Below are 48,296 nucleotides of genomic sequence, written 5' to 3'. Positions count from 1 at the left end.
TCATGCTCTTTGATGGCGCGGATGATTTGTTCTTCGGTAAAACGTTTCTTCATTGTGAGTTCTCCATCCCGGTAGGTTAACTGGAAATCTCACCGGGGTCATGGTGCTAATTGCGGGGGAAAGGTCAGAGCCATCCATGGCCCTCGGCCCTGCGGGCCGTCTTCGCTACGCTGCGACGCCCAAAATGGCTGTCCTGCCATTTTGTGAACCGGAGGGCTCGAATCACAACCATCCCTCCGCCAGACTAAAAAGGCCACCCGTTTGGGGGGGGCTTTTACGTGTGGCGGTGCTGGCAGTCAGCAGCTAGCTAGTCTCCAGGCCATATCAGGGTATTTTTCCCTGTAAATTATCGATTTACAGGGAAATAATTGGATTTTGATAATTATTAGAGCGCTTAACCCCCTGAATGCCACTGATAGTGCGGCTTTTCCTAAAATTTATCTGTTTTATAACAGGGAATTTTCCTTCCCTGTTATTGGTTGTTAAAGACCAGTTTCAGGGATATTGAAAATCTATATAAACTGATTTCGCAGGTATCTACTGCTATTTACTTATATTGCCGTTGTTAATACTTTGGCATATAGTCTTTCCCCCTTCATGAGCAGTAACCCCGCAGTTAGTACAGAATGTATGCAGGACAAGCGCAGATTAATAGACGGTCAAACCGATATGTCTAAGGCTGTAGAACCTTTGGAGCAGTATGCCCGTGATTATGGTAACGCTCTGAAGCGGTACTTCCAGCGGCGTGGTGCGTCTCCGGAACAGGCAGAGGATCTGGCCCAAGACGTGTTCACAAGGCTTGCTGCCAGTTCGAGGAAGGGCGAAATTGACAATCCAGAAGCCTATCTGATGCGAACTGCATCTAATGTCTGGGTTGATGTGTTGCGCAAAAAAGAGTCCCGCGGCGACAAATTTCATGTGGAATACGAAGATTCTGTTCATTCCCCCGAAGTTTTCTCGCCGGAGAACGTCTTAGGAAGTAGGGATGAACTTAATTGCCTGCTTCGTGCTTTGGATGAGTTAGCTGTAGAGACTCGCCAAATCTATTTGCTGTGCCGAGTAGATGGCATGAAAAGGAAGGACGTCGGGAAACGAATGGGTATCTCAGAGAGTGCAGTTGACAGGCATTTGATGAAGGCGGCTAAAAAGATCAGTCAGGTATTCGGTGAGCGAAATGAGTGACGGGTATCGAAAAGAGCTCGAAGATAGCGTCAACGATATAGCTGCATATTGGCTAGTGCGCTTGTCGTCTGATGATTGCACGCCTACAGACCGTCTTGAGTTTGAAGCCTGGAAAGCGAAGAGCCCAGCCAATGAGCGGGCTTTCAATCTCATGCAACTGCATAACAGTATGGCGGATCGCCTGTCTGGCGATGCAGCAATACAAGATATGCTTAAACAGGCTCGCACGGATACGCAGCTCAGCTGGTGGCGTAGAAAAAACGTTCGAATAGCTGCAGTAGCAGCCTCGCTGGTTGCGGCAGTAAGTGTTTGGAATGCATCAACATTTATTGGAGGTGAGCTGCCAGGTGAGCCTGTGGTCGCTTCTATTGAGGCTTACGAAACAGTAGTGGGCGAGCGTTCTGCCGTGACCCTTTCTGATGGCTCGGTAGTCACTTTGAACACCGACTCTCGTATAGAAATCGACTATTCCGAGCAGAAGCGCAGGATAAACCTTATCCGTGGGCAGGGATACTTCGATGTGGCTAAGGATTTCAGCCGTCCATTTTCCGTGATCGCCAGTGGCAAAGAAGTGTTGGCGCTGGGAACTGTTTTTGATGTACGAATTCGTGATGAAAACCTGGTTCAGGTTACTCTGGTAGAAGGCAGTGTAGAAGTTGGTGATATACCTCCAGTGTCTCTGCAGCCCGAAATCCCTGCGGCAAGAAAGGTTCGTTTAAAGGCTGGCGAACGCTTGGTTGCTGAATTAGGCAAAATTCCTGAAGTTGAAACCACCGATACTGATGTAGAAACCAGCTGGCGCACCGGAAGGTTGGTTTTTAATGAAAAAGGGCTTGTTGAAGCCATTGAAGAGATAAACCGCTACAGCACGCAGAAGCTGGTACTCGGTGATGATCAGCGCCTTAGAGCAATCAAGGTTAGTGGCGTGTTCAGTGCGGGCAGAACGTCAACCTTTGTCAATGCGCTAGAGGTTCTGCATCCAGTCACAATCAGTCGATCTGGCTCTAATGAATCCACTCTTGTTTGGCGTGAGTAAATCAAATTCCCTGTCACGCCTACTTTCGCATTAATTTGTCTATTCAATAGCTGAGACTATCTGCCTCTAGCTGCAATTCTCGATTGTAAGTCTGCCTGTCACTCAGGCGGTTCTTGTCCTGTATTCTCACAGTTTTTCTGCGTTTGCCGTCCCTGGTGATTCATTCTCACCTATGCTTTTAAAAAAAGTTTTACATTTATGCGAAGGATTTTCTTCAGCTTACGTCTTAGTAACTGTGACGAATCTCTTTGAGACCAGTCGAGTGCTTTTTACAGCACATGTAAACTAAAAAACTAGATGGGGTGGGAAAAGATGAAGAAAACCAAACTAGCCAAAGCAGTGATTGCTGCCAGTTGTGCAGCGGCTACTTTGTACCACGGGTCGGTATTTGCTCAAGATTCAAAAAAAATTGAATTTGATATTGAAGCGCAAAACCTGGCTACAGCACTGAACGATTATGGGCTGCAGAGCGGTGCAGAGGTTTTGTTTGCAAGCTCAGAGCTTAAAGGTAAATCCACAAAGGGCTTTGAGGGGGTTTACACAAAAGAACAAGCGATTGAACTATTGCTCAGTGAGGCTGGTATCGAGTATCGCTTTATTAAGGATGGAACCCTCGTAGTTGGCAAATCCTATGCCGCGACTCTTGAAGAAGAGTCAAAATCAACTTCTGGCGCCGAAAGTAACGAATCATCAAAGGGCGACGATAAAAACATCAATAATATAAATGCCTTGCGCGATAAAGAGGTTTACAAAAAAGAAGAAGAAAGCGCCAAAGAAAGGCGTGGTCTAACCGAAATTGTAGTGACGGGTACCCGTAATGTGGGCGTGCGCCGCTTTGACGATGATGCCCAGCCATACACCATTTTTACAGCTGAAGATATCCAGTCTTCGATGGCCTCAAATCTGGAAGATTTTTTCCGTACTCGCCTGACGCAAAACACATCTCAGGGCTCGCGCCAGCAGTTTACCTCATTCGGTGACCTGGGTACTCCAATTGGTAACGCCAGTGAAATTAATCTTCGAGGCCTTGGTGCTGATCAGACTTTGATACTTGTCAATGGTCGTCGAGCTCCTCGTATCAACTTTGGCTCAGAGTTTCAGCAAGCAGATGTCAACGGGATTCCACTGAGTTCAATCGAGCGCATTGAGATATTGCCTTCAACAGCTTCCGGTATCTATGGAGGTGGAGCTACAGGCGGTGTAATCAACATCATTACTCGCAGAGACTATGTGGGTGGCGAAATCCAGGTCGAATACAACGACACCTTTCAAGGCAACTTGGGTGATCAGAGAATTGGTGGAAGTTACGGTTTTTCCTTGGAAGATGGAAAAACCAACGTATTGATATCTGCCAGTATGTCTGAATCTAATGAACTTCTTAGAGGGGACCGCCCATTTGCGGAACAAAGCTTTGCATTGGCACTGGAAAATGACCCTGACGCAGTATTTGGTAGCTTTTTTCCCTTTCAAGGCGCAACAACGAATATTCGCTCCTTGGCAGGGGATTTAACTCTACTTGATGGAACTCCATTAGGTAGCACTATGACATTTGTGCCCTTTGGCTACGAAGGGGTAGGGTCTGATGGTGGGCAGGGTCTGATAGATAATGCTGGCCAATTTAATACACAACCTTCTCAGGATTTTGAAGGGTTGGGCAGACCTTTAGTTCAGTCCCCAAAAACCGAGAGTATTTCATTGTCGGTGCGTCGTGAGTTTACGCCTGACATTGAGGTGTTTTTAGATGCTACTTTTAATAGCAATGAAGGACAGGATCGAAACTTTGCTGTACCGACTACTCAGCTAATTTTCGCTGGTAGTCCGGGTAATCCATTTCAACAAACTGTAGCCGTCAGCTACCCAGCAATTGGGCCGGTATTTGATAGTGAAGCGACTAACGATAGCTTACAACTTGTCGGTGGAACGACAATCAATCTACCAAATGATTGGCATCTGACGGCTGATTACAATTGGAGCCGTGCATCTACTGAATCTATCGGAACCTTTGTCGGTTTCAACCTGGGCCAGGTCACAGCTGCTGTTAGAGATGGTTCCTTGGATGTGTTCAGAGATACCACCGCTTTTCCTCTGGATCTTTCGCAGTTTGCGTATTTGTCTCCAAACTCGTTCATTGGGCCTAGAGATACCACATTAAAGAATGCGGCTGTGAGGGTATCTGGCCCAGCGTGGGATCTGCCCGCTGGTGCTATCAATGTTTCAGCGTTGATTGAAACTCGGGATGAAACAATGGAGGGGTCATTTACTGATTCCATTAATTTTACCTCACTTCCTCCTGGAGAGCTTTCCACAAGATTTACCCCAGAGCGTGGCCAATCGACAGACAGTGTCTACTTGGAAGCACTGTTTCCGTTGATTTCCAGTAAGAACAGCATTCCAGGTGTTCAAGAGCTGGACTTTCAACTCTCGGCTCGCTATGACTCCTATGAAACTGAATCGCCTTCCGCATTTGACTCCATACAGGTTGATTCTCGAAATGATGTCGTTGATCCGGTAGATACAGTAACAAATGAATTTTCATCAACGGACTTTACGGCAGGTATTCGATACGTAATCAATAATAATATTCTCCTGCGCGCAAGCTACGGAACTGGTTTTCTGCCCCCCTCGGTTAGCCAAATATTTCCTATAGAAACCCCCAGTGGTTTCTTTGGTGGATTTGATCCCAAAAGGGGAGGTCAGTTTTCCAGTGCTTTCATTCCAGTACGTTCAGCGGGGAACCCCGATCTTGTTGCTGAAGAATCGGATAGCTGGTCTGCGGGGATTATTCTTACACCTGAGTTCTTGCCTAACTTCAGGCTGTCAGTGGATTACACACTGATTGATAAAACCAATGAAGTTCGTGGAATCACCGGTGCTCAGCTTCTGGAGCTGGAAGACAGCTTCCCGGGACGAGTAGTGCGCGCGGAGTTAACACCTGAAGATATAGCCGCTGGATTTACGGGAGGGCAGATTCTTTCTGTGGATCGCTCAGCTATTAACCTTGCTGAATCTTCATCTGAGTCGGTAGATATTCGCCTGGATCAAGATATTAATACTGAAAACTTTGGTGATTTTCGAGTCTATCTCGCAGCCACCTATGTTGCCCATCTTGAATCACAAATTGCACCAGAAGATGAAACGCTGGATTCCGTTGGTTTTGATCGCGGAGCTTTGGAGTGGAGAGGTAACGGTGGCGTAACCTGGGACAGCCCCCTCAGAGATTGGTCATTAGGTTGGAATTTCCAGTATTACGATGATTACTTTGTGTATAGCAGCGGAACTTCTGATTTTGGAATTGATACTCAGGTGCGCTTGCATGGCACAGACACCATAAATTCGGAGGTATACCACGACCTGAATGCGGTATACCGGTTCGTAGGATTGGAAGACGTTGCGGGCGGCCTGTTTGATGGTATGGAGGTTCGCTTTGGTATTCAAAATGTTTTTGACAAGGTGCCGGCTATTCGGCCATCAACCTCGCCAAGTGCTGGTGATTTTAGTGCTTTTGGTGATGTTCGTTTGCGTCGCTATACCCTGACTTTTAGAAAAAGTTTTTAAAAGCCGTCTTGTTAATAGCTGATCAGCTATCCGAATAGAGGCTAATAGTTGACTAAATTCGATAGTTGATTGGCTACTAACTCATTCAAATAACAGATAAATAGCTGGGCATTCCTGAACACCATTCAGGGTGCCCACATTTTTTCATGAAAGAAGAATATGTTTGATTTTATGGCCAGGAGCGATAGTAACTCTAAACCTATGTGCTTAGGTGGGATGTTTTTATTCCTGGTGTTTGTGCTGTCTTTGATGCCGATAACTCTATCAGCAGAGACCAATGTTCAGAAATCTAAAACAGCCATTATTGATGCAGAGCTTAAAATCATTGACGGAAAGATGGTTGTGGCTCTTGAACTGGTCAGTCGATCTCACTCACAGTTCTTAAGTTTCTTTATTGAGCCAGATAAAGACCATGCTCTCTCTGTTCACCCTCAAGTTATCCAATTTATGGGTCTTCAGAGAGGTGAAAGCGAAGTCAATTTGGTTGCCGTCAACGGAGGTCGTGCACCGATAAGTGTTAATGATGTTGGCGTATTTCCAGATGATGATGCCTTGCGTCGAGCCTCGGAGCTGTTCAGTGCTGAATTGGCTGATGTTATTTTGGCCGGCTCGCTGGGCAGAAAGTTTCTGGACAATTATTTGCTGGAAATAAACATCAATGAAGGGAGTATAAAGCTCTATTCTCCGGAATCTATTGGTAAAGATACTGAATTTTTAGGGGATACTATATTCGTAGGAAACAAAGACAAGAATGGAGTCTTATCTTTTCCGTATAAAAACAACAATCAAACGGGAATGTTTAAGTTGGCTGGAGATTACAGTACGACCATTGCAGTCAATGGCAGCGTTAATGTCCCTGAATCAGTCTATCTTGAAGAAGCAAAAAAGTATGGAGAAAAGATAGTTAATGTTGTTGATTATGCGGCAATACGTAAGGCGCATATCTCTATAGACAACTTCGAAAGCGAAAAAAGTGGTTTCGCTGATGAGGTGAAGGCGGAGAGAAGTTTACAAATGTTGAAGCTGGGAGTCAGCTTTATAAAAAACTTCCGTGTCGTTATTGATTATAAAAACTATCGTTTAGGCCTTACTAAGGTCATTTCCCCAGAATCATCAAAAATACTGGAAGATCAAAAGTTCTACCGGGCAGAAGCTGCCAAGTCTCCAGGTCAAATTGTCGAATTTCTAGAAAAGCATTCTGATAACCAGCACGCTGAAGAAGCCTCACAGATGTTGTTGGAATGGCGCATATCTAACCAGGCTGGTGAGGCTGAAATGGTTGAAGCGGCCAAATGGGTTCGCGATACCGCTCCGGAAAAAGGCCGTGGCAAGTACATGATGGATCTGGTCGAACGTATGAGAAATGAGCGGGCAGACGATTACCGACTCGCTCTCGCTATCGGTGAAATGGGTCTTTCTGTAGTCAGGCAAGATGGTGATCCCGGTAACCTGTACCGCCTTCACAATTTGTTAGGCGAAACCCGATTGCAGAATGACGATGTTCAAGGGGCCTGGCGTCACTTTTTGTCGGCAGCATTCGGCATGAGCCGCAATCCTGAAATTAATCTTAATCTAGGCCTGGTTTACGAGAAGAAGGGTCGCATAAGGCGTGCCTACTCACGTTATCGCCGTGCTTTGGATCTTCACACCTATAACCTTGAAAACAGGATTGTCGATTCGGTCATGAATGAGAAAGATGTTGCTGCTGCCTATTTTGGGTTAATTCGGCTTGAGACTGAGCTGGGTGAAGATGATCCGCTGCTCAACGACTTATGAGGGTGCTGAAAATGGTTGAAAAGAGTGAGACTGACTCAGCGCGTGCGCGGACAAAATCCTATCTTGATGATGTAGTAGAGCAGGCTGGGAAAGCCCTTAGAGGCTGGATGTTGTATCAATCAGCTAACAGGGCTGTTGAGCGTGCGTTGCCGCTGCTTATGATTGCTCCTGCAATGATATTAATTGGCCAGCTACTTTTTCTTGATTCTAAAAGTTGGTCCCTGAATATTGGCTGGGTGATTGCTCTTTCGGTAGGTGCTGCACTGACCTATTTCATTGCGTATCTTCTTTTGGTGGCAGTGAAAATGAAAACTCCACGCCAGATAGCCCTGTCTCTTTATGATCAACAATTGAGCTTGAAAGACCGGCTGACAACTGCTGATCAGTTTTTGGCTGACAACAATAGAGGATACTTTTACTCGGCAGCCATTGAAGATGCCACAGAATTCGCCAAGTTAGCTGTTAGCTCCGAAATTCGAAAAATCAAAAGTAGTATCAACCCTGTCAGGCCAAAAGCCTTTCTGTATATACCGGCCAGCCTGTTATTGATCCTGGTTTCTGCGTCTATAGACCACTTGGGTGATTTGTCGTGGAAATCAGACGCTATTGACCCAACTGATATTTCTTTGTCCTCGTCAACTCTGAGTAACCCTGACTCGGAGCATCATCAGAGCGACAATGCTGACCCAGGCTCTGAGAATTTAAATTCGGAAGCAGGCATTACGCAGGCATCTGATTCTGAATTGCCTATTGCTCAGATTCCTCAAGAGCAATTTGAGAGTACCAACTCATCGGGAACAATGAAAAGTGCCCTGCCTAATAACAGTAGTGCAGGAGCAGGGGGAAGTTCTGAAGGATCTCCTGTTGCATCAGGGGAGCCAAAAAGCTCGCCTGATTCACCTGGCAAACAATTAGCCAGTGCCGCGAAGTCAAACCCAAGCAACTCAAGTATGAAGAGCGCAGAGAAGGGCGCTTCCCTGGGAGGTGCCATGTCGTCATCTGCGGGAAGAAATATGGATATGCCTGGCGTTGATGAACAAACAAGTCAATCTGATTCCCCGGAGAGCCAACAGAACAGTCAACAAGAAAACGAAGAGGAAAATGAACTGCAGGAAGCATTTGCATCGGCCAAACCGAACCGGCACCTGCGAAAGCCGCCTACCAGTAGAAGCCTGGGGTTTAGCGCACCTTCTGGAAAGACAGATGAGGGCAGTAATGGCCGGGGAGGAAAGAGCGGACTTAAAAAAACTCGTGGTGTGCCCTCGATGATCCTGGGAGTGCCTTTGCCAGATCGTGTTAACGGCGTGCGAAGTCCAGGGTTTTCCAAGACCATGCAGGAAAAAGTTTCTCCGAAGACTAAATCGATGCCTGAGGTTGTCTCTCAAGCTCGGCAGTCAAGAAGTAGCTCTGTGGGCGATATGTTGCAGCACCAACCAACGGCAGAGATCAAGAATTTGCTGAAAGCCTATTTTATGTCCCTCAGAGAGCAAGATAACGCTGAACAAAACGATTGATGCCTGGCGCTTTGTTTGAATGAATTTGTATAGATTTTAATGAAATGAATGTGACTTTTCTGTATCCAGTTTTTCTGGCTTTGTTGCTGCTAGCTCCTGTTGTATGGGTGTACCCCAAGCGGGCTGATAATGTTGTGCACGCGGTATTTCGTACCTGCTTTATGGCTTTTCTCATCGTGGCTCTGGCAAGGCCAGTGATGTTGTCCTCTGACACGGACACCTACCGTGTGTTTGTTGTGGATCAAAGCGAAAGCCTGTCGCCTGATCAGAAAAAACTGGCGATTGAAGCGTTTAAAGAATTGCGATCACAGGTTTCTCATCAGTTTGCGCAACAGGAAAACGTCTCTTTTATACAGTTAGGTGGTGCTGTTTCGGAAGATGAAGCCCTGTCGGCTGATATCCAGATTGTAGAAGAGCGTGCGTCTTCACTTGGGGCAGTGCTGGAAATAGCTGCTCAGCAGGTGCCAACAGGTATGCCTGGTCTTATTACTTTGATTACCGATGGCCTGTCTACGGAGCACGATTGGGGGCCTGCAGTGCAATCCCTGACCAGTCGCAACGTTCATGTGAATACCTTTGATCTTGGGCTTCCCGGCGATGACTTTTACATCAGTGGTTTTAATTTGGATAAGCCGATATTAAAGGCGGGACAAACGGCACTTGGGATAATTAATGTTGTTGGAACAGGCGAAGGATTCCGGGTTCGTCTGGACGGCCCTGATGGGCAGTTGGCAATTTCTGAGCAGTTCAGCAGCGATGGACAAGCACAGGTCGTAGTGCCATTTGATGTTCCTGAAACGGAATTTTTTAAGGTAACTGCGACACTTGTCAGCAGCGAAAACTCGGCTAAAGACCGAGTCGATTCCAATAATTCCATGACTCGACTCTTTGCTATTCAGCCGCCTTTGCGAGTGCTCTACCTCGGCGATCGACAGATAAATGCGGCGAGTCGCCTCAACGATATGATCGGCGCGGGCTTCGATGTTATCGATGGTAGTGGCATGCCAATCGATGGTGAAACGGATCTTGAATCCTATGATCTGGTTTTTCTCGATGACCGGCCGGCAAGCAAGATGCCTGCTTCTATCCAGGACAAGTTAGTTAACGCAGTACATGAACGAGGACTGGGGCTTCTTTATTCGGGAGGTCGAGCAGCTTATGGAGAAGGGGGTTACGAGCAATCACCAGTCAGTACTACGCTGCCGGTTAGCTTCTCTGCTGGCAATGAAAAGAAAGATCCGAGTGTGGCAATAGCTGTCGTTATTGATACCTCTGGTTCCATGGCTGGTTTTCGAATGGATCTGGCCAAACAGATTGCCCGCTTGGCCATACGCCGTTTGCAATCTCATGACCGGGTTGGTGTGGTGGAGTTCTATGGCGCCAAACAGTGGGCACTGCCGATGCAGCCCGCTACCAATAAGATTGAGATAGAACGCACCATCGGGCGCATGCAGGCAATTGGCGGCACCATACTGTATCCGGCGATCGAAGAAGCCTATTACGGCGTCAAAAATGCGAATACCCAGTACAAGCATATTCTGGTTATTACCGATGCCGGTGTTGAAGATGCTGACTATGAATCGTTACTGCGCGAGGTCGCGTCCGAGAGAGTCAGTGTATCTACCGTGCTGGTGGGGGACAGTACTCACAACGACATCATGTTTAACCTGGCCAGTTGGGGCAATGGGCGTTTTTACCCTGTGGGGGATCGCTTCAGCCTTGTAGAAATGGTGTTAAAGCAGACGTCAGAGACAGAGCTGCCCATGTACCGTTCCGGTACTTTTCCAGTTGAAGGATTGGGAGGCTCTGGCTGGTGGGGCGATCTGGAAGATGCTGACCTGCCAGATCTGTCTGGTTATGTGGAAACCAGCATTCGTTCCGGATCAGAAGTACTGCTTGCCCTGAAAGGTCAATCTAAACCCATTCTATCTACCTGGCGTTACGGGCTTGGTCGAGTCACAGCCATGAGTACCGAGCCGTTCGGTAGTGGAACCAGTGCCTGGCGTGAATGGAGTGGGTACGGAGTGCTAATGGCACGCCTGATCAATCGTACTGCGTCTGATTACATACCTTTCACATACAGCGTTGAACGCAAATCTCAGGGCTTTTATGTCGTCGCCAGGCGTATGGGCAGTAATGAAAACCTTCGACCCACTGCCACGCGATTAGATAGCGACCTGGAGCTTGAGTTTAAAGAGCGGGCACCAGGGCATTTTGAAGCGCTGTTGGCCCCTGCATTGGCTGAAGATATACCCATTCGGGCCGGAGTGGCTGGAAAGGCGGGCAGGCAGACTCACCTGGTTGCTTCTTTGTCAGCTTGGCGAGCACCCGAAACGCAATTGAGCCCTGCAGACAAACTCGATCTAGAAGCTCTGGCCGCGAAAACCGGTGGCAGTGTACTGACTGATGATACCTCTGCAGCTGTCGAGTTTTCGGTAGAGGGCGACAACTCGTCCGTGTCTATTGTTGGCTTATGGCCCTATATTTTGTCCTTGGCACTACTTTTTTACTTTGGCGACATTTTGTATCGCCGGGGAATTTCTGAAGTTTTTAAACGAGCGAAAAATACCTGATGCGAATAGTCAGATTATCACTTTTTTGTTGTGTCGCCATACTGCCTGTTTCCAGCAGCGGCGATGTTGTTAGCACTGCTGTTGTTAGCGCTGAAGTCTCAGATACTGCACAACAAATAATTGTAAGCAACGAAGCTGAACTGCAGAGTGTTGTGGATGAGCTCTATGCGAAAGCGATGCTTTCTGATGGCCATTTGAAATCAGTTCGAGCTGAACTTGCGGCCGTGGCAAGTAATACACGGCTTCCTGGTCAGCAGCGGGTACAGGCGCGTTTAATTGAAAGTCAGCTGCTGTGGCGCCACGGCGATCTTGAAGCTGCAACTGTCTCTGTTGACAGTGCGTTGGTTATTACCCCCGGGAGCGTTGAGGCGTTGTTGTTGCAGGCCAGATTACTGGAGGCAGGCAGCCAGTTTGAAAAAGCCTTTTCCATTTATGAGCGCGCTATCGTTCTTACAAAAGACATTGAGGCCAAAGAAAAGCTGCGCCTGCGCATGGCGATGCTGCAAACAGACAATGAAAACGCCAGCGCCTTGATTGATCTTGCCTTGCAGAGGGGCCAGGAGTTTCGCAACCGTACTGCAGTGGCTTTGGCGGTACTTGGTCAGCCCGAAAAGGCCATTGAACTTTATAAGGTGTCTGCTGAAAAACCTCGTGAGCTGTTTCAACAACGCACCCGTCTGGCGGGATGGGCTATGCAAGCAGGAAATAATGAACTTGCAAAGAACATGGCGCTGGAAGCCGCTTTAGCGGCGCCTTTATCCCGCGATCGGTTGTACGCCTTCAGTATGCTGGCTGAAGTACATCGCACCGAAGGCACTCTCGACAAGCTGATTGAGCGCCTGGTGGCGATACCTTCGCTGGGTTCAGAAGGGCACCAGGTATTGGTCGATTTGCTAACCGAAAGTGAGCGAATCGATGACGCTATTGCCTTGCTGCAGCGGCAAGAAGACCGTTCTGAGTTGTCCCCTGCACAGCAATCGCAGCTTATTCGGATGTATCAATATACCGGTAATAACCAGGCGCTGGTTTCAGAGTACAGCCGTCTTATCACTGAACAGCCGGATTCCAGTTACTGGCCAAAGGGGCTGGCCGAATATTACGTGACACTTGGTGATCGGAAAGCCGCAACCGGTATCTGGAACGAATTTATTACTCGCAACCAAAGCGACATGGCTGCGTTGCTTGCTGGCGCCGAGCAGATGACAGCCATGGGATTTGAAAACCTCGCCATTGAAGCGCTTGATAAGCATATGGCCCGTAATGGAGATTCTGTAGCTGCGCTGCTCTTTATGTTTGATCGTTTTCAAAAAACAGGCGACACAGAAAAGTTGAAAAAGACGTTGGGGCGTCTTGATGGGGCGCTGTCTCCTGCAGATCCAGGTCGGGCTGACTTGGCCAATGCCTATGAAAGGGTATCCATGTTGGATGAGGCAATCGCTGTTTGGAATGCTCTGGATAAAGCCGCTGGCGGGCTCAGTTACGATCAGAATGTCAGGCGCGCCTGGTTGAGTGATAAGACTGGAAATGCTGAGGCTGCATTGGATATCTGGTGGTCCATGTGGCATGAGACAAAATCAACATCGCGCCGAGTACTGATTGAAGACAAAATTATCACCCTCGCTGCACAGATGGGTGTGTTGGCAGACATTGTGGTTGATCTGGAAGAGAAACTTGCTGATGGCCAGGCATCTGGGCCTGAAAGTGCTTTTCTGGTGCGCATTTATACCAAGGTATCCGATGCCATTTCGGCCGTTGAAATTATTGGCGAATATTTCGATCAGAGCGGTGGTAATGAAGTAGAGCGCCTGCGCCAGCAAGCCAAGGTCTTTCAGCAGTTGGAAGATACAGCGGGATACGAACATACCGCTATGCAATTGATAGAGATTGACCCAGACAACAAAGCGGATTATCTGAGCGGATTGCTTTTTAACCGAATTGAAGAAAATGAAGTAGAAGAACTCAGCGATCTCTTGCCGTTATTGGACGAGCTGAGAGAAGCAAACAAAGAAGCGATTGGTGGTGAGTTCGAAGCCGGAATACTCATCATGACCGGGTTTATCGAAGAAGCCATTACTGCTTATCGGCGCGCTATCGCCGAGTCACCTCAACGGGGTGATAACTACCTGTTACTGGCAGATATATTAAAAAAGGAAGGGCGTGCACCGGAAGCGGTTGCCATGTTTCAGTACCTGGCTGAAACAGCGGATAATGACGATACTTTCCTGGTGGCGATTGACGGAATTGTCAATATGGTAGGTGCGCAACGCATCGGCCAGTCTCCTGATCAGCGATCTCTTGATCGTTTGATGTGGGCTCAACGAGCCATCTTGGCCAGGCTGGCCGAGCAAGGTGACAAGTACTACCTCTACCAGATTTTGAGCGATCTGACAGAAGAGCGTGGTGACAGCCTTGGGCAGATCGTGGCAATTGAGAATTCGCTGCCCCAATCCGGTGACCGCCTGAGCGCCATACTACGCCAACTTATCAATCTGACATCAGAAAACCAGAGCTTTTTTGGCAGTGCGGGATACCGGGATCCCATCCGCAATTTGGCCTACAGCCGCCGTTTGATTGCACTGAATGAAGAGCTACCACCGGATGTATATATCAATCTTGCCGAAGAGTTGCTGTCGAAAGGCGACCCAACCAGCGCAGCCAAAGCGTTTGATATGGCACTGGATATCACTGGCCGTGCGAGCATTCAACAGCAGGCGGCTGAAAAATTTGACGAAGCCGGATATACCCTGCTTGCCATTGAACGTTTCGAAAAGGCCCTGCTGAGCGATGGGGATAACCTGTCGATTATCTTGAAACTGGCCAACCTGCGGGAGCGAAAAGGGCAGACAAGAGATGCTCACAACCTATATGCGAATGGGCTTGAAAAGCTTCTGCGCCGTCAAGATGTCAAAGCCGAAACAGCTAGTGGTAATCGAAGTGCTAGTGGACAGCAAATAAATGGAACGGTAGCGGCTGAATTTCAAAAGAATAAGGCGGAGTTGCTGTTTGGTCTTGTGGCTACATTTTTGCTGGAAGGTGTTGAATACCAACAGCACACTGTCGAAAGGTTTTCCGTACTGGCTGAGGAAGAGTTGAACCGAGTCATACATGAAGGCCTGTCACCAGAGCCTTCATTGAGAACTTTCCCTCGCTTATATCACTTGGCCGGTGCTGCTCGCTATATGGCAGTAGCAACTGGCATGACAGAAAGCACAGATAAGCTGGATGCGAAGCTGTTGGAGGTGTTCAGCTCCGATCGTGAGATGGCAGTTGAAATCATTGATCAACGAATGGCTGCGGGGCTAAAAGAATCCGCAGCATCTCTTGTAGCCATAGCAAATCTTCTTCCAGAAGCTGATCAGCAGCTGTTGTTGTCGAAAACGTCTACCAAAAACATTGACGACGTCATGCAGACGAATTCTGCGATCAACGCGGCACTGTATGACAAAGATTTTCGTAGAGCTGCTCAGCTTGCACTCATGGCAGGCAACCAGAATCAGGCTTTTGATGTTGCTTCCCAGTGGTTGAATATGACAGGGCAGCTACAAACAGCCATGCAGTGGGTTTTGAACCAGAAAGACCTTTCCGAAGAGCGGAAACGAAACTTTATCAGAGAAGCATTCCGTCACATTCGTGCCCAAAAGAAGTTTGACTATATCCTTGCAGACGCGGGTCTCGTTTTTATCAAAGCGGAGGAAATGATTGGCCAGCGCCTGTTTAGCGATAAAGAAATATTTGACAGTATTGGCTCTCAACAACAGCAGTTCTGGCTGATTTCTCTGCTCTACTCAGATTATGTCAAGAAGCAGCTGTCCGACGAGTACATGGTCAAATTATTACGTTATGGGCTCGATTCTAAAGATGACCGTTTGGATGGGTTGTTCTTCTCAAATGCTGGGTTCGGGATTCTTGGTAGAGACTTTGACTCAGGCTATATGCAAGATATCAGCGATATTGTTACTGAATTTATCCAGCGACAAGATATTCAGGGTATCGCTCAGTACCGTAGTCCAGTCATGGTTATGTTGAGATTTCTTGACGGTGTAAAGAGTAGAGCCGTTATGGAAGTGGCAATAAGCGCCTGGCAAGCAAAGTATAAAGATGGTGTTGATTACTATTCTCCGTTGCTCGATCTAAAAAGTAATGATGCGAAGAGTGCCGTATCAGGATTTTCTGACTTGATCGCTAGTATCTCAAACAATAGAAGCTCAATTAATGATGGTGTGGTCAAAGAAATATTGAGCTTTTATGGAGATAAGCTTCTTCCCACATATGAAGATGTTTTGAGGGACAAATTTTTAGAGGTAAACGCCAGAGTTGATGGTGAGTCTTTATCTTCAAACATGCGTAATGCGTTCCTGAATGAAAAAGCAGAAATTAGAAGCGAAAAAGAACAAATAGCCTACCTGGAAGAGCTTCTGGACTCAGAAAATATAAGTGAGGCTCAGTTGCTAGAGCTTCACGGTCTTTATGCAGGCGCTCATCTTCTGCAAGATGCTCTGCGTATTTCCCAAAAATTGTATGAGATCAACCCAGAAAACAGCCTCTATCAAGCTATGGTCTTTAAGGGACTGGCCAAGCTGGAAAATTATGCTAGCGCCATGGCGTTTAACCGTAGCGTATCAAACGATATGCGAATGTCAGATTTTTATGAAAATCTTGCAAGTCAATCCCACAAGTTGGGCATAAAGGATTCTAGCGGCTTGTCGCCTTTTCTTCCGGTGGATTCTGATTTCAGAAACAGTATAAGAGCCATCGCTGAGAAAACAGAGAACGCATCTGCTGATCTGGCTGAGTTGTTCAGTATGGCCCGACAGAAAATGAGAGGATCTACAACAGCCTTCAATCATCCTGCCACAAAGCTATTCCAGAACTGGAGTGAATTTGTTGGTCAGCGATGGGATGGGGTGACTTTACGGTTTACCACGAAGCCACGAAAAATTGATCTGCTGAAATACAAACAGGGAGAGGGTATGAGAGTGGCTAATGCCATTCTTTCGATACCTTCTGCTGAACAGCAACTGGAAGATTTTGCACGTACTTTTCCTGTTAAAGAAACAGATAATTTGCGGCCGCTCTTTGCATATCTATTGCAGTCTTATGAACTGAGCGATCAGCTTGACGCCAAGCTTGAGTTTTTCAGTGAAAAACTGATGAATGGAGAGGCAAGTCATCAAGATTTTTCTATCTGGCTGGCTTTGGCTGGGGCAAGAAGTACAGGCTCAGTATCACTAGAGCTTCTTCAGAAAATGGAGGAGCAAATCACTCGCTACAGTCGACCCTATCAGTTGCACTTGCTACAGATTGCGCGCATCTATGCCAAATCTGGAAAACTGGATCGATCCAGAGAGGCTTATCGGCTATTGATTTCCGGTATCAAGGAAGTCAGGGCCTCAACAGAAACTATTTTTATCGCCAAGTTGGAACTGGTTGATGAGATTTCGTTGATTTCCGATGCAGAAACAAAGCAAGCGTTAATGAAAAACCTGCTTGACTCTATAAGTCCATCAGACAGCCAGGAATATTTGCAGTCATCGTATCGTCAATTTCACCAATACGCGCTTTTTCGCTTGAAGACTCCGAATGCTGCATTCAAAAGCATTCTGGACAACTATGGAGAACCTGATGCGTATTGGTCAGCAGAGTCGCTGTTGCAAATGGCAGGTCTCAGTGCGCAGCTTGGAGAGCATGAGAGAGGGCTGGGGTATCTCCGTATTCTTGCGCAGAAAAATAATGCGTCCAGACCAGAAATTTCAGGTCTGTCTGCCAATGATCAACGAGCCGCTAATCGTTACCGGTTAAATGTATTTGGCCTGGCTTACTCCCAGCTCTCTTCAGCCAGGAGTGCGGTGTCAGACAATATTCTGCTCAACGGGCGCTTTGCCTTTGCGGTGAAAACCCAGAGTGAGAAAAGTGACATCGAGTGGCTGAAAAAATCCGCCGAATACCTTTATTCACTCCGCGATGACGGCTCTGTCAATCAGGATAACCTGATTGCTTTGCAGGCTGCTATTGCATACCAACTCCGTGCTGCGGGTGATATGAACAGCGCCCGACAGGCAATGAATAACCTGTCCAGTTCTTTGGCCGGTTTTAAGACGGTTTCTGGCAGAAGCCTTTCTGTTGCCTTTGAACTATCTGCTCACACAGGCATCCCGCTTTTACTGAATCTTCAAGAGTCACTGTTCTCACAGAATCGGCTCCCCCCTGGCTTAATGGCTGGTTTTATCGATCAAGTTGCCAATCAAAAAGGGGATGCCAAGGCGCTGGAGCTTGGCAAAGAGGCAGTGACCAGAACACAAAGTGACGCTTTGTTGGCAACACTGGCAGAAATTGCTGGCAGGGAAGGGGACGCAGAATTATCAGAGCAGTTTGCGACTGCCAGGCGGGTATCAATTGCGGCAGAGGAATACTTGAGAACGAGCGATATTTAATGCCCTGGTAAAGGCAATAGTAAGGGCAATTCAAACAACAGATGATCTATTTTGAAAAGGTGACTGATATGAGTGTGGATACAGCGTGCGGAGATGCACAAAAAGCCCGTGATGACGCGGCGCGCTTTCAAGAGGCTTACGGCAAAATCAAGGCGGAAGTGTCCCGAATGATGGTAGGGCAAGACGAGGTGATAGATGGCGTTCTGACAGCGCTGTTGGCCGGTGGGCACGTACTTCTTGAGGGGGTTCCCGGGCTTGGCAAAACCATGTTGGTGCGATCACTGGGTGAAGCAATGGATGTCAACTTCTCCCGTATTCAGTTTACCCCCGACCTGATGCCAGCGGATATTCAGGGAACAACCGTATTGATGGAAACAGAAGGTGGTGGCCATGAGCTGAAATTTCAGGAGGGGCCACTGATTGCGAATATTGTGTTGGCAGATGAAATCAACCGTGCAACGCCGAAAACCCAGTCTGCTTTGCTCGAAGCAATGCAGGAAAAACAGCTCACTGTCGGCAGGCGCGTCATCAAAATGGACGAGCCCTATTGTGTGATGGCCACCCAGAACCCGGTAGAGCAGGAGGGTACTTATCCACTGCCAGAAGCCCAGCTGGATCGCTTTCTGTTCAAACTGATTGTCGGCTATCCATCCGAGCAGGACTATCACGACATTATTGATCGCACTACTGGTGATCAGGGCGTTGATATCTCGCCTGTGTCCAACGCTGAAGAGATCAACGATCTGCGATCGATCGTTCGCGCAGTGCCAGTGCCGAATAAAGCCAAGAGCTACGCTATTCGCCTGGTTATCGCGACTCAGCCGGATGGAGATTATGCACCAGAAAAAGTTCGTGAATTTGTTTCTCTCGGCTCCAGTCCCCGCGGCGTTCAGGGACTTATGCTAGCGGCGAAGGTAAAGGCGCTTTTGGGAGGCCGCTTTGCAGTCAGTGTCGATGACGTAAAAGCCGTGGCACTGCCTGTATTGCGCCATCGCATTGCGTTGAACTTCCATGCCCAATCAGAAGGTGTGGATTCAGATGCCGTGATCGCAGAAATTCTGGATTCTGTCAGAGCGCCAGATGATATTGAGTGATGGTATCGCGCATGTTGACATTAAATGAGCTATTCAATGCCGATTTTCTGAATGCCCTTAAGCAGTTTCGGTTGTTTGCCAGGCAAGTGGAGCGGGACGGGCGGCCCGCCGAACACAAGTCAAAAGCCTTGGGGCATGGCCTGGAATTCAAGGATTTCCGGCCCTACGCCCCTGGTGATGACTTGCGCTCAGTGGATTGGAATATCTATCGAAGACTTGGCAAGTTATTTGTCCGGGTGTCTGAAGAGCAGCAGGATTTGCCTGTTTATCTGATGCCGGACGTCTCGAAGAGCATGTACCTGGGAGAAAATCCGCGTATCAATGCAGCGATGCGTGTGTCGCTGGCTCTCTCCTACACCAGCCTCAATCAGCATGACAGCGTCGGTTTATTCCCATTTGCAGAAGACATGCAGATAAAGCTCAGATCCAAGTCAGGGAAATCAAACCTGATGAGCCTGGCCCGTCATTTGTCAGAGCTCAGGGAGCGCCACACGACCGATTTGGCAGCGTCGTTGAATCACCTTTCAAGCATCAAGGTGCGTCGGGGGCTGCTGATCATTATTAGTGACTTCTTTGATCCTGGCGGTGTACAGGCTATTGAGGCAGCACTGCGTTCGGTAAGACATCGATTGTTGTTTGTACAACTGGTGCGCAAAGACGATGCAGAACCTGATTTGGAAGGCAATATGCGACTGCGAGACTGTGAAACCAGCGGCTTTGCCGACATCTCGGTCACCCCGGATTTGCTTAAGCGTTATCAAACCGCTTATCAGGCATTTAATACAGAGCTCGCCCAGCTGGCCAAGAAGAAACAGGCGACGCTGGTTCAGATAGATGTTGAGGAAGATATTGTGCAGCAGTTATCGAGCCTCTTTCGTCAGGGAGGTGTCCAGGTTTGACTTTTCTCAATATCTCTCCACTACTCACAGCGCTCGGTCTACTGGGGCTGGCGGGATTGTTGTATTTATTACAGCAGTTGCGGGTTAAACATCAGGAAGTGCAGGTGCCAACCCTGCTGTTTTGGCAAGCAGCGGTTCAGGATTCACCAGCCCGTGTATTTCGCGAAAAATTTCATCAGCTGTGGGCTTATCTACTCATCCTCGCCATCTGCTCACTGATTTGGATTGCCATTGCCAAACCAGAATTGACGGATGATGCAAGTGGTGACAGCCACTATGTATTAGTACTTGATGGCTCAGCAGTGGCATTGCGGGATGATTTTCAGCGGGTGAAAGAAACTCTTGTCGATGATGTGGCGAAGCTGCCAGTGGATCAACGTACTGTCCTCTGGGTTGGCGGCGAAACACATACGCTGTTAGCGCCGGGGGAACAGTCGATTCTATTGCAAAGACGGCTTGAAGGGCGTGTGCCTGAAGCTGCACCTTCCAAAATCAATCATCAGCTTGAGCTGATGGCAATGGCTAACCGAAAAGATCAGTCAACAGTCGCCATTATTTATGGCAATGTGGCGGTCGACGAGTCTGTTCTGGATCGTGTGTCACCCAAGGTCGCTGTTTTTCGTGCGGGCTCTGGAAAAATAGTATCTGGTAATGCGGGAATTGTGTCATTCGGTGTGGGTGAGCCGGTGTCCGGGTCTTGGGATAGTGTCGATGCCCTGGTTCAGGTTGGTAGTGATCATAACCTGAATATTGCGGTAGAAGGATTGCGCTTTGCTCTGGATGGTTCCCCGCTTGCAGATATCGCCATTTCAGACGCTGGCAACGGTGTGTTCATGTTGCGCGACCTGCCCGCCGCCGGAGGTCTTTTGGAAGTAACTCTGGCCGATGATGACGCTCTGGCTATTGATAACGTGGCGAAACTTCGCCTCCCTGACAGACCATTTATACGTATAGCCTTATCTCCCTCTTTGGATGGTGTGCTGAAAACAGCATTACAGGCTGACCGTGCTGTGGTTTTGAATACAGAGACACCGGACATAGTGATCCGTAAGGCAGGGGAAGTGTTCTCTGAACAGGCATTGGCTACGGGAGCCACTTTGTTTGAGTTCACTCCCATGGCCCAGCAAGCGCCAGCCTTTCTGTTCACCTACCCCGAAAAAGAAGTAACCGACTTTACTCTATTGGCAGCGGTAAACGATTTGGGGTTGCAATACATAGATGCCGCAGGCTTGGCAACGGTCGCGCAACAGCCTATTGAAGTAACGGCGCGCGCCGGCCAGCAGTGGTCGCTCTCCATTTGGGATGAATTGTTGAGCGAAAATTTCAATTTTGTTCAGTCTCGAAGCTTTCCCATTTTTATGGCCGCCGCTGTTCGATGGTTTTCCGGGGCGGAAATGTTACGTCCTTATATCGCGGCAGGGGAGTCACTACCTGCCGATTCAATACAGAGTTCGGCCAGTTTTGTGGATGAAGGTGGCAGGGAGATAACCACACTCTCGGCATCATTCACTCCAGCTGTTGCTGGTTCATTGCAAAGGAATGAAGCAGATCCCCTATGGGCTTCTTTACTCAATGAACAAGTAACCATGCAGGCTGATCAGAAGTTTCAGGGAGCTTCTTTGGGCTCTCCCACAATCACGATTATGAGTCTCTTTTCCAGTAACAATTTGGTTACCTGGATTATTCTGCTTGTAATAGCGTTGGCTTTTCTGGAGTGGATTCTTTTCCGGCGCGGACGCATACCCTAAAGCAGTAACCAGGTGCCAGGTAATATCCTTTTGAGGAATCGTTGTGTTATGAAATATTTAGTTAGCTTAATTGCAATCATATTGATGTGGGCCCCACTTGCGGTGGGTAAGCCATCTGACACACCTGAAGGAATTTCACTTGTCGAGAAAGTGAAGCCGAAGGCAGGTGAAATTGTTATCCCATACGAAAAATACGTAATGGATAACGGCCTTACAGTAATCCTGCATGAAGATAAATCTGATCCCATTGTTCATGTTGATATAACCTATAAAGTAGGTTCCGCCAACGAAGATATAGGTAAGTCTGGATTTGCTCACTTTTTTGAACACATGATGTTTCAGGGCTCTCAGCATGTGGCTGATGAGCAGCATTTCAAAATTATTACTGAGGCAGGTGGTACGTTGAATGGTACCACCAGCCGAGATCGCACTAACTATTTTCAGACAATTCCCAGTAACCAGCTTGAAAAAATTTTGTGGCTGGAATCCGATCGTATGGGTTTCTTATTGCCAGCTGTCAGCCAAAAGAAATTTGAGATACAGAGAGCAGCGATCAAAAATGAGCGTCTGGAAACCTTCGAAAACAGACCCTATGGCGTTGTTGAGGAACGCATTGGTGAAGCCATGTTTCCAGAAGGTCACCCTTATTCCTGGGTGCCAATTGGCTATGTGGAAGACCTGGATCGAGTCAATGTAAGTGACTTAAAAGAATTTTTCTTGAAATGGTATGGGCCTAATAATGCCACCCTGACTATTGGTGGCGATTTCGATACAGAGCAGACATTGGAGTGGGTGAAGAAGTATTTTGGATCGATACCCAGTGGGCCGGAGGTTAAGCCAGTTGAGAAAGCATTGGTCAAACTTGAAAAAGACAGATACATATCAATGGAAGACAATGTTCAGCTGCCCTTGCTGGTCAAATCGACTCCTACAGTATACGCCCGACACCCGGATGAGGCTGCTCTTAATATTCTAGCCAGTGTTCTTGGAAGAGGCCGGACGTCACTGCTTTATAAGAACCTTATTGAAACACGCTTGGCTATTCAGGCTGACGCATCACACCGGTGTGGGGAAATTGCTTGTACCTTTGAATTCAGTATGATGCCCAATTCTGGTGCAACCACACTGGATATGCAGCGAGGCATTCGCAAAAGTTTAAAGAAGCTGGAAAAGAGAGGAATAACAGAGCAAGACCTGACCAGATTTAAAAAATCACTGGTGTCGGAAATTATATTTTCTTTTCAAAGCGTCAGCAGCAAGGTAGCGACACTTGCCTATCTTGAGACGTTCGCCGGGGATCCAAAATATATCACCAAAGCACTGCAGGATTTTGAAGATGTGACCGCAGATGACGTAATGCGCGTCTACAAAAAATACATCAAAAACAAGCCATCGGTGATTATGCGTGTTATGCCAGAAGGCAAGGGAGACTCTCTGGGTATTCCTGATACCTGGAAATTTTCTGGAAGAACGCTTCCCGAATACACCACTATGAGCGATGCCGACCTTTCTTTTCGGGTAGCTAAAGACGACTTTGACCGTAGCATAATGCCCAAGGCTGGCCCTGCACCTCAGGTTACTCTCCCCAATATATGGCAGCAGAAGCTGAAAAATGGTATTGAAGTTTTGGGTGCTTTGAATGCCGAGACTCCAACTACAAATGTCGTCATCCAGATAAAAACCGGGCAACAGCATGACCCATACGAAAAATTAGGTCTTGCCAGCCTCACAGCAAGCCTTATGAATGAGGCGACAGTAAATAGTTCTGCTGAACAGCTGAGTACGCAGCTGGAAAGTATTGGCGCTTCTGTGTCTGTAAGTAGTGGCACCGAGTATACCTTGCTGAGCATCTCTGCGCTGACAAAGCACTTTGATGAGGCAGTGGCAATAGCCGTAGAAAAGCTTTTTGAACCAAAGTTTTCTCAAGTGGATTTTGACCGAACACTGGGCCAGATTACTGAATCCCTTAAGCAAGCTGGAAGAGACCCTGAATTTGTCGCCGGAACAGTCTTGTCTCTACTGCTATATGGCGAAGAGAATAACTTTGCTCATCCCAATGTTGGTAGCGAGCAGACACTAAACACGATTGTTTTGGATGATGTGAGAGAGTTTTATGAAAAACATTACTCTCCTCAGATCGCAGACATAATCGTTATATCGAACCTGCAGCAACAAGAAGTCATGAAAAGCCTGGAACCATTCTCTAGCTGGAAAGGTGGTTCGGTAGCTCAAGGAGAGATAAAGCCTTATCCAGAGCTCCAGGAGGGAACCATTTATTTTGTGGATCAGCCTGGTGCAGAGCAATCAGAAGTTCGTGTGGCAAAACGCAGCGTTACTTATGATGTGGCAGGTGAGCACTACAAACTGAAGTTATTGAGCTTTCCTTTTGGTGGTGCCTTTAACAGCCGGCTGAACCTGAATATTCGCGAAGATAAGGGCTATACCTATGGTATTACTTCAGTGTTCTCAGCCAATGAGTACAAGGGTGAGTTCATCATCAGTAGTGCTGTAAGGGCGGACGCGACGGCCGCTTCAATTGCTGAGATATTTTCAGAGCTAAAAGGCTACTACAAAGAAGGTATGACGAAGGATGAATTCGACTTTATGCAGTCAGCTGTTACCCAAGACGATGTTCTGGGTTTGGAAACGCCCAGCCAAAAGATCAACTTTCTCGCCCGAATCTTCCGATACGATCTTGATCCGAGCTTTCCGGAGCAGCAGACCCAACTCGTGAAAAGTGTAAAACGTAAAGAGCTCAATAGCCTGATCAAAAAACACCTGGATCCCGAGAGCATGATTACTCTGGTGGTGGGTGATAAAAGTAAAGTGCTAAAAGGGCTTCAGAAGTTGGGAATGCCTGTGGTGGAGTTGGATCAAAGTGGACGCACAGTGTCTCGATGACTAGCAATTTGTTTTAAGGTGGAATTCTAGCCAGCTGTACAGGGATTTGACTCGGGCCATCCATGGCCCTCGGCCCTGCGGGCCGTCTTCGCTTCGCTGCGACGCCCAAAATGGCTGTCCTGCCATTTTGTGAACCGGAGGGCTCGAATCACAACTATCCCTCCGCCATACGTAAAAGGGCCACCCGATTGGGTGGCCCTTTTGCGTGTGGCGGAGGGATAGGGATTTGAACCCTAGATAGGCTATTAACCTATGCCGGTTTTCAAGACCGGTGCTTTCAACCACTCAGCCATCCCTCCGTAAGGTGCGCAATTATAGCGGGTAAAACGAAAGGCACAAGCGTCAATTACGCATACGCTTGTGCCTTTTGGTGTGCCTCTTTTTAGTTCGCCGCGCTGTTTTGACTTTTGGCGCGTGGGTCGTTGGCCGGGCGGCTGTATTCGCTGGCTTCTACCTGAACAGGCGCTGGCTTGGTGGTGTCCAGAGCTTGCGTCTGAGTTTGCTCGACGTTGACTGTGGTCACTTCCACTTTGGCAATTTTGCGCGGGTTTTTGCGCGGGTCATTGCTGGGGCGAGTTGCGGTTTCTGCTTCAGCTTCTGCCTCGGCGGGGGTTTCTTCAGCGGCAGCTACAGCGGGCTCATCCTGGGTAGTTGTTTCCACCGTCGCCTCTGTCGCTGCTTCCGGTGCAGCGGCAACTTCTGGTTCCGCCGAAGCCTCGACCTCTGCTGGTTGCTCGCTCTGAGAGCCTTCAGCGGATGGAGAGCCCTCGGCAGATGCTTCCGGAGCCGGGCTGGCTTCAGCTTCTACGGCGTCTGCCTGAGGCACTTCCGGTGTTGCTTCCGCCTCTGCAGCATTTTCCTGCTCAGTGGTTTCTGCAGCTTCAGCAACCACTTCAGTGGCGGGCTGTACAACCTCATCAGAGGCTTTTTCAATAGCAGGTGCTTCAGACGCTTGCTCACTGTCAGCAGTTTGTTCTACGGGGGTCGGCTCAACGGCTTCTGGGGCAGCAGGCTGTTCAGCAACTGGAGTTTCTACCACTTGTTGCTCTACAACAGCTGTTGTGTTCTCAGTCACTTGCTCAGGCACCGCTTGCGGGGCAGTTGCCTTGGCTTCTGTTTCTGCAACCGTTTCTGTTGCGGTCATGGCCAGCAGTTCTGCCGGTACTTCGCGGCGCTCGCGTTTGCGGCGCGGCTGGCGGCGTTCGCCACTGGGGCGACGCTTTGGCCCTTTATTTTGCGCTGCTTGCTGCTGGTTGTTGTCTCCGCGGTTGTTGCTTTGCTTTTGCGGTTCGCTGGCTTGTTGTGCCGGCTTATTGGCCTGTTGTTTTTGGTTGCGATTGCCCTGGCCCTGGGACTGACTACGTTGGTCATTCTGGCGGCGACTGTCGCGATTTTGATTGCGGTTTTGATCGCGACCTTGCTGGTTGCCGCGATTATCCCGGCCCTGGGCTTGCTGGCGGTTGCGGTTCTGGCCACCACGGCGATTGCGGCCGTCGTTGCGACGGTTTTGCGAGTGGCGATTGCGAGCTTGTTGGTTGCGGCCCTTGCCACGGTTGTTGCGCGCTTTTTTCGGCTCTTCCTCTTTGCCGAATAGGGCATTGAGAATGCGCTTCAGCAGGCCGGGCTTTTTCTTGGCTGCGGCCTTGGCTTTGGCGGGCTGTTTTTCCGGGGTGGGGGCCGGCGCGGTACGCACCATGCCCTGCACGGCAGGCTTTGGCAGCTCTGTCGGGGTAACGGGTGCGGCCAGGGTGTCGTTGGTCACGGTTTCCGGGGTAATGCTGTCCGCCAGCACGTAGCTGTATTCTTTGCTGACGCCATCCTGTTCGCGCAGGCGCTGCACTTCAAAGTGCGGGGTGTCCATGTGGTTGTTGGGGATGACCACCACGCGGATGTTGTTGCGCTTTTCGATGTCGCTGATTTCGCCGCGCTTTTCGTTGAGCAGGAAGGTGGCGATTTCTACCGGGGTAATGGCGCGAATTTCAACGCTGAATTCCTTCTGCGCTTCTTCTTCCACCAGACGCAGGATGGACAGGGCCAGAGAGCGTGTGCCACGAATGGTGCCCTGGCCAGTACAGCGGGGGCACACTTTGGAGGTGGTTTCCTCCAGGGATGGACGCAGCCGTTGGCGAGACATTTCCAGCAGGCCAAAGCGGGAGATTTTGCCCACTTGAACGCGTGCGCGGTCCAGATCCAGGGCACGACGCATGCGGTTTTCCACTTCCCGCTGGTGCTTGCTGGCGTTCATGTCGATAAAGTCGATCACGATCAGACCGCCCACGTCGCGCAGACGCAGTTGGCGGGCGATTTCATCGGCGGCTTCCAGGTTGGTCTGGAAAGCGGTTTCCTCAATATCACTGCCTTTGGTGGCGCGAGCGGAGTTGATGTCGATGGAGATCATCGCCTCGGTGGGATCGATCACGATGGAGCCGCCAGAAGGCAGTTTCACTTCCCGCTGGAAGGCGGTTTCGATCTGGTTTTCCACCTGATAGCGGGTAAACAGCGGAATGCTGTCTTCGTAGTCGCGAATCTTGCTGTGGAAGTTGGGCATCACCTGTTGGATAAAGGCTCGTGCCAGGTTGCAAGCGTCCTGGTTGTCGATAATCACTTCGCCGATATCCGGGCGCAGGTAGTCGCGGATAGCGCGAATAATGATGTTGCTTTCCTGGAACAGGAAGTGCGGTGCGGAGGAGTTGTCCGCTTCCTGCTTGATGGTGCTCCACAGTTGCGCCAGGTAATCCAGGTCCCATTGCAGCTCTTCGGCGGAGCGGCCAATGCCAGCGGTGCGCACAATAGCGCCCATGCCTTTGGGGATATTGAGGTCGCGCATGGCTTCGCGCAGTTCCGAGCGCTCTTCGCCCTCAATGCGGCGGGAGATGCCACCGGCGCGGGGGTTGTTGGGCATCAGAACCAGATAGCGGCCCGCCAGGCTGATAAAGGTGGTCAGCGCTGCGCCTTTGTTGCCGCGCTCTTCTTTTTCCACCTGAACGATAACTTCAATGCCTTCCTTGACCACGTCCTGAATGCGGATGCGGCCCTGGATTTCGTTGGGCTTTTTGCTGAAGTATTCCTTGGCGATTTCTTTCAGGGGTAGAAAGCCGTGGCGCTCGGCGCCGTAGTCAACGAAGGCAGCTTCCAGGCTGGGCTCTACGCGGGTGATTTTGCCTTTGTAGATGTTGGCTTTTTTCTGTTCGCGGGTGCGGTTTTCAATATCCAAGTCATACAGTTTTTGGCCGTCGACCATGGCCACGCGCAACTCCTCCGGGTGAGTTGCATTGATTAACATACGTTTCATGTTGTGTCCTGTGTGCTTTGTTGGGGCACAGCAGGCGGGGCTTTACAGTCAGGAAAGAGGGTAGGGCAGTGGGGCAGGTCAGAGGGAAATTACAGGGCGCTCCGTCGGGCAAGGCCGACCGAGGTTCGCGTGCATTAATGATGCAGTTTGTCTGTATTTCTTAACGTTGTTGTCATCTGGGTATTCAGTCGACTTTCGCTTCTGTTCTCTGTTGCTGTCCGATGTCTTTTTGCAGGTCGCGCGCATTGGGCTTCTGGAGCCATCTTTTCTGTCGCCGCAGTGGTCATTCAGGGCCGGTTTTGCAGGCTGGTTGGCGCACTCGCCATCGGTTATGCCAGGGCTTTTGGCCAGTGGCAAAGTAATCTGCTTGTTTTGCTCTCTACGTTTCTTTCTGCTTTCTATAAAGCGCCGCACCTGTTGTGCGGTTTGTTTTTGCGCCTGCCGATCGGTTGTGATGGGGGCAGGGGCGTAAAAATTCGTTTATAAGGCTTTACCGTTTGTAACGGGCCTTATCTCTTGTGTTTACACTGCACGCATGGTTTTGGTGCGCTATTGGCAACCGGTGATCCATGCGGCACGGGACTATAACAGCAATTGCTAACCCCTTCAATATAAAGAAGAAAGAACCCTGTAAGTCGGGCTTTAGCCCGTCAAGTAAAGCGTATTAGCCTGGTATGTTGTCGGCCTGAAGGCCGACCTACAGGTGCTTCGTTAAAGATGCGGCCTGTCGCGCATACCTGCTAGAATGCGCGCCTTTTGCGAAGCCCTCTACGCTAGTGACTGATAACGATCCCCCGAAAAAAGCGAATAGCAGCGTACGCCTGGTTGAAGTAACGGAAGACCAGGACGGCCAGCGCGTGGACAACTTTTTATTGTCCCGTCTCAAGGGGGTGCCGAAATCCCGCATCTATCGCCTGTTGCGCAAGGGAGAGGTGCGAGTCAACAAGGGCCGGGTGAAGCCGGAAACCCGCCTCAGCTGTGGCGACGTGGTGCGCATTCCCCCGGTTCGGGTTTCCGAGAGACCTGCCATCGCCGGCCCAGGGGTGGGTTTGCAAAAACTGCTGCAGCAGTCCGTGGTGTATGAAGACGACCGGGTGCTGGTGATCAACAAACCCGCCGGGCTGGCGGTTCACGGTGGCAGTGGTATTAATCTGGGGCTGATTGAGTCACTGCGGGCCATGCACCCGCAGCAACATTTTCTGGAGCTGGTGCATCGCCTGGATCGGGATACTTCCGGCTGCATTATGCTGGCCAAGAAACGCAGCGCGCTGCGCTGGTTACAAGATGAGATGCGCAACCATCGAGTGACCAAGGAATACACGGCTCTGGTAAAAGGCCGTTGGCCCGCAGATCGCCGCCGTATCGATGTGCCGCTGCGCAAGAACGAACTCAAATCCGGCGAGCGCATTGTCAAAGTCTCGGCGGACGGCAAGGCTTCCGCCACTCAGTTTTCGGTGTTGCAGCGCTTTCAACGGGCCACTCTGGTAAAGGCCAGGTTGGAAACCGGGCGCACTCACCAGATTCGTGTTCACAGCCAGTTTGCTGGCCACCCGTTGGCCGGGGACAGCAAGTATGGCGATGAAGAATTTAACTTATATATGAAGCAAGCGGGGCTGGAGCGTATGTTCCTGCACGCCAGCTCATTGAAATTTCGCCTGCCGGACAGCGAACAGGTTTGTGCTGTGGAGGCCGAGCTGCCCCCGGAGCTGGCGACACCATTAGAGCAATTGAAATAATGACCAAACTTTTGATCTTTGATTGGGATGGCACCCTGAGTGATTCCTTGTCGCGTATCGCCTTTTGTATGCAGCGGGCCGCCGAGGACTGCCAGCTGCAACCGCCCACGGTCGAGGAAGTGCGTAACATTGTTGGCCTGGGCTTGCGCGAAGCCATTGCCATTCTCTACCCGCATATAGAAGATGATGGTTTGATCGAGCGCATCAAGGAAGACTATTCCCGACATTTTCTCAGCAATGACAAGGTGCCATCGCCGTTTTACCCCCATGTGATGGAGTCTCTGGAGCGGTTGCGCGAGCAGGGGCACATTCTCACTGTGGCTACCGGCAAAAGTCGTCGCGGTTTAAACCGTGTGTTGGCGGAAAAGGGCCTGGATAGTTTCTTCCACGGCAGCCGTTGCGCCGATGAAACCCGCTCCAAACCTCACCCGCAGATGATCAATGAATTGCTGCAGGAATTTGATGTGCAGCCCTCACAGGCAATTATGGTGGGGGATACGGAATACGACCTGGAAATGGCGGTAAACGCCCAAGTGCCGGGGCTGGGTGTTAGCTATGGGGCGCACAGTGTTGAGCGTTTGCAGAAGCATAAGCCTTTTGCGGTGGTGGATTGTTTCTCGCAGGTTGAGGAGGCGATCAGGGGGCACGAATCCTGTTCGTCATTGCGAGGAGCCGCAGGCGACGCGGCAATCTCCTGATTTCGGAGTGCCTGGCTGGAGATCGCCGCAGTCGCTTCGCTCCTTCGCGATGACGATACCCCTATAAAACTCGCACCCCACTTTGCCGCAACATCTCACACAACCGAATCAGCGGTAAACCCACCAGCGCTGTGGGATCGGAACTCTCCACCTTCTCAAATAGCGACACACCCAGCTGCTCTACCTTAAAACTGCCGGCGCAGTCGTAGGGTTGTTCACGGTGCAGATAGCGCTCGATCTCCTCGTTACTCAGCACCCGAAAATGCACCGTGGTGGTCACTACATCCGTTTGTGATTCTCCGCTGGCGCTGTTGTACAGGCACAGGCCGGTGTGAAAGCTCACGGTATTTCCAGATTGTTGCTGTAGTTGCTGGCGGGCAGCATCAAAATCGCCGGGTTTGTGCAGAATCGTGCCATTGCATTCTGCCACCTGATCGGAGCCAATAATGTGGTGATCGGGAAAGGGTTCTGCCAATGCGCGGGCCTTGCTTTGGGAGAGCCGCACCGCCAGAGCGGTGGGGGATTCCCCGGCCAGAGGTGTTTCATCCACCTGCGGAGATTGGCATTGAAATGGCAGGCCAAGGCGTTCAAGCAATTGGCGGCGATAGGGGGATGATGAGGCGAGTGCGATTTCGGTCATTTTGGGCTCATTTTTCGGATCATTTTAACCGCCAAAACGGTCAAGATAGGCTTTGACTTATGGTAGGCAGATCACTATTATTGCGCGCCTATGTCAACTACCCCCCCGAACAGAGCTCTCCCGGCCACAGTTGATGCACGAAAATTGACTGGCCAGGGTGTGCGTCTGACGGGGTGTTTTTGCGCCTCGCAACTGCCCAGGTTAGCCAATGCAGTTGCGGCTCTGCCAGAGCCCGTGGAGGTTACGCTGGATTTTGCCACTGACGAGCAGAATCAGCGGGTTGTCAGCGGGCAGGTAAGCGCTAATGTTACCGTGAATTGCCAGCGCTGCATGCAACCCATGGAACAGCACTTGCAGGCAGAGGTTGCCCTTGGCCTGGTATGGAGCGAGGAGGATGCGCCGCATCTGAACAGGGATTTGGAGCCCTGGGTGGTGGCGGACGAAAGCGCCTCCCTCAGCGACATGGTGGAAGACGAATTATTGCTGGCATTGCCCTACGTGAATTATCACCCGGTGGGCGAGTGTTCAGGGGCCAGCCACTTTTCTACCGGAGAAGTGGAAGCCGAAGAAAAGCCCAACCCGTTCCAGGTATTGGAGCAGTTGAAAAAGAAATCCTGAGTCCAGGGCAGCGATACTGCCGCCCTTGATTCACTTTACAGATATAGATAGTCATCAGGAGAACATCATGGCTGTACAACAAAACCGTAAAACCCGCTCTCGCCGCGGTATGCGTCGCTCTCACGACGCGCTGGGCGAATCTACTCTGTCCACTGACGCGGTAAGCGGCGAGAAGCACCGTCGCCACCACGTGACTGCTGACGGTTTCTACCGCGGTCAGAAAGTGGTTGAAACCGGTCGCGACGACTAATTGAGCCACCTTGGACTCCTGGTCATCCTCTGACCAAGAGTATTTTTCTTGACGAGCTCTGTCCGTCTTGCGATTGACGCCATGGGCGGGGACTACGGTCCCCGCGTCACGGTTCCTGCCGCTGCTGATTTTCTCAGCCGCAACCCCAGTGTTCGAATCAGTCTCTTTGGCGATGAGGCGCAGATTCATGCCTGCCTGAAAAAACTTTCCTCGCCTTGCGAGCGCCTCTCTGTAGTGCACTGCGAACAACAAGTAGACAACGACGAAAAGCCTTCCCAGGCACTGCGCCAGAAGCGCGACTCCTCCATGTGGCGGGCAATCAGCGCGGTGGAGCAGGGCGACGCCGATGCCTGCATCAGCGCGGGCAATACCGGCGCTTTGATGGCCATGGGGCTGATACAACTGCGCCTTTACCCCGGCATTGAACGGCCGGCCATTTGCGCCGCGTTGCCCGCTCTCAAACGCCGTACCTATCTGCTGGATGCCGGTGCCAATCTGGATTGTACTCCCCAGCAATTGCATCAGTTCGCCGCCATGGCCAGTTGCCTGGTGCGCACTCTGGATAGTATCGATAGCCCTCAGGTGGGCTTGCTCAACGTGGGCTCTGAAGATCAAAAGGGCGCCCAGTGTGTGCGCGATGCTGCGGAGCTGCTGGCAGAAGATGGCGCCATCAATTACCAGGGGTTTGTGGAAGGGGATGACGTTTACAAAGGCACCACAGATATTGTGGTGTGCGATGGCTTTAACGGCAATGTGGCCCTGAAGGCCGGTGAGGGTGTGGCGCGTATGATTGCTGAACGCCTGCGGGCCGCTTTCAAGCGCACCTGGTATACCCGTTTGGTGGGTGCCTTAGCGAAGCCGGTATTGCTACACTTCCGTAACTCCATTGATCCGGCACAATACAACGGCGCCAGCTTTCTCGGTTTGCGCGGCATTGTGGTGAAAAGCCATGGCTCCGCCTGCCAGCTGGCTTTTGCCCAAGCGCTGCAGGTAGCGTTTGAAGAGGCCCAGGCTGGGTTATCCCGGCAGATCGAACAGGCGTTTGCCAGTGCCAGTGAAGATGATGGCAATCCGGCAACAGACTAACGACGAAGCAACAACGGCAACACCGAACCACCTATAAAGAGAACCATCCATAAAGAGAACAAGTTATGAATAACCAGCTCGCGTTTGTTTTTCCTGGGCAGGGTTCCCAGAAAATTGGCATGTTGGCGGATATCGCCGAGCAATTCCCGGTGGTGCAAGCCACCTTTGAGGAAGCCTCCCAGGTGCTGGGTTACGACCTGTGGGATCGTGTCCAGAATGGTGAGCAGGAGCAAATCAACCTTACCGAATGCACCCAGCCACTGCTGCTCACTGCCAGTGTCGCCATGTGGCGTGTATGGCAAGAGAGGGGCGGCGCGCAACCATCTCTGATGGCGGGCCACAGCCTGGGTGAGTGGTCTGCTCTGGTGTGCTCCGGGGTAGTGGCTTTTGCTGATGCGGTTGACCTGGTTCGCCGTCGCGGTGCTTATATGCAAGAGGCGGTGCCGCAGGGTGTGGGTGCCATGGCGGCCATTATTGGCCTCGATGATGAAGTGATTGTGTCTGCCTGCAGACTGGTCAGTAATGGCGAGGTGGCTGTGCCGGTGAACTTCAATTCTCCCGGCCAGGTGGTGATTGCCGGTCACGCTGGCGCTGTAGAGCGGGCCATGGAAGCCTGTAAAGAGGCTGGTGCCAAGCGCGCATTGCCGTTACCGGTGAGCGCCCCTTTCCATACGCCACTGATGCGCCCGGCCGCTGACAAGCTGGCGGCCCAGATTGAGGCTACCCGCTTTGAAGCGCCTGCTGTGCCTGTGGTTCACAATGTGAACGCCCAGACCGAATCTGACCCCGCCGCCATCAAGGCACTGATGATTGAGCAAATCTACAAGCCGGTTTTGTGGGTGGATTGCACCAAGGCACTGAAAGACGCCGGTATTGAAACCGTTGTAGAGTGCGGCCCCGGCAAAGTACTCAGTGGGCTGTGTAAGCGCATCGATCGCACCATCAAGGCGCTGGCTACAGAAGATGTGGCCAGCCTGGAAAACGCACTGGCGGAAGCCTGAGAGAGACGATTATGAGTGAGCAAATTTTGCAAGGTAAGGTAGCTCTGGTAACTGGCGCCAGCCGTGGCATTGGCGCTGCCATCGCCGATGAACTGGCCAGCAAAGGCGCTACGGTTATTGGCACCGCCACCAGCGAAGGCGGTGCCCAGCGCATTGGCGAACGCCTGGCGGACAAAGGCGGGCAGGGGATGGTGCTCAATGTCACCGATCAGGAATCCGTTGATGGTCTGCTGAAAGCCATCAACGAGCAGCACGGCGCGCCCACCATTCTGGTGAACAACGCCGGTATCACCAAAGACAACATTCTGATGCGTATGAAGGATGACGAGTGGTTCGATGTGATCGACACCAATCTCAGCTCCATCTATCGCCTCAGTAAAGCCAGCGTGCGCGGTATGACCAAGGCCCGCTGGGGGCGTATTATCAACATCACCTCGGTGATTGGCTCTATGGGCAATGTGGGCCAGAGCAACTACGCCGCCACCAAAGCCGGTGCAGCCGGTATGGCGCGGGCGCTGGCTAAAGAGCTGGGTTCTCGCAATATCACCGTGAACTCGGTGGCGCCGGGCTTTATCCAGACGGACATGACCGACGAACTGGGCGACGACGCCAAGTCCTCGCTGCTGTCCATGGTGCCCCTGGCGCGCCTGGGGCAGCCCCAGGAAATCGCTCAGGTGGTGTCCTTCCTGGCCAGCGATGCCGCCGCCTACATCACCGGCGAGACCATCCACGTCAATGGTGGTATGTACATGGGCTAATGGGGCGTCAAAATAGCTCCATTATGGCTCCATTAAAAATGGGTTACGCATTGGCAATTTTGAGGTACAATGCGCAGCCATTGTCGCCAGACAACAGTTTTCCAAATACCAAGGCCATGGAAAATGGCCAGGTTAAATTAGTTTAAATGCTTACCAATTAGGGGTGATATTACTCATGAGCAGCATTGAAGAACGCGTAATCAAAATGGTTGCCGAGCAACTGGGTGTTAAAGAAGAAGAAGTGAAGCCTGAGTCTTCCTTTGTGGAAGATCTGGGTGCTGACTCTCTGGACACCGTAGAGCTGATTATGGCTCTGGAAGAAGAGTTCGACACCGAAATCCCCGATGAGGAAGCGGAAAAGATCACCACTGTACAACAGGCCATCAGCTACATCAGCGAGAACCTGGACTGATACAGACCGGAACTGATCAAACGAAAGCCGCCTTTGCTCGCAAAGGCGGCTTTTTTGTTTCTGCGTCCCGTCATTGCGAGGAGCGTAGCGACGCGGCAATCTCATCCCGCTTGGCAGCAGCCTGATGGAGATCGCCACAGTCGCTATGCTCCTCCGCGATGACGGATGAAGCTAAATATGACCAACTGGCACCTATACCTAATCCGCACCGCCAACGGCGCCCTGTACACCGGCATCAGTACCGACGTGGCGCGTCGCTTTCAGGAGCACAGCAGCGGTAAAGGCGCCAGGGCGCTGCGGGGCAAAGGGCCGCTGCAATTGGTGTATCAGCAGCTTGTGGGCAGTCACTCGCAGGCCTTGAAGCTGGAAGCGGCGGTTAAACGCCTGAAAAAAATACAAAAAGAACAATTGGTAGCGGGGGCATTTCCCTGCACCGACCTTCTGCAAGAGGTATGTGATGAAGGATGATATTGAGGCGCAACTGCGGGCAGAGCGCGACCCGGAAGTGCTCAAAGCCAAACTCAACCTGGAAACCGCCCGCGTCCACTGGCACGACCTGCAGCGCTTTTTTGCCTCTGGCTCAGTAGTTGCAGTGGCGGCGGAGCTGGATATGACCGAAGTGGCCCTGCAGATATCTCTCGACAACAGTGCTCAGGTAAAACAGTGGATGGCAGCAGGGCAAGTGGCTGAGGTAAGTGATAAACAGGCGCAGGATTGGTACGCGGGTAACACAGCCCTGTGGACCTGTGTTGTCAAACCCTGGGTGTTGGTTCAGGAAACGGATTCAGGAGAGCAATTTCAGGAGAGCAATGATGGATTTGAATAACCCGGTACTGGAAACCGAAAGACTCTATGTGTGTCGTATGGATGAAGCGGATCAAGAATGGTTTTACCGCTTGAACAGCGATCCGGAAGTCATGCGCTATACCGGTGAAGATTGCATGACCAGCCTGGAGCAATCCCTGCAGGTGCTGCGCGAACGCCCCATGCGGGATTACCAGAAATACGGATATGGTCGCTGGGCTTGTGTGATGAAAGGCTCCAACGATGTGATTGGCTGGTGTGGCCTGAAATACCTGGATGACCTGGAAGAGGTTGATGTGGGTTATCGCTTTTTCAAGGAATTCTGGGGGCAGGGTTTGGGCACCGAAGCCTCCCGCGCCTGTGTGCAATACGGTCTGAATGAACTGGGCCTGGAGAAAATTATCGGCCTGGCGTTGGAAGAAAATATTGCCTCAACCCGCGTGTTGGAAAAAAGCGGTTTGAGCTATGACGGGCGTATGGATTATGAGGGGTTTGATGTGGTCAGGTATGTGATTCAAAGCCAATAAGTAATTATGCTATTGGTACTGGCCCAAGAGAAAAGCAAAGAGTTTGAAAAGTAGTTTGAGGTCAGCCTTGTTAAAGGATTGGGGGCAATATGACAGTATTTTGGGTGGTGGGAGTTTTTTTAGGCGTTACAGTTTTTGTTGAAACAATTTATCTATGGGAATGTAAAGATTACTGGAAATTTAGAGATTTACTTGAAAAATTGCCAGTTGGTTTTATAGCTACACTTGCAGCAATTTATGCGTTTATATTGATTGTTCCCGATGCCAAACTAGAAAACATCGAGCCTTATCCACACTTAAAGTTATTCGGATATGCCGCAATGATGAGCTTAGTCAGATCCTTAGATAGTGTAAGAAGACAGGCTCAAAAAGGTTTGGGTTATCCTGAAGATCAATAGTAAAAGGAGATGAATTTATTTTCTCCTAGCACTCAAAAAACTCCCGAATTTCCTTCTCCTGTTCCATCGCATCTCGATAACCCATATTCAGCAGTCGGGTACAAAATTCTTTTTCAAACAATAAAAAACTCGCAGTACTGGCACCGCCGCCCTGGGCGGTGGCGCCGATGGCGCGCATAAATAGTTTCAGACTGGTGGGCAGGTTGTCGAGGTATTCGGTGGCCATCACGTCAATGGGCTGTGATGGGCTCACGGACAGCGCTTCAATGGGTTGCATATCGCTGATGCCCAGCTCCCGGCGTTCCTCAATATCGAATTCCTTAACCAGCCGGTTAATGCTGTGCAGGGTTTCCAGATCCGCTTCCATGGCGTCGATAAAGGCGCTGTTAAACATATGACTGACTATCTGAGCGATAGAGGGTGGATGATCCGGCTTGGTCATATCCGGTTTGTGGCGGGGATTATCACTGACACCTACCACAAATAGTTTGCGTGCCCCCAGCTGTAGCGCAGAGCTGAGGGGTTTTAGTTGGCGGATGGCGCCGTCGCCGTAGTAGTGATCGCCAATCTGTTTGGCCGGAAATAAAGCGGGGATGGCGGATGAGGCCATTAGGTGTTCTACCGTCAGACCGGTACGCACGCCTATTCGCCGCGAACGTTCCCAGGGCTTGTGGCGATCGGAACCCTGGAAAAAAGCCACCGACTGGCCGGTGGTGTAGCTCATGCAGGTAATACAAAGGGCGTGCAATTCGCCGCTGGCAATGGCTTCGTCGATATGGCGAAAGCGCACGGTTTTTTCCAGCAGCTCTTTCAGCGGTGAGTTGTCAAACAGCGCCACCGGGCACCCGAACGGGTAGCCGCTGTGGAAAAACGACACCATCACCTTAATGGTGTTTTTCAGTACACCCAGGGCGTCGGCGCGGTAGACCTTGTCCGGGGATATGCTGCGCCAGATGTATTCCAGCTTGCGCATACGCAGGCGAAAGTGACCGGGGCGGCCAGCCAGAGCGAGCGCATTAATGCCGCCGGTGGAGGTGCCGCAAATAACGGGGAAGGGGTTGTAGGTGTCGCGGGGCAATAATTCCGCCAGCGCCTTCAGCACGCCAACCTGGTAAGCGCCGCGGGCACCGCCGCCGGAAAGAATCAGGGCTGTAGGCATATTGGCACTCCTTATAAAGTAATTATGCCGGTTGTTTTTATGGCCCTCGGCTTCTATTGTGATCTACAAAGGGGGTGAGGTAAAACCCCAATAGCAATATAGGAATTCGACTTTGCCGCGACTGTTAAGTGCCCCGCATTTAACGACGGCAAGTGAAAAAGAAACAAGGATGTTCCATGAGCCACCCGGTAACCCACTGCTTGCTGCTGTTTTCCATCGGTGTTTTTGGTGTCAGTTTTTTACCGCAACTGCCACCGCTTTGGATCGCTATCCCTGCTGCGATTATTTCCATTTCAGCAATTACCCGTTACCGCGATTATCGCTTTCTTGGCCTTTTTCTAGGAGTTGTCTGGGGAGTCTACAGCGGCCACCAGTTGCTCCATCAACAACTGCCTGAAGAGTTTGAATTACAGGAGTTTCAGGTGCGAGGTGTGGTGCTGGGTTTGCCCCAAAGCGATCATCGGCGCACCCGTTTTCGCTTGCAGGTGGATAGCTGCATTGCGGTAGTGGATGGCAGGCAGTTACCCCTGAATAAACTGCAACTGAGCTGGTACGGCGAACGCCCGACCATACAAACCGGGCAGTATTGGCAGCTGCGGGTAAAACTGCGCCGCCCCCGCGGTTTTTCCAATCCCGGTGGTTTTGATTATCGCCACTGGTTGTTGCAACAGGGTATTTCTGCCACTGGTTATGTGCGCCAGACATCTGCTGAAAGTACAGGTGCCAATAAACTGCTGGGATATCGGCATCTCTGGCTGCATGAGTTGCGTGAAAACCTCCATCGCCTGATTGGCGATATGCAGTTACCCGAATTGCAGCGGGGGCTGTTGCAGGCTTTGGCCGTGGGGGATGGTTCAGCGCTGGGCAGCGATCAATGGGCGTTGTTCAATCGTACCGGCACGACTCACCTGATGGTCATTTCCGGCCTGCATATCGGTCTGTTCAGTTTTCTTTGCTACGGCCTGGGTAACTTGCTGGCACGTCCGTTTAACCTGCTTTTTCCAGTTGTTCCAGCGCAGCTGTGGGCATCGGTTTGCGCACTGTTAGGGGCGGGGTTTTATGCGGCATTATCCGGCTTTGGTCTACCTGCCACTCGTGCCTTTGCCATGGTAGTGGCGGTGCTGTTGGTGCGCTGGTTGCGCAATAACGCTTCCCCATTCAGCCATTTACAGTCGGCCCTCGCGGCGGTAGCACTGGTAGACCCATTGGCGGCACACAGCACCGGTTTCTGGTTGTCATTTGTCGCGGTGTTTGGCTTGCTCTGGGTTTTTGCCCCATTGGTGGGGCGGCCCGCAGGGCTTCAGGGTTGGTTGCACCGCTGGTGGCGCCCTCAATGGACGGTGTTTGTGGCGCTGGCTGCCTTGTTGCTGGCCGCCTATGGCCAACTACCACTGTTGTCGGTGTTGATTAACGGAGTCGCCATTCCCTGGCTAAATATTGCTGTGGTGCCCATTTGCCTGCTGGGTGTGGTTGCCTCCTTTGTGTCTGTAGATTTGGCTCACTGGTGCTGGCAGTTGGCGGGCTGGCAACTGCAATGGTTCTACCAGGGATTGCAGTGGCTTGATGGCTCTGCCGAACTGATGCTGACGCTACCAATAGGGATATCTATTTGGCTGATATTGCCGCTAATGGTGGCGGCACTGCTGTTGTTATTGCCCCGCGGGGTGCCAGCACGATGGCTGGGGTTAGTGCCCTTTATATTGGTGTTTTTTGCCGCACCAACGCGGCCACCACTGAGTGTTACTGTGTTGGACGTGGGGCAGGGCTTGTCGGTGGTGGTGACCACGCAAAGGCACACCCTGGTTTACGACACCGGTGCAGCGTTTAGTGAGCGTTTTAATGTTGGTAGTGCTGTGGTGGCGCCTTTTCTGCGTGCCAAAGGCATCCATCGTGTTGATCGTTTAGTGGTGAGCCACGGGGATAACGATCACGCTGGTGGTGTTAACGGGCTGAAAGAGTCGCTGGACGTTGGTGATATTTGGCTTGGTGAATCGCTGCCCGATGAAACTGGCAACAAGCTATGTCAGGCCGGAGACCAGTGGCATTGGGAGGGTGTGGAGTTCCAGATTTTAAGCCCGAAACGGCAGCCAGAAGTAAAACTTTCCAGTAACAACAGTTCCTGTGTATTACTGATAACCCTGGGTGACCGCCGTGTATTGCTGCCCGGTGATATCGAGGCAAGTCAGGAGCGCAGTCTGCTGGCACAGTTGCCACCAGTGGATATTGTGGTGGCCCCTCATCATGGCAGCCGCACATCGTCCAGCTCTGCTTTTGTAGAACAACTACAACCCCGGCATGTGATTTACTCTGCCGGCTATAAACACCACTTTGGCCACCCGCATCCCAAGGTGGTGGAGCGTTACGGCGCGGTGGGTGCCAGACAGTGGTATACCGCTACGGATGGAGCGGTAACTTTGACCCTTGAAAATGGGAGTTGGCAGGTGTCTACAGAACGCACCGGTAGCGGCTTTTTCTGGCAGTGATGTGGTTGCCAAAAATGCAGGGCGATTATGGTAAAGTGTCGCCTTTCGTAAAAGGACGCACTGGGGGAAATTCGTGTACGAACTGATCGTTGCTGGCGGCTGGTTGATGGCGCCGATACTGCTGTGTTCGGTGGCGGTGGTCACCATTGCGGTGGAGCGCTACTGGAACTTGCGTAGGGAGCGGGTGGTACCCAGTAATTTGCTGGCGGAAGTGTGGCACTGGTTGCGTCACCATGAGATTACCCGCCAGAAGTTGCAGGAGCTGCGGGACTCATCGCCGCTGGGGAAAATTCTTGCCGCCGGCCTGAGCAATTCCGAGCACGGCCGCGATGTGATGAAAGATTGCATTGAGGAGGCGGCCAACCAGGTGGTACACGACCTGGAACGCTTTCTGGCCCCTCTGGGCACCATTGCCGCAGTGGCGCCACTGCTGGGGTTGTTGGGTACGGTGATCGGCATGATCAAGGTGTTTACCGCCATTATGCTGGAAGGCACTGGCAATGCCGCGGTACTGGCAGGTGGCATTTCCGAAGCCCTGATTACCACCGCAGCCGGCTTGGCGGTGGCGATTCCAGCGCTGATGTTGCACCGTTATTTTGAACGTCAGCTGGATGGCCTGGTAGTGGATATGGAAGACCAGGCAATCAAGCTGGTGGGGGCACTGCACGGCGACCGCCTGTTTACCCCGGATCAATCCTCCGCTGATCAATCCCAGACTCAGAAGGTAAACCCGACGCCACAAAAATCGCCACAACAAACATCACAACAACAGCGCCCGCGCCGCAATAATAGCAATGGCGGTTCTCGCTCTGAGAATCGCTCCAGCACACGCAGTGCGGCGAAAAAATCGTGAAATTCAAGCGTCAACGCAGCCGCGAACAGGGCGTTAATTTAACGCCGCTGATCGACGTGGTATTTTTGCTGCTGATCTTTTTTATGGTCTCCACCACTTTTACCAAGGAGACCAGATTAAAGGTAGACTTGCCGGAAGCAGAAGGGGTGGCCAGTTCTGAGCCCCCGCGCCTGATAGAGATTCTGGTGGATGGGGAAGGCAACTACAGCGTCAATGGCAAGAGTTTGGTGAACCGCCAGCCGGATACCATTATTGCCGCCCTGCAAGAGGCCTCCGGTGGCGACAATACCATTCCCCTGGTGGTGACCTGTGATGCCAACGCCAGCTTTCAGGCTGGTGTCACTGCCATGGATGCCGCCGGCCGTGCCGGTTTTGCCAATTTGAGCATCACAACACGCCGCCCGGACAGCGCGGCTGTGGAATAAAAAAGACGGATTATTGATGGCCGATACCGATATCGACAACACAACCACCAGCGCTTCCGATCGCCAGCTTTACGCTCGCCTGTTGGGCTATGTAAAACCTTACTGGCCGATCTTTGTGCTCAGCAGCCTGGCGTTGATGCTGTTCTCGGCCATGAATGCGGCCTTTCTGGATTTGCTCAAAATTCTGCTGGATTACCTCTCCCAGTTGGGGGGTGAGGTGGAGCTCACTGGCGAAGCGGCCATGCTGGCCACCGACAAGCCCGGTGTGATCGAACAGGCTATTGTCCGCTTCTGGGGGGAAGACAGCTACGCCAGCCTGATGGCCAACGCCCAGTTCACCATTCCCGCCATGTTTGTGGTGGCGGCGTTGATTCGCGGTCTGGGTTTTTTGGCGGGCACCTATGGCATGGCTTATGTGGCGTCCATGCTGGTGCACAATTTGCGCACCGAGTTGTTCAACAAAATGACTCGCCTGCCAGCGTCCTATTTTGACACCCAGATGTCTGGCCACATGATCACCAAGCTCACCTACCAGGTCACCCAGGTGAGCGACTCGCTGACAAACGCCATAAAAACCATTGTGACCGAAAGCTCCCTGGTGCTTTTCTATCTGGTGCTGATGATCACCTACAGCTGGCAACTGACGCTATTGTTCCTTGCGGTGGTGCCGGTGATTGCGCTGGTGGTGTCGGTGGTGAGCAAGAGCTTCCGCCTGATCAGCCATCGCATACAGGGTGCCATGGGGGATGTGACCCAGGTATCTCAGGAATTGGTAAACAGCTACCGGGTAATGCGCCTGTTCGGCGGCGAGCGCTACGAGCGTGGCCGGATGTTTGAAGCCAGCCAGATGAACCGCCGTCAGGTGGTGAAAATGGGCTTGGTGCAGGGTCTTAGCTCCCCGGTTATTCAGCTGTTGATTAGCATCGCTTTGGGCGCGTTGATTTACTGGGCGCTGGAGCCCGGTTTTATCGCCGACCTGAATGTAAAAGTGCTGGTGGTGTTCCTGTTTGCCGCTGGCTCCATTACTCGCCCGGTGCGCAAACTCACCGGTGTGATGGAGCCGGTACAGCGCGGTCTGGCGGCTGGGCAGTCGATTTTTGAAACCATTGATGCTGAAGAAGAACGAGATACCGGCAGTCGCCAGCTGGACAACATTTCCGGCCAGTTCAGTTTTGATGGCGTCAGCTTCGCCTATAACGAGCGGGATGGGCGGGTACTCAGCGACATCAGCTTTGATGTGGCCGCTGGTGAAACCATCGCTCTGGTGGGCAGCTCCGGCAGTGGTAAGAGCACCCTGGTCAACCTGATTCCGCGTTTTTACAACTACACTGGTGGCTGCCTGAAACTGGATGGCATCGACATCAACGACATTTGCCTCACTAACCTGCGCAGCCATATCTCCTTCGTCAATCAGCAGGTCACGTTGTTTAACGACACGGTGTACAACAATATCGCTTACGGTCAGCTGGCGGAGATGCCTCGTGAGAAAGTCATCGCTGCTGCCGAGGCCGCCAACGCTCTGGAATTTATTGAAAGGCTCCCCGATGGTTGGGATACCGTGGTCGGTGATGGCGGTGGCTTGCTGTCTGGTGGTCAACGCCAGCGCCTGGTAATTGCCAGGGCGCTGCTGAAAGACTCGCCTATCCTTATCCTGGACGAGGCCACCTCCGCTCTGGATACTCAATCGGAACGCCGTATCCAACAGGCTCTTGAAGAGCTGATGAAAAACCGCACCACCTTTGTGATTGCTCATCGCCTGACTACCATCGAAAGTGCTGACCGTATTCTGGTGATGGAGGTGGGCCGTATTGTGGAGCAGGGCACCCACGAGCAACTGTTGGCCGCCAAGGGGCGCTACGCCCAGCTCCACCAGAGCGGTTTTGACGAGCCTAATGGCGACTAAGCTAGAACAGAGTTGGTATAAGGATGACTGGCTCAGCAAGCTGCTGACACCACTGGCGGCATTGTTTGGCGCAGTTGCCCGTCAGCGTCGCCGCTCACATCAACACCAGGCCAGGCAACGGCCATTGCCAGTTCCTGTCATTGTGGTGGGCAATATCAGCGTTGGTGGTACCGGCAAAACCCCCCTGTTAATTTCCCTGGTGACTGCCTTGCGAGAGGCGGGTTATCGGCCCGGCGTAATCAGCCGTGGCTACGGTGGCCGTGCACCGAGCTACCCTTACCTGGTATCTGAGCAAACCGATCCAGCCCAAGGTGGTGATGAACCGGTACTGATTGCCAGCCAATGCCAGTGCCAGGTAGTGGTGGACCCGGATCGCCACCGTGCCGCGGAATACCTGCTCACCCACAGCGATTGCAACCTGATTGTCAGCGACGACGGCCTGCAGCACTACCACCTGCCCAGAGATATAGAAATCGCGGTAATAGACGGCGCCCGGGGTTTTGGCAATGGACGCCTGCTGCCCGCCGGGCCTCTGCGTGAACCGGCTGAACGGCTGGCAGAGGTGGACTTTGTGGTATCCAATGGCGAATTGCAGCCAGCGGTTGCCCGGCAATTGGGCGTTGTTGATGCCGTTACCATGAAAGTGGCGCCGGTGGGGCAATTGCGTCACCTGGGCGACAAGCCGCCAATCGCGGCAAGGGATTGGCCCTTTACCCGTCGCGAAGTGAATGCGGTGGCCGGTATTGGAAACCCCCAGCGGTTTGTGAATACCTTGAAAGGCCTAGGCTTTGTGCCCCACCTGCACGCCTTTGCGGATCACCACAAATACCGGGCGGAAGATTTGCAGTTATCCCCGCAAAGGCCGATTATCATGACAGCCAAGGACGCGGTGAAGTGCCGCTCACTGGTTTCCGGCGATGCCGATGTATGGGTGCTGGATGTGACTGCTGAAATGCCAGGCCTGTGGCTGGAACAAGTCGTAGCCCGGGTGAAGCAAAGCGAAACCCGGGATCAAACTGTTCACAAATAGGCAGTTCTCGGGTTCCGCTTCACTCTACCCGGGCTACATTAACTGTTATTATTTACTTTAAAAATACTTTATAAGTGTCTGATAAATGAGTTTTTTAGTTGTAATTCCAGCCCGCTATTCTTCCACACGCTTGCCGGGCAAGCCGCTGCGCGATATTGCTGGCCACACCATGATCGAGCGTGTTTACCGCCAGGCCCAGGCCAGTGATGCCGAGCGCGTGATCGTAGCCACAGACGACCAGCGCATTGCCGATGTGGTCACCGGGTTTGGCGGTGAAGTGTGCATGACTTCAGCGGATCATCCCTCCGGCACCGATCGCCTACAGGAAGTGGCGGGCAAATTGCAGTTGGCGCCAGAGCAGATCGTGGTGAATGTGCAGGGGGATGAGCCCCTGATCCCGCCGTCGGTGATCAACCAAGTGGCGGCTAATCTGGCAGGTAATAGCGAGGCGGGGGTATCCACCCTGTGTGAACCCATCGAAACTACGGCGGATTTTGCCAACCCTAACATCGTCAAAGTGGTTGGCAATCATACGGGCATGGCGCTCTACTTCAGCCGCGCCCCCATTCCCTGGCCCCGCGACCACGCTATAGAGCAGGGCGGCCTGAGGGATGCGTTGCCAGAGCAACTCAAGCCAATGCGCCATATCGGCATTTACGGTTATCGGGTAGAACAGCTCAACCGCTTTGTTACCTGGCCTGCGGCGCCTTTAGAAACTATCGAATGCCTGGAGCAGCTGCGTTTTATGTGGCAGGGCGTCGGTATTCATGTAGCGGAGGCCTGTGCTGCCGTGCCCGGTGGGGTAGATACCCCTGAAGACCTGCAACGGGTGATTGATGAGTTGGAGCGTCAGCAATGAGCGCCCCAAAAGTGAAGGTTCTCTTTGTCTGCCTTGGCAATATCTGCCGTTCACCAACTGCTCACGCGGTGTTCCAGAAAATGGTTGATGACGCGGACCTCAGTGATCAGATTCTGGTGGATTCTGCCGGCACGGGCGATTGGCATATTGGCCACCCGCCTGATGCCCGCGCCCAACGCAAAGCGCTGACCAGAGGCTACGACCTCAGCCCATTGCGCGCGCGCCTGGTCACCGGCGAGGATTTTGCCGAATTCCATTACATCATCGGCATGGACGACAGCAATATGACCAACATGCTGCCCTTTAAGCCGGCCAATTACGATGGTGAATTCAAGTTGTTCCTCAGCTATGGGGAAAGCAGCGACTACCGTGAAGTGCCCGACCCTTACTACAGTGGCGACGACGGTTTTGAGTTGGTGCTTGATTTGGTAGAGCAAGCCGCGGCGGGCTTGTTGGCAGATATTTGCAAACGCTATTCGCTGCCCGATTCTTCAGTGTCATCCTGAGCCACACTGAACTTAAATACTGTCATCCTGAGCGGCGCAGCCACGTGAGGATCTCACAATTATCAATATGCACATTCAATCCAATATAAACCTGAAGCCATACAACACCCTGGCGCTGCCAGCGTTGGCAGAGCAATTTGTGTCTGTGCATTCCACCGAGCAACTCTGTCAGGCCTTGGTCGTTGCAAAACAACAGGGTTGGCTGGTCACCATTCTGGGGGGCGGCAGCAACCTGGTGTTGGCGGCGGATATTTCCGGCCTGGTTATTCAGATAGCCATCCCCGGAGTGGAAACCGTTGGGGAAACAGAGAGCAGCGTACAGGTAAAAGTCGGGGCAGGAGAAGACTGGCACCAATTTGTGCAGCTCAGCCTGCAAAATGGCTGGTATGGGCTGGAAAACCTCTCCCTGATTCCCGGCATGGTGGGCGCAGCGCCGGTGCAAAATATCGGCGCCTACGGGGTGGAGTTGGCAGAGCACCTAGTGTCGGTAGACATTGTCGATTTGCAAAGCGGCGAACAGAAAAGCCTGAACCGTCAACAATGTCAGTTTGGTTACCGCGACAGCATCTTTAAAAACGCCCTTAAAAACCGTGCCGCCATTGTGTCTGTCACACTGGAACTGCTGAAAACCTCCAACCTGAAACTGAGCTACCCGGCTCTGCAGCAAGCCGTTGAAGACATTCCAGAAGATCAATTAACACCACAAAAAGTCAGCGAACTGGTGTGTCAGATTCGCCGCAGCAAACTGCCCGACCCAGCCAGCGAACCCAATGCCGGCAGCTTTTTTAAAAACCCAGTCGTAAGCACAGAAAAAGCCCAACAACTGCAACAGCAATATCCCGAACTGGTGGCTTACCCGTTGCCTGATGGCAACAGCAAACTGGCCGCCGGCTGGCTGATTGAAAAAGCCGGTTGGAAAGGGCGCCGCATTGGCGATATTGCCATCCACCACCGCCAGGCGCTGGTGATGGTGAACTGCGGAACGGCAACCGGCGAAGAACTGTTGGCCGTAGCAGGGCAGGTAGTAGAGTCCGTAAAGGAAACCTTTGGTGTTGAACTGGAAATGGAGCCGCGGGTTTTACCTGAAGCCCTCCGTCATCGCGAGTATCTGTAGGGTGGATTAGCGAAACGTAATCCACCAAAACCAATAGTGCAGTAGCTTTCCATATGACCAGTGACCTCTTTTCTTCCTCGGCGCAAACCATTGCACTGCCCGGCACCAACGAACAATGCACACTACACTACTTTCCCTACTTCCTGACTGCCACTGAATCCGACCAACTATTCGCACAACTGCTGGAAAACACTCCTTGGCAGCAAAGCCGTATCCGCATTGCCGGCCGCACGCTGCCCATCCCCCGACTCAACGCCTGGTACGGCGACTCCGGTGCCAATTACGGTTACTCCGGTACTCGTTTACCTCTAAATAACTGGACTCCGGAACTGATGCAGTTACGCCAGCGTGTAGAGGCGGCTGCCAATCACCACTTCAATAGCGCCTTGCTTAACCTGTATCGCGACGGCAACGACAGCGTTGCCTGGCACAGTGATGATGAACCTGAACTGGGTTTAGAGCCGGTAATTGCCTCGGTAAGTCTGGGGGCCGAAAGGCGCTTTCAGTTAAAACAAAAGCAGGGCAAAGAACGCTTTGAACTGCAACTATCGTCGGGAGCGTTGCTGGTAATGGCGGGCGCTACCCAGATACTGTGGCAGCACCAGGTGCCCAAAGAAAGAGGTGCAGTGAGGCAGAGAGTGAATATTACCTTTCGAGAGGTTTTGCAGGGCTAGCGGGGTTATTGCCAGTTTTGGGGAGGGTTGGCAGTATTTTGAGGTATATTTTTCGGGAAATTTTCAAGCGTATAAGCGACTAAATTATGGCCCGATAATAAATGCTCGAAATTCTGGATTGGATATTTTAAATTGAAAATCAACGGGTTATGTTTTTACCAGATGGCCCGATAATATATTAAGCTGGAATCCCGATAATAATTGTTATCGGGCCGAAGGCCCGTTAAACGAGCTGTTAGGCATGGAAAACGAAGTCGGTTCAATACATTATAAAATTAGTGAAGTAATTGATGGCGATTTTTGGGGGAGCATTAAAGTAGAAATTGAAGGCAAACTTTTATTGAAATTGCGCAATTACCCA

The 48,296-nt window shown here is 51.4% G+C and carries 35 protein-coding genes, 1 tRNA gene and 1 pseudogene; 33 read left to right on the top strand and 4 right to left on the bottom strand.

Annotated features, from left to right (window positions below):
- Window positions 1-630 precede the first annotated feature (630 nt).
- From QSV34_RS12455 to QSV34_RS12405, 11 genes are all read left to right on the top strand, one after another.
- Window positions 631-1,182, top strand: a complete 552-nt coding sequence (locus tag QSV34_RS12455; RefSeq protein ID WP_289155171.1) for an RNA polymerase sigma factor — start codon at window positions 631-633, stop codon at window positions 1,180-1,182.
- On the top strand, window positions 1,175-2,218 hold the full coding sequence (locus QSV34_RS12450; protein WP_289155169.1) for a FecR family protein: 1,044 nt from the start codon (window positions 1,175-1,177) through the stop codon (window positions 2,216-2,218). The genes QSV34_RS12455 and QSV34_RS12450 overlap by 8 nt, the downstream gene beginning before the upstream one ends.
- Window positions 2,219-2,530: 312 nt before the next feature.
- The gene (locus tag QSV34_RS12445) at window positions 2,531-5,773 is read left to right on the top strand and encodes a TonB-dependent receptor (RefSeq protein ID WP_289155167.1); all 3,243 of its coding nucleotides are present in this window, start codon (window positions 2,531-2,533) and stop codon (window positions 5,771-5,773) included.
- A gap of 159 nt (window positions 5,774-5,932) precedes the next feature.
- Complete coding sequence (locus QSV34_RS12440) at window positions 5,933-7,549, top strand: tetratricopeptide repeat protein (protein WP_289155165.1); 1,617 nt, start codon at window positions 5,933-5,935, stop codon at window positions 7,547-7,549.
- A gap of 11 nt (window positions 7,550-7,560) precedes the next feature.
- Entirely contained in the window at window positions 7,561-9,063 is a 1,503-nt protein-coding gene (locus QSV34_RS12435; protein ID WP_289155164.1) for a hypothetical protein, read from the top strand.
- A 50-nt stretch (window positions 9,064-9,113) separates the two neighbouring features.
- Window positions 9,114-11,636 carry a VWA domain-containing protein gene (locus QSV34_RS12430; protein WP_289155162.1) on the top strand — a complete coding sequence of 841 codons (2,523 nt, stop codon included), beginning with the start codon at window positions 9,114-9,116 and terminating at the stop codon, window positions 11,634-11,636.
- Window positions 11,636-18,067 (top strand): tetratricopeptide repeat protein, encoded by a 6,432-nt coding sequence (locus QSV34_RS12425; RefSeq protein WP_289155160.1) that lies wholly within the window; start codon window positions 11,636-11,638, stop codon window positions 18,065-18,067. The genes QSV34_RS12430 and QSV34_RS12425 overlap by 1 nt, the downstream gene beginning before the upstream one ends.
- Window positions 18,068-18,135: 68 nt before the next feature.
- On the top strand, window positions 18,136-19,161 hold the full coding sequence (locus QSV34_RS12420; RefSeq protein ID WP_289155158.1) for an AAA family ATPase: 1,026 nt from the start codon (window positions 18,136-18,138) through the stop codon (window positions 19,159-19,161).
- Window positions 19,161-20,060 (top strand): DUF58 domain-containing protein, encoded by a 900-nt coding sequence (locus QSV34_RS12415; RefSeq protein WP_289155172.1) that lies wholly within the window; start codon window positions 19,161-19,163, stop codon window positions 20,058-20,060. The genes QSV34_RS12420 and QSV34_RS12415 overlap by 1 nt, the downstream gene beginning before the upstream one ends.
- Entirely contained in the window at window positions 20,057-21,808 is a 1,752-nt protein-coding gene (locus QSV34_RS12410; RefSeq protein WP_289155157.1) for a BatA domain-containing protein, read from the top strand. The genes QSV34_RS12415 and QSV34_RS12410 overlap by 4 nt, the downstream gene beginning before the upstream one ends.
- Before the next feature lie 48 nt (window positions 21,809-21,856).
- Complete coding sequence (locus tag QSV34_RS12405) at window positions 21,857-24,709, top strand: M16 family metallopeptidase (RefSeq protein ID WP_289155156.1); 2,853 nt, start codon at window positions 21,857-21,859, stop codon at window positions 24,707-24,709.
- A gap of 208 nt (window positions 24,710-24,917) precedes the next feature.
- On the opposite strand, the gene QSV34_RS12400 is transcribed toward QSV34_RS12405, so the two are convergent.
- Window positions 24,918-25,008, bottom strand: a tRNA-Ser gene (locus tag QSV34_RS12400).
- Window positions 25,009-25,091: 83 nt separating this feature from the next.
- Window positions 25,092-28,001 carry a ribonuclease E gene (gene rne / locus QSV34_RS12395; RefSeq protein WP_289155155.1) on the bottom strand — a complete coding sequence of 970 codons (2,910 nt, stop codon included), beginning with the start codon at window positions 27,999-28,001 and terminating at the stop codon, window positions 25,092-25,094.
- Between the two features lie 147 nt (window positions 28,002-28,148).
- Between rne and QSV34_RS12390 the strand changes: the two genes are divergently transcribed.
- From QSV34_RS12390 to QSV34_RS12380, 3 genes are all read left to right on the top strand, one after another.
- Window positions 28,149-28,487: a hypothetical protein gene (locus tag QSV34_RS12390; protein WP_289155153.1), complete on the top strand. Its 339-nt coding sequence runs from the start codon at window positions 28,149-28,151 to the stop codon at window positions 28,485-28,487.
- Between the two features lie 290 nt (window positions 28,488-28,777).
- Complete coding sequence (rluC, locus tag QSV34_RS12385; protein ID WP_289155152.1) at window positions 28,778-29,737, top strand: 23S rRNA pseudouridine(955/2504/2580) synthase RluC; 960 nt, start codon at window positions 28,778-28,780, stop codon at window positions 29,735-29,737.
- Window positions 29,737-30,435 carry an HAD-IA family hydrolase gene (locus tag QSV34_RS12380; protein WP_289155150.1) on the top strand — a complete coding sequence of 233 codons (699 nt, stop codon included), beginning with the start codon at window positions 29,737-29,739 and terminating at the stop codon, window positions 30,433-30,435. Before rluC ends, QSV34_RS12380 begins: the two co-directional genes overlap by 1 nt.
- Before the next feature lie 61 nt (window positions 30,436-30,496).
- Here the strand turns inward: QSV34_RS12380 and QSV34_RS12375 are convergent, their stop codons facing one another.
- A complete protein-coding gene (locus tag QSV34_RS12375; RefSeq protein WP_289155148.1) occupies window positions 30,497-31,075 on the bottom strand; it encodes a Maf family protein in 579 nt (192 codons plus the stop codon).
- Window positions 31,076-31,309: 234 nt separating this feature from the next.
- Between QSV34_RS12375 and QSV34_RS12370 the strand changes: the two genes are divergently transcribed.
- The 10 genes from QSV34_RS12370 (at window position 31,310) to QSV34_RS12325 (ending at window position 36,929) form a co-directional block, all read left to right on the top strand.
- A complete protein-coding gene (locus tag QSV34_RS12370) occupies window positions 31,310-31,693 on the top strand; it encodes a YceD family protein (RefSeq protein ID WP_289155146.1) in 384 nt (127 codons plus the stop codon).
- 67 nt (window positions 31,694-31,760) lie between these two features.
- Window positions 31,761-31,943, top strand: a complete 183-nt coding sequence (rpmF, locus tag QSV34_RS12365; protein ID WP_289155144.1) for a 50S ribosomal protein L32 — start codon at window positions 31,761-31,763, stop codon at window positions 31,941-31,943.
- A 48-nt stretch (window positions 31,944-31,991) separates the two neighbouring features.
- Complete coding sequence (gene plsX / locus QSV34_RS12360) at window positions 31,992-33,029, top strand: phosphate acyltransferase PlsX (protein ID WP_289155142.1); 1,038 nt, start codon at window positions 31,992-31,994, stop codon at window positions 33,027-33,029.
- Window positions 33,030-33,094: 65 nt separating this feature from the next.
- Window positions 33,095-34,030 carry an ACP S-malonyltransferase gene (gene fabD / locus QSV34_RS12355; RefSeq protein ID WP_289155141.1) on the top strand — a complete coding sequence of 312 codons (936 nt, stop codon included), beginning with the start codon at window positions 33,095-33,097 and terminating at the stop codon, window positions 34,028-34,030.
- A gap of 11 nt (window positions 34,031-34,041) precedes the next feature.
- Window positions 34,042-34,788, top strand: a complete 747-nt coding sequence (gene fabG / locus QSV34_RS12350; protein WP_289155139.1) for a 3-oxoacyl-ACP reductase FabG — start codon at window positions 34,042-34,044, stop codon at window positions 34,786-34,788.
- 175 nt (window positions 34,789-34,963) lie between these two features.
- A complete protein-coding gene (acpP, locus tag QSV34_RS12345) occupies window positions 34,964-35,200 on the top strand; it encodes an acyl carrier protein (RefSeq protein WP_289155138.1) in 237 nt (78 codons plus the stop codon).
- 177 nt (window positions 35,201-35,377) lie between these two features.
- Window positions 35,378-35,668 (top strand): GIY-YIG nuclease family protein, encoded by a 291-nt coding sequence (locus QSV34_RS12340; protein ID WP_289155137.1) that lies wholly within the window; start codon window positions 35,378-35,380, stop codon window positions 35,666-35,668.
- Window positions 35,658-36,026, top strand: a complete 369-nt coding sequence (locus QSV34_RS12335) for a DUF2288 domain-containing protein (protein ID WP_289155135.1) — start codon at window positions 35,658-35,660, stop codon at window positions 36,024-36,026. The genes QSV34_RS12340 and QSV34_RS12335 overlap by 11 nt, the downstream gene beginning before the upstream one ends.
- The gene (locus QSV34_RS12330; RefSeq protein ID WP_289155133.1) at window positions 36,013-36,531 is read left to right on the top strand and encodes a GNAT family N-acetyltransferase; all 519 of its coding nucleotides are present in this window, start codon (window positions 36,013-36,015) and stop codon (window positions 36,529-36,531) included. The genes QSV34_RS12335 and QSV34_RS12330 overlap by 14 nt, the downstream gene beginning before the upstream one ends.
- A gap of 89 nt (window positions 36,532-36,620) precedes the next feature.
- Window positions 36,621-36,929: a hypothetical protein gene (locus QSV34_RS12325; protein ID WP_289155132.1), complete on the top strand. Its 309-nt coding sequence runs from the start codon at window positions 36,621-36,623 to the stop codon at window positions 36,927-36,929.
- A gap of 25 nt (window positions 36,930-36,954) precedes the next feature.
- Here the strand turns inward: QSV34_RS12325 and QSV34_RS12320 are convergent, their stop codons facing one another.
- Window positions 36,955-38,088: a patatin-like phospholipase family protein gene (locus QSV34_RS12320; RefSeq protein ID WP_289155130.1), complete on the bottom strand. Its 1,134-nt coding sequence runs from the start codon at window positions 38,086-38,088 to the stop codon at window positions 36,955-36,957.
- A gap of 176 nt (window positions 38,089-38,264) precedes the next feature.
- On the opposite strand from QSV34_RS12320, the gene QSV34_RS12315 reads away from it, so the two are divergent.
- The 9 genes and pseudogenes from QSV34_RS12315 (at window position 38,265) to QSV34_RS12275 (ending at window position 47,935) form a co-directional block, all read left to right on the top strand.
- Entirely contained in the window at window positions 38,265-40,571 is a 2,307-nt protein-coding gene (locus tag QSV34_RS12315; RefSeq protein ID WP_289155128.1) for a DNA internalization-related competence protein ComEC/Rec2, read from the top strand.
- 73 nt (window positions 40,572-40,644) lie between these two features.
- Window positions 40,645-41,247 (top strand): annotated as a pseudogene (locus QSV34_RS12310) (MotA/TolQ/ExbB proton channel family protein); the annotation flags it as partial.
- 173 nt (window positions 41,248-41,420) lie between these two features.
- A complete protein-coding gene (locus QSV34_RS12305; RefSeq protein ID WP_289155126.1) occupies window positions 41,421-41,849 on the top strand; it encodes an ExbD/TolR family protein in 429 nt (142 codons plus the stop codon).
- Window positions 41,850-41,865: 16 nt separating this feature from the next.
- A complete protein-coding gene (msbA, locus tag QSV34_RS12300; protein WP_289155124.1) occupies window positions 41,866-43,752 on the top strand; it encodes a lipid A export permease/ATP-binding protein MsbA in 1,887 nt (628 codons plus the stop codon).
- On the top strand, window positions 43,742-44,782 hold the full coding sequence (gene lpxK / locus QSV34_RS12295; protein WP_289155122.1) for a tetraacyldisaccharide 4'-kinase: 1,041 nt from the start codon (window positions 43,742-43,744) through the stop codon (window positions 44,780-44,782). The genes msbA and lpxK overlap by 11 nt, the downstream gene beginning before the upstream one ends.
- Window positions 44,783-44,867: 85 nt before the next feature.
- Entirely contained in the window at window positions 44,868-45,641 is a 774-nt protein-coding gene (gene kdsB / locus QSV34_RS12290; RefSeq protein ID WP_289155121.1) for a 3-deoxy-manno-octulosonate cytidylyltransferase, read from the top strand.
- Window positions 45,638-46,147: a low molecular weight protein-tyrosine-phosphatase gene (locus QSV34_RS12285; protein ID WP_289155119.1), complete on the top strand. Its 510-nt coding sequence runs from the start codon at window positions 45,638-45,640 to the stop codon at window positions 46,145-46,147. Before kdsB ends, QSV34_RS12285 begins: the two co-directional genes overlap by 4 nt.
- A gap of 67 nt (window positions 46,148-46,214) precedes the next feature.
- Window positions 46,215-47,261: a UDP-N-acetylmuramate dehydrogenase gene (gene murB, locus QSV34_RS12280; RefSeq protein ID WP_289155118.1), complete on the top strand. Its 1,047-nt coding sequence runs from the start codon at window positions 46,215-46,217 to the stop codon at window positions 47,259-47,261.
- A 53-nt stretch (window positions 47,262-47,314) separates the two neighbouring features.
- Window positions 47,315-47,935: an alpha-ketoglutarate-dependent dioxygenase AlkB family protein gene (locus QSV34_RS12275; protein WP_289155117.1), complete on the top strand. Its 621-nt coding sequence runs from the start codon at window positions 47,315-47,317 to the stop codon at window positions 47,933-47,935.
- Window positions 47,936-48,296 lie beyond the last annotated feature (361 nt).

The organism is Porticoccus sp. W117 (assembly GCF_030341905.1).
Classification (GTDB): Bacteria; Pseudomonadota; Gammaproteobacteria; order Pseudomonadales; family Porticoccaceae; genus SCSIO-12696.
The sequence above is the reverse complement of the archived record's forward strand: the minus strand, read 5'-3'. Positions and strand labels throughout refer to the sequence as shown.

Excerpts from the sequence above, each read along its gene's own strand:
- QSV34_RS12405 (WP_289155156.1), top strand. The coding sequence starts at position 21,857 with ATGAAATATTTAGTTAGCTTAATTGCAATCATATTGATGTGGGCCCCA.
- QSV34_RS12440 (WP_289155165.1), top strand. The coding sequence starts at position 5,933 with ATGTTTGATTTTATGGCCAGGAGCGATAGTAACTCTAAACCTATGTGC.
- rne (WP_289155155.1), bottom strand. The coding sequence starts at position 28,001 with ATGAAACGTATGTTAATCAATGCAACTCACCCGGAGGAGTTGCGCGTG.
- fabG (WP_289155139.1), top strand. The coding sequence starts at position 34,042 with ATGAGTGAGCAAATTTTGCAAGGTAAGGTAGCTCTGGTAACTGGCGCC.
- QSV34_RS12285 (WP_289155119.1), top strand. The coding sequence starts at position 45,638 with ATGAGCGCCCCAAAAGTGAAGGTTCTCTTTGTCTGCCTTGGCAATATC.
- QSV34_RS12415 (WP_289155172.1), top strand. The coding sequence starts at position 19,161 with ATGGTATCGCGCATGTTGACATTAAATGAGCTATTCAATGCCGATTTT.
- QSV34_RS12320 (WP_289155130.1), bottom strand. The coding sequence starts at position 38,088 with ATGCCTACAGCCCTGATTCTTTCCGGCGGCGGTGCCCGCGGCGCTTAC.
- QSV34_RS12340 (WP_289155137.1), top strand. The coding sequence starts at position 35,378 with ATGACCAACTGGCACCTATACCTAATCCGCACCGCCAACGGCGCCCTG.
- msbA (WP_289155124.1), top strand. The coding sequence starts at position 41,866 with ATGGCCGATACCGATATCGACAACACAACCACCAGCGCTTCCGATCGC.
- QSV34_RS12315 (WP_289155128.1), top strand. The coding sequence starts at position 38,265 with ATGAGCCACCCGGTAACCCACTGCTTGCTGCTGTTTTCCATCGGTGTT.
- QSV34_RS12445 (WP_289155167.1), top strand. The coding sequence starts at position 2,531 with ATGAAGAAAACCAAACTAGCCAAAGCAGTGATTGCTGCCAGTTGTGCA.
- QSV34_RS12455 (WP_289155171.1), top strand. The coding sequence starts at position 631 with ATGCAGGACAAGCGCAGATTAATAGACGGTCAAACCGATATGTCTAAG.
- QSV34_RS12380 (WP_289155150.1), top strand. The coding sequence starts at position 29,737 with ATGACCAAACTTTTGATCTTTGATTGGGATGGCACCCTGAGTGATTCC.
- fabD (WP_289155141.1), top strand. The coding sequence starts at position 33,095 with ATGAATAACCAGCTCGCGTTTGTTTTTCCTGGGCAGGGTTCCCAGAAA.
- QSV34_RS12330 (WP_289155133.1), top strand. The coding sequence starts at position 36,013 with ATGGATTTGAATAACCCGGTACTGGAAACCGAAAGACTCTATGTGTGT.
- acpP (WP_289155138.1), top strand. The coding sequence starts at position 34,964 with ATGAGCAGCATTGAAGAACGCGTAATCAAAATGGTTGCCGAGCAACTG.
- kdsB (WP_289155121.1), top strand. The coding sequence starts at position 44,868 with ATGAGTTTTTTAGTTGTAATTCCAGCCCGCTATTCTTCCACACGCTTG.
- QSV34_RS12435 (WP_289155164.1), top strand. The coding sequence starts at position 7,561 with ATGGTTGAAAAGAGTGAGACTGACTCAGCGCGTGCGCGGACAAAATCC.
- QSV34_RS12450 (WP_289155169.1), top strand. The coding sequence starts at position 1,175 with ATGAGTGACGGGTATCGAAAAGAGCTCGAAGATAGCGTCAACGATATA.
- QSV34_RS12275 (WP_289155117.1), top strand. The coding sequence starts at position 47,315 with ATGACCAGTGACCTCTTTTCTTCCTCGGCGCAAACCATTGCACTGCCC.
- murB (WP_289155118.1), top strand. The coding sequence starts at position 46,215 with ATGCACATTCAATCCAATATAAACCTGAAGCCATACAACACCCTGGCG.
- QSV34_RS12425 (WP_289155160.1), top strand. The coding sequence starts at position 11,636 with ATGCGAATAGTCAGATTATCACTTTTTTGTTGTGTCGCCATACTGCCT.
- QSV34_RS12325 (WP_289155132.1), top strand. The coding sequence starts at position 36,621 with ATGACAGTATTTTGGGTGGTGGGAGTTTTTTTAGGCGTTACAGTTTTT.
- QSV34_RS12335 (WP_289155135.1), top strand. The coding sequence starts at position 35,658 with ATGAAGGATGATATTGAGGCGCAACTGCGGGCAGAGCGCGACCCGGAA.
- QSV34_RS12420 (WP_289155158.1), top strand. The coding sequence starts at position 18,136 with ATGAGTGTGGATACAGCGTGCGGAGATGCACAAAAAGCCCGTGATGAC.
- QSV34_RS12375 (WP_289155148.1), bottom strand. The coding sequence starts at position 31,075 with ATGACCGAAATCGCACTCGCCTCATCATCCCCCTATCGCCGCCAATTG.
- lpxK (WP_289155122.1), top strand. The coding sequence starts at position 43,742 with ATGGCGACTAAGCTAGAACAGAGTTGGTATAAGGATGACTGGCTCAGC.
- rpmF (WP_289155144.1), top strand. The coding sequence starts at position 31,761 with ATGGCTGTACAACAAAACCGTAAAACCCGCTCTCGCCGCGGTATGCGT.